The sequence below is a fragment of the Streptomyces sp. NPDC046215 genome (assembly GCF_040646215.1).
Lineage (GTDB): Bacteria > Actinomycetota > Actinomycetes > Streptomycetales > Streptomycetaceae > Streptomyces > Streptomyces stramineus.
On sequence record NZ_JBEYZW010000064.1, the window covers coordinates 1 to 41003 of the forward strand.

Consider the following 41003-nt stretch of genomic DNA (forward strand, 5'->3'; position numbering starts at 1 on the left):
ATGGCTTTCTTGGCTTTTGAGATCACGAGTTCCCCTTGATTCGAATGTCGAATGGGATTTCCACTGCGCGGCCGCCGTGGGCCGCGGAGTGCTCGGCAAGCACCTCGATGGACCTGTGGAGTGGCCATCGTGTTGTCTCGTCCCGTGCTTGCATAACGACGATCCAGCGAGACTGCTGTACATGGCAATCTTCTTTGGGATCTCCGACTTGAACACGACCTTGGATGTCTAAAACGGCCCCATACCGGAGGAGTCGGCAGTTTCCCGGTACGCCGGGAGCGCTACCAGGTAAGACAATAACTGACACAAAAAGGGGAATGGAGCTCGTGGCCGTGCAGGGGCGCCGGTCGAGGGCGGGGTGCTCACCTTCCCGGCGCCGCCTGGAGCCGTCAGTGGAACCCGAGCGGCCCGGGCTCGTCGATGCCGACGGTGACGGGGATGATCCGGCCTTGGGACTGGCGGGCTCGCATGTTGAAATGTCGCGTATTCCTCGTTGAGGTCGGTTCTGGCCGCGATCACCTCTTCGCCGGGGTCCTTGCGTGCGCCCCCCTGCCTACGAGCGCGGCCAGGCGGCCGGAGTGCTCCCAGGCCCTCGACGGCTACGGGCTGAGCCTGCGGGCGGCCGCGGCCGGCTCCGGAGTCAACCGCCAGGCCATTACCGACCTGCTGGCCGGTCGGTCCTGGCCCGACGTGGCCACCGTCGCCCGCCTGGCCCGCTTCACCAGCACCCCACTGTGGCCGGACAGCCCCAATATCGAACGAAAGAGAATGCATTGAGCCTCGATTTGAGCGTGACCGCGTAAGCCAGGTCGGCTTCGCGCAGTGCGAGGTACCAGTCGTCGCTGACGGAGCAGGCGCAGTCGGCGACCACCGCCCGGCAGCCGAAGCCCGCCCCCTTCCCGCGGGCCGCGAGGGCGGCGGACAGCTGCGGTTTCGTGCGGAAGGCCGGGTCGGTCCGGCCGCGGGCGTAGGCGGAGTCGGCCCAGATCTGCGTGATCTGGGGGTGGGTGATCCGCAGCCGCCAGAACAGGTCCCTGGGCCATGATTTCGTCGCGGACGTCGCCGGGGGTGCCGTTGATCAGGACAGGCAGGCCGAGCGTGTCGACTATGAGAGTTGCTGGCCAGCGCGGGCACAATGACCAGGTGACTTCCTCGCGGGCGGCCTGCTGGCTTCCAGAAGGCTCAGGAGGCCACGGAAAAACTGCGGAAGCTCGCCGAGAACACCGCACGCGCAGCCGAGGCCCGCACCAAGCTGATCACCGCTCTCGGGGAGGCGGTCAAGGCGCTCAAAAACGCCTGTCACACGGGGCTAACGAGCTTGTGCACCGCTTACGGTGCACAAGCTCGTTAGGGGACGACGGACTGCGGGGCATACCGCAGGGCTCGAATACGTACCGTTACCAGCTTGGGATGAGGTAGAGGCGGGCAAGAGTAGGGCACCTCACACACTAATGATCCATAGCGAACCGCAAACCATGGTCGTCATGTTGGCCAACCGCGTGGTTCTTCCACGACGTGGTTGCCGACGTCATTAAGCCGAAGTTCACCCCGAGCTATGACATTCTTCCAGCGCACGCCCGGCGCACGCGAACGTGTCGGCGACGAGGACCCGTCGGCCGCCGAAGAAGACCTCCTTCAAGGGTTCAACGGACACGTGGCGGGGATCAAGTGGCCCTGTACGCCAAGTCCGACAGACAGGTCATAGACAGGGCCCACACCTCTAACTGGGCACTCCTCGACTGCGGCGGCTCGGCGACGACGTCCCCCCGTCAACCTTTTCAGCGAGACGCAGGATTCCTTTCTCGCGGTCTCCTGCAGTGGCTACTCATCGGTGGGGTAGAACTGACGTGCCCAGTGGCGCAGTTGACCGATCGCCTCTTCGCCGACGGCCAGTTTTGGATGCGTTAGGTAGCGCTGATGGTTCCAGATCCCGATGTCCTGTCGCGCGAAGGCGGTGCTCGTCAGTAGGAAGGCCCGTGCCCACGCCCGCTCGGCCGCAGAGTGCGCGAGTGACCGCACCGTGGTCGGTGGTGCGCTATGACGGGTCAGTTTGGCCGCAACGGCCAAACGCAGAATGAGTCGGTTGGGGGCGATGGGGGTAGGCAACGTCCAAAGGAGTAGGGAAACTCCCATACGCGGCACGTCGACTTCGGTGGTATGCAGACCTAGCCCGGTCAAGGTGAGGTTTTGGTCCGTCATCGCGTTAGCGAAACGGCGTAGCAACGGGTACTGCGGAGCGTGGATGCGTAGGCGCGTGGTGATCGTGGGTCCATCTACTACGGAGGGCCGTGGCCTTTGCACCGGCAGGCGATGAAGCTGGGGCAGATGCAGGTAATCAAAAGTATTTTCAATCACGACCTGGGCGTGGGTCAGTGTCTTGCGGCACCACCATGCCGTCGGGGCGTGCCAGTGGGCCAGCACGGGTGGTTCGAACCACGGGGGTGCGCCAGCGGGGCCGTGCCATGCCAGGAGCAGTCCGTTGACTTCCCGCAGAGGGAGTCGCTCAAGGCGAGCGCGGGGCGGTACCACTCCCGAGGGGGCGACGGTGCAGGTGCCATCCGGGCCGAACCCGAGCCGGTGGAAGGGGCAGAGAAGGGTCTCGCCTTCTACCTTGCCGCCGTAGCCCAGGTGAGCGCCCAGGTGCGGACAATGGGCATGAGCGGCGTGTGCGACACCATCCTGGGTGCGGTACACGACACAGTCCTGGTCCATGAGACGACGCGGCAGCACCCCGCCGACAGGCAGTTGGCGCGACAGGCCCAGACAGAACCAGCCCATGGGGTAGCCAAGTCCGGGGTCCTTACCCGCCGAGGTATGAGCGCTATGAGCGCTGTCTTCTGGACAGGTGTGAGACGAGGTCATCATGTCATCGTGGCAGGACAACACCGGGTGTGATGTGCACCGGGCACCGCTTACTCCCTTCGCGGCGGCTTGCCCGGGTGAAGTTGACAAGCTAGTGGCTCGTCACGCGACCTTGGTCGGGTAATCGAGCCGTGGTCGGGGAGAGGTTTTGCCGAACGGTCGACCAACGATCGTCCCTGCTCACATAGCTTTCTGGCATCCGTTGAATGTGATGGGCGGGCTGCTTACGCCATGGTGGAAGCAGCCCGCTGGGAGGCATGTGATGAGTTCGATCAACGTCGTGGAGACAGCCGACGCGCTGCCGACTGCCTGGAACTCCTACTCCTTGGGAGAGGTAGGAGCGGCCTGTGTGAAAGTCCTGCGTATGGACAGCAGCCCGGTCCAGGAAGAGGTTCACGGGGCTGATGAAGTACTGCTGGTGCTCAACGGGCGGCTGGAACTGCTGGTGGAGGGCACCGAGGTCATCGTGGAGACAGGCGAGATGTACCGGGTGCCGGCAGGCACTCCGCACGCTGTCGGCCCTGGCAGCCACGGCACGTTGGTGATCGTGGAGGAATCCGGGGCGTGAAGGCGCTCAGGCGGCCCGGGCCGGGTATGCGGTCCAGGTGCGGATCGGTGAGTCGGGGGCGAAGTTCGTCTTCGGTTCCGCGCGGGTGTTGCGCCAGCGGACGTAGGCTCCGATGGCGGCGTTCTGCTCGTCGTGGCTGCGGTGGTCGGTGCCGTTGAGGGCGAAGTAGCGCAGGGCCGCGAACTCGGCCTCGATCCAGTTCAGCCAGGAGCCGTAGGTGGGCAGGAAGACCAGTTCGACGTCGTTGTCGCCCGCCCAGGTGCGGACCTTGGCGTGCTTGTGCGGGGAGAAGTTGTCCAGCACCACATACAGCTTCTCCCGGGGCCAGCGGGCGCGCAGGGCCTTGAGGAGGTCGAGGAACTCGCGCCACCGCTTGCGCGGGCGGATGCGGTAGTACAGCTTGCCGGTGGCCAGATCGAGGGCAGCGAGCATCTGCCTCACCCCGCCTGTGCGGTTGTAGGTGGCCCGCAGCCGGCGGGGACGTCTCACCGGCCCCCACGCCTTGCCCTTGCGGGGCATCAGGTTCAGCGGCCCGAACTCATCGACGCATATCACTCGCCCGTCGGCGGGCGGAGTGTCGTGCAGCGCCAGGACGCGGTGCATCTTGGCGATGAACTCCGGGTCGGTGGACGCCTTCCACGTGGTCGTGGTCTTCCAGGAGACCTTGGCCTCGTGCAGGATTTGGCGCAGGGTCTCCCTGCTGATGGCCGCGGTCACCTTCTGCTTGACCAGGTGCTTGGCGAGCTTGCTCAGGCTCCAGGTGGAGAACGCGGTGATCTTCCAGTCGGCGGGGGACGTCCGGGCGATCAGGCAGATGTGCTCGCGCACCTCGTTACTGATCGTCTTGGGGCGTCCCCCGCTCCATTTTGGGTCCAGCGCGTCGAACCCCCGCTCGTTGAAAGCGTGGATGACATCGCGGACGTAGTCCTCACCGACCTGCATCAATGTGGTGATGTCCTTGACCGCTTGGCCCTGGGCGGACATCAGCACCACGATCGCCCGGCGGAGTTTCACCGGGTCTTTCGCAGTCCGGCTGATCCGCTGCAGCTTCCGGCCCTCGTCCATCGTGACCGGCCGGACGAACACACTCGGTCGACGTCCCACGACCACCTCCACGATCAGTTCTTGGAGACAGTCTGCTGGGAGACGAGCAGCAGGTCGATTACCCGTCCGACGATGCGTGACGAGCCACTAGCTCGGGATTTCGCCGCCGCCGCTCACCAGTCGTCAGGTGAGCTGCCTACCCACGCGATCGGCTGGCTCTCGCTGTTGTGGCCCCAGTGCGGCTCCTCCATCCAGGATTCGTGCCCGTCGGGCAGGACGCAGATCCGCCCTCAGCGGCCGTGCTTGCCCGCACAGACCTCCGTGAGCCGGGTCGCGTCGCCCCCTCCGCCACGGCCTGGTCGTAGCGGTCCTGGAACGGCTGGAGGCGGGCGCGCAGCTCCATGCCGAGCCCCGCCTCCGCCTCCACCCGTTCCCGCGCCTCCTGCACCGCCGGGTCGGACAGCACAGTCGAGATGATGTCCTCCGCCTCCGCGAAGGTCCTGGTGCGGGCTTGCCGCCGCACAGCATCCTGCACGCGCCGCTCTTCCTCAGCTGGTCATTTATCCAGTTCGACGCGGTTTCGTGCCGGTTTTGTGGTGACCGGGTCGGCCTCCTTCGGGGCGAAGCCTCTGTCCGATACGGCTGGCGCGGACTCAATGCCTGAGCAGCCACAACACCCGATCCCACGACAGAAAGTGGTACACGACCAGCACCCCGGCGAGCGTCACAGCCAGGATGCGGGAACCCGCCGCGTACAACGCCGCCGCACTACCGAAGAAGACGGCCAGCTCCAGCAGGAGCCGCAGCAGACCAGGTGTCGCGATCACTGTCCCTCCGGACCGGGAGGCATCACCTGGGGTGGCGAATACTCCCCACAGCACTGCCACGACCAGGGGAACGGCAACTATGAAGACGTACCGTAGAGAAGCAGGCGCCGTACCCGATGCCCAGAGCCCGAAGCACACCAGAGCCGCCAGCTCCAACATGAACCTCACGCCGAGAGTCAACGGGTGAAAGCCATACCTGGACATACACGCAACTTCCTTCCTTCCGTCGCAGCCCCTCCATGATCACAGGCCCCGCCAAGGCGGGGTCGTTCAGGTGTGGCTGGGCTACTCGCCCAGCCGGGCTGGGCGACCGGACTCCTCCACTGGCGTGAAAGCCGGGGGCGAAGCCAGTCCGGGGCGAGCGAGAGGTCAGCACCGAGCGGGCGATCTCCCACACACCCCGACGTCCGGCGTCGTCTGGTCCGAACCGCGCCAGCCGGGAAGCTCTTCGATCGATTCACCGGCGTAACCAACTGGGCAGCCTCCGGGCAGTCCCGTAACGGCGGCGTGCTGTCAGGGGCACAAGCCGTCGAGCAGCCTGGCCATGGCTACCGCGAGCTTGTAGGTGGCACGCTGGATGGTTTGCTGCTGGACGTGACCGGCTGGACGGATGAGCAGCTCCTCCAGGGCGTGGCCCTGATCACGGAGATAGGCCGGTACGGGCCCGGCGGCCGGGCACTGTACGAACCGCGCCCCGGCGACCGCGACCATTGCGACTGGTCCGGAGACTGCCCCTGACCACTGCTGCGCCTGCCGTGCCCGGGGTACGGCCAGCCTGCCGCCGTCGGGCCTATGCCACCCCGCTCCCTGACGGATACGCAGTCGGGACCGGGCGCCGCACGCTCGCTTTCAACGAGCTCAAAACCCGCTCGCGGTGGCGCGGCAAGGGCCTCGGCCGTCGCCTCCACGACGAGCTGCTGTCCGGCCGCAGTGAGGAGCGTGTGACGCTGCTGGTGAACCCGCAGCGACCGCGGGTCGTGACGCTCTACCAGGCATGGGGTTACCAGGAAGTCGGCCGCCAGCAGCCCTTCCCGGACTCACTGGTCTTTGCGTGCATGACCCGCCCCATGCGCCTGCCCGAGCAGTAGCCGAGCACCGAACGCCCGCCGCCGGATGTGGCTCAGAAGTCGTAGGGCTTGGAGGTGTTCCAGTTGAGGACTTCCGCCTCGGACCAGGTGAACTTCGACGGCGTGCCGTCGCCGCCGAAGGAGGTCTGCTCGGTGGCCGGACCGGTGTCGCCCGTCCGGTCGCGCATGGCTATGGAGAAGTCCTCCGAGGTGTGGGTGTTCACGCCGTCGGAGAAGAGGGCCACGGCCGAGTAGACCTTGCCGCCGGGCTTGACCATGATGCGGGCGTCGCCGACCGGGGCGTCCTTGCCCGAGTGGGGCAGGACGTTCACGCTGTCGCCGAGCATGACGGACGGGTACGACGTGAACCAGCACGGCTTGGCGTCGGTGTTCTTCGCGGTGATGAGCAGGTGCTCGCCCCGCTCCCCCGGGAAGCGGTGCAGCACGGAGTAGGACATCTCCGTGCCGTCGCACTGGCGGACCTCGGCGGCCGGCTTGGCGGCAGCGGCCTTGACGGCGACGGACTTCTTGAGGCGGATGGGGGCACTGGGGTCGGGGTCCGGGTCAGGAGCCACGGTGTAGGGCTCGCTGGGGTTCACCTTGGGCCGCTTGGTATAGGGCGCGCTGGGGTTCACCTTGGCGACGGTCCGGAAGGTGGCCGTCGAGCGGGGCGCCGACCCGTCCGCGCCGCCGTCGCCGGTGGCCGCCAGGGCACCGCCGACCACGGTCACGGTCAGGGCCAGTGCGACGGTGGCGGCCGCGGCAACCGCTGCCGTGGTGGGAATACGGGACGTGCGCATGAGGGGGCTCCCCGGGTGAAGACGTGGATCTCGCGGTACGTTCCCGCGATTCGCTCATCCTTGCCCGGCCCGCTGATGTGCCACTCATGTGCGGCTGATGTCCCGCTCACGTCCGACGGCACTCCGCTTCCGGGGCCGCCGGCCGCGCCGACGCCGCGCCGCGCCCGGGAGCTCCGGAGGCGGTGTTACGCGCGTCCCTCCGCGCCACCCGTCCCGGCGGCACGGTGCTCCAGCGCGACGGCGGGCGGCAGGCCCGTGATCTCGCAGACCTTGGGCGCGCCGACCTCGTGGATCAGCCGGCGCACGTAGGGCGCCACGGACTCGAAGTACCGGCGCTGCGCCTCGGCCACCGTGCCATGCCCGGGAAACCCGGACCGGGGTTCCGTTGCCACGCCTCCCCCTCCCCCCCGCCGACGTACAGTCGCGGAAGGGCCGTGAGCCGGACCGACACCGCGCCGCCACACCCCGGAGCCCCGGACCGGCCTCCCGTTCCCGCCCCCCCCCGCCGACGCACCGTCACGGACGTACCGTCAGCCGCCACAGCGCCGCTTCGTACCGTGCCGGAACCCCTCGTCCGCCGACACCCGCAGCAACGCGCCCAGCGCCCGTACCTCGCCGTCCTCGTAGCTGGCCGATGCCGCCTCCCGGGCCGCCAGATCGAGCTGCCGGATGCCCTCGGCCTCCTCCCCGAGCCCCAGCAGCGCCTCTCCCCTCACGATGAGCAGCAGTATCAGGCAATCTGTCGGGGCTTTCTCACACGTCGGGGCGGAAGGCGCGGCACGCTGGTGAGGAGAGGGAGACGATCGTGACTGTCGAACCCATCGCGGACCTGCGGGCCGCACTCAAACTGGCCGTAGCCGAGCTGTCGTTCGAGGCGGGCCGACAGGCGGCCACCGACCCGGAGCGGGCGGAGCACCTGATGGCTGCCGCCTCCACGATGGAGGAGACCTTGCAGCGACCGCCGCCGCCCGGCCCTAGCAGGTGAGTTGTGGGCCAAGTTGGTCGCGACCATTTGAGATCGATCAATCTCAGTGCCGCCCGGTGAGCTCCCGGTGGCACTGACGACGTCAGCGCCCCCCGTCGCAGAAACTTCCGTTCGGGCAACGGTCACCGTGACCGTTGCCCGAACGCTTTCCCGAAGTTCCTATTTCGGACTGACGGGCCTTGACCTGCTGATACGGGGTCCAGAAACGGGCACTATGCTTGAGTTTTATCCAGTTCGCCGGGGTTTGGTGCCGACTTTGTGGTGGGTGGGCCGCTGGTAGGGCTGGCCGGTGGCGAGGACTCGGCCCCCGTCATGGCGGGTGGCGGGATGCCTGTTCTTCGAGCCGGGTGGCCGTCCGGGGCCGGGCCAGCCGAGTTTCGGTGCACTGGCTGGTGAACCAGTTGCTGGACGGGGTTTCCTGAACCCCCGTCGCACGCGGGCCGGGGTGAGCCGTTCGGGCGGGGCCGGCTTCTCCCCGGGGTGCCGCAAGTCCTGCGCGAGCGGACGGGCGAGCCTTAGCTGGGCGTGGGCGGCGACCACGAGCCGCGTTCAGCGGTCCGCGGCCTCGGGGATGCGGATCTTGGGGCGGGTCCAGCCCAGGGTCTGTTTCCAGGAGCGGAAGGTGTGTTCCCCATCGAATCTTCTCAGGAAGGTCTGCCGGCAGCGGTCGACATCAGCCGCGGTGGCGCCGGTCTTGGACCACCACAGCCAGACCGGCTTCGGGTCACCGCCCGAGGGCAGGTGCTCGACCTGAAGGCGGACGGCTGTGCCCTCGATGACGGGCAGTTCCGTCGTGTGGTCGAGCCAGGCCGCCCGTCGGGTCAGCCTCGGGTGGAGCCGGTCCCAGACCCGCGCGGTCGCCTTCCCGTAGCGGCGGGTGTCGGTGACCGTGGCCGCGTGATCGTCGCCCCAGGTGCCGGGCTTGCCGAAGACGAACTCGCCTCCGTGCTTGGGCGGACGTCCGCCATCGGGGTGCTCCCGATGGAACTCCTCGCGGGAGGGCGCCGGCCGGCGCATCACCCGGTCTGAGCGGGTCCGGCCCAGGATCTCGATGGGCAAGTCCGCCAGCAGGTGGGCCAGGCGCGGGGCGTCATAGCCCGCGTCGACCACGATCATGATGTCCGGATCACCTGCGTGCCACTGCCCTGCCGCGACAAGGCGGTCGACAACCTCCCGGATCTGTGTGGTGGTAATCGCGGCGACGTCGGCGCCGGGTTCCAGCCGGATCGCATCCAGCACCGCGGTCCACGACGTCCGGCCGGTCTCCAGGGCGGCCACGATCGAATAGGGCCGGCCCGGGATCATCAGGTGCTTGTTGTCGCCGTACCCGTAGGTGTGGCAAAAGCACCGGTCAGGCGCGGTGTCCGCATCCGGCCGCAACCACGGGGAGACGTCCACCGCGAGGACCAGGCGGTCGTCGGCCGCCTTCGGCAGCGGGACGGAGACCAGGGACCGCCGCAGCCGGCTCACGTCGAGCCGCCCGTGGTTGAGGCCGGCGTATAAAGCGCCGTGCCCACGACGGTGTTCCGGGGCAAGCGCCAGCCCGACCAGGGTCTTCACCGGCCCGTCTGCACACAGCATGGCGTCCGTGAGCTCGAACAGCGCATCCGCGCGCGCGGTCAGTGACGCGTACAACTCCGTCAGGAAGCGTGACAGCAGCGCGAACGGCTCCCGCTGGACATGCTGATGCAACAGGCTCACCCCACGGCCTTCGTTGATCCCGTGCCTCTGTGACCGAGCAAAGGATCACGCGAAGGCCGCCCTCGCGTCCGGCGGTTACCTCCGCGAGCGATCAAGTTCGGGGGCTATTCGATCAACCAGGTCTGTCCGGACAGGGTCATCGGGCAACCGTCCCGGGTGAGCGATGTACTTCGTGAAGGCTTCCCGGCAATCGGGAACGAACGGCCACTGCTGCAGAACCTCCCCGAGGACGGCCTCGGGAAGCCAGTCGTGCCAGGCGATCTCCGACCGGTCAGGCGCCACACCCTCCGCGATGACAGCCTCGTGCACGCCCAGCCAGTACGGGCTGATCACCCCGCTGCAGAGAAACTTGAAGACAGGCCGGACCGGTGCACGGACACCGAGTTCCTCCGCCAGCTCCCGGGCAGCGGCATCCTCATAAGTCTCACCCGCGGTTACAGCGCCACCGAGCAGCCAGTTGTACTGGCCCGAGAACCGCGAAACGTGCCCCGGTCGCCGGTGCACGAGGACTCGGCCCTCTGCGTCATGGCAGACGACGGTCGCCACCCGGTGCAGCCACTTCCTGCGGATGGCCTCACCCCGGTCGACAACCCCCACCACCCGGTCCTGCTCGTCCACACGCTCCACCAGCTCACTCATAACGCCCACGATCTCAAGGCATCCGTGGTGGTGTCACTGGCAATGAGGAACCCTGGCAGCAGAAGTTAAATGCCAAGCTATGGGGCGGTCGCCAGTCGCTGGTTGAACGTGTAGATACGCCGCGCGGATGAGGCTGAAGGGGACCGCAGGTTGATGTGTGACACCGCCCCATGGATCAGTCTGGAACGCATGCCGAGAGTTAATGCCTTACCTGATGTGCCGCGCTGGGCCCGGATCGCCGCGGTAGGCGCGGCACTGACCAACGTGCCCTCCGCGCTGTGGCGGCTCTCCATCGCCGTGGGCATCCCCGTCGGGCTGGCGCAATCCGAATACGATGCGATGGACGCCCCTGGCCGGGGGTCGCTCGCCCTGGTAACCCTCAGTGTGATCTCCGAGTTCTTCGCGTTCCTCGCCCTTGGGCTCGTGCAGAGCTGGGGTGAGACATGGCCGCGCTGGGTCCCGTACCTACGCGGGCGCCGAGTCCCGGTCATGCTGGGCACCGGAGTGGCGGGGCTGGGCGCGCTGGCCACGACGGTCTTCGGCGCCCTGTTCGTCTACACGTCACTCAACGCGGACATGCAGGGCACCACCTGGGGCATCTGGCTGCTCAACATCGCCTACTCACCGCTGCTCCTCTGGGGTCCGCTGTTGGGTGTGGTTACGGTGCACTACTACCGGCGCCGGATGGCTGCCTCCCCGATGCCGGCGTGAATGCGCGACCGCCGCTGAGCGCTTTATGTGGCGATCCCCCGCCAGGTGAAGCGCTCAGTCACACCGTGACCCGTCCGGCTCAGTGCGCGCGGTGTCTCAGCCCGCCCGGCGGTTCTTCGTAGGGGGCGGTGCTGTTTCGGTTCACGAGCCAGCGTGGGTCCGGGCGCGGACGAGCGGGGCTTCACTCAGGGGTGCTCTGGCGTCAGTGCCAGGCACTGAGGGGCCGTCACCGTTGGTAGGCGGCTTTGAGTTCGAAGGTCGCGAGCGGGGCGGTATGAAGGTCAGCTGGGGCGAGAGCCCGTATTCACTCATATGAGGGTTTGCTTGTGTACTTGGTGTACCAAGGCTCGTTCTGGAGGGTTCGATGTCCGTATGGCGACGGACGCTGATGCGGTGCGACACCTCAGTGAGCAGGCGGTCGACGGCAGGGACCGCAGCTGCCTTACCCCAGTGGCTGGTTCTGCCTGGCGATGTCTCGGGAGCTGGCCCCGGGAAGTGTGATGACCCGAAGGTTCGTGGGTGAGGATGTGGTCCTCTACCGCACCGACGACGGCGAACTGCACGCCGTTCATCCCTACTGTCCGCACCTCGGGGCCCACTTGGGAGGCGGTAGGGTGGAGGGGCAGAACCTGGTGTGTCCGTTTCACCGCTTTGCCTTCGCCCCCGACGGCCGATGTGCCCACGCCCCTGGCGGCCCGGCCCCCCGCGCCCGGTTGAGCCACCACACCGTAAGTGAACGCAACGGCTTCATCTTCATCTGGCATGAGCACCGCGGTGCTTCACCCAGCTGGCATCTGCCCCAGGAGTTCAGTACGGAGGTCCCCCCCACGGCCGTGTGGACGGGAGAGGCTCTCACGCACGTCCAGGAGGTCACTGAGAACGCAGTGGACTATCGGCACCTGCCAGTGATGCACGGCGTCACTGTCCAAGAGCGGATCCCGCCAACGACCGAAGGGCCCTTCCTCCGCCTGAGCCTGCGCCTCACGCCACAGCGGTTCCCCGCGATCGGGAAGGTCGTCGGCGACTACGCGTTCCAGATGGCTGGGCTGGGCTGTTTCCGTACCGAAACCAACCTGCCCCCTCTGGGACTCGTGGTCTACACCTGGGCCATGTTCACACCGACCGAGCCCCGGCGTACGCGTCTGCTGCTGGCAACGGCCTGTACCCCCGCAGATCGGCCACACCACTCGGTGGCGTGGATCACGCGGCACTCACTGCATCGCTGCCTCGCCCGAGCCGTTCTGTGGGCTGGGGCCAGAGCCCTCAGACAAGACATGCCGGTCTTCAACACCAAACGCTATGAGCCCCGCCCCCGGCTCGCCGCGGGCGACGAGGCGATCGGCCTCTACCGGCACTGGGCCCGTCAGTTCTACCCGGACATCCACGGAGGCTGCTCGGGTGCGCCCACGGCGCCTGACGGCGCGACGCCGCAAAAGACTCACCGTTACACAACGTAATGAACGACACCCCAAGTCACACAACTGCGAACCCCTTTGCCGTCGTGGGTACTGGGCTCAGTCGACAGGCGGCAGCCGCGATGCTGCGCCGCGCGGCCCTCAGCGGCGCCCTTCGCCAGTCGGGTCTTGACTCAGGCGCCATCTGCAGTGACCGCAAGGCGCCTGCCGCAAAGCTTCCGCTCCCCAGGACAGAGAGAAGCGGCCAGAGGACATGACGACACCGGCAAGCACAAGCAACAGCCGTCCACCCAGCAGCCGCGTAGCGGTGGTGACAGGCGCCGGGCGCGGCATCGGACGTGCCATCGCCCAGGAACTGGCTTCCGCAGGCCACCACCTCGTACTCTGCGACAAGGACGGCGCACCTCTTATCGAAGTGGCCGACACGCTGGGCCCCGGCCACCGCTATGTGACCGCGGACGTCACGGACCCCGAAACCTCCCAGCGCCTTGCCGCTGACGCCCTGCGCCACTACGGACGTCTCGACGTGTGGATCAACAACGCCGGGATTCTTCCCACAGGCCCGCTGCGTCAGCACCCGCGCCACCTGGTGGACCACACCATCGCCGTCAACCTCACCGCCGTCTGCGACGGCAGCCAGGCAGCACTTTCCATCATGCTCGAACAAGGCAGCGGGCACCTGATCAACATCGCGAGCGCCAGCGCGCTCAAACCCGTGGCCGGCATGGCGACCTACAGCGCCACCAAAGCCGGCGTCCTGGCCCTCTCCGAAGCCCTCCGCCGCGAAGCCCGCCCCTACGGCGTCCACGTCAGCACCGTCCTGCCGTGCCTCATCGCCACACGGCTCGCTTCCGGCCTCCAACTGCCCTTCAACCGCACCCCCCTGCCGCCCTCCGCCGTCGCCGACACAGTCCTGCAACTGCTCAACCACCCAGCCCCACACCGCTACGTCCCCCGCTGGCTCGGATGGGTAATGAGCGGGACCGCCCTCGTCCCCACCCGGCTGCGCGACCATGCCGACGACCTCTTGCACACCGACGACATCGGCCTTAACCCCGCTCCCGACCGCGCCATCTACCAGGCGACCCTGCTCCGCGACAGTGAACCGGACGCCGACATGGCAAAGGCGCCTCCCTCAGACACGTAAGTGGGACCTACTGAAGGCCCGTTTCGGCGCACCGGAGGGCACGGGCGAGCAAGGGGGGAGCCAGCGCGAAGGGATCCGTTCTCAACGCCCGGGCTCCAGCAAGAGGCCATGGTTCCAGGAGGCACTGGAAACACAAGTAGCGACCCTAGGCCACGACCAGCGTGTGCACATGCCGCACCAACCGGCGCGGGGCCAGAGGCCATCGCCGCACTGAGTGCGCACTGAGTAGGTGCGCTGCACCGGCCGACTCGCAACTGCGCACCCACCACCAGCATCGTGATGCGAACCGGTGATGCGCCGCACCCTCCGCTGCTGCCCGGTGTGCACCGGGCGCGCCGCATCGGGTGCGCCGCATCGCCCGATCTGCACGGCGTGCGGGCACGGAGAGTGAGGTGGTGTGGATGCGCCGGGCGGCGGCTGACCCCTTGACCATCCTCTGGTCCTCACTGAGTCGCTCCCCTTGACCACGTTCTGCGGAGCGGGTGTTTCTCCTGGACATCGCCCGCTAGAGTCCATGTTTGCCCGGTATGTGTCCGTGATGCGGGCCGCGGTGCGATGTCCGATGGGGTCCGGTGGGCGATGTGGCGCACCGTCACGATGGGTGATCTGGTGCGGCCGGAGATGCGTCGCATCGTGTGCACCGCCGGCCGTGATGCGCACCGGATGCACGCCCGCCGCACCGCACCGCCGTGGATGACGATGCGGCGCACCGAGTGCGCAACCGGGCGGTGCGGTGTGGTGCGGGGCCTGCCGGAGGCGTCGGTGTTCAGCCGGGTGCGGGACGTCTGCGGCCTTCGGTGAGCGTCTGCTGATAGCGGCCGGGGAGAAGGCGCGGGTCACCTGTGGGGACAGTGGAAGCCCTGGGGGCCTGCTCCTCCCGGCTCGGCGGTGCGGGTCTGCGGTGGGTTGTGTTGCTGGTCACGGACAAACCGGCAGCGTCAAGGGGTGAACCGGAACATATCGAACGGCTGCGGGATAGGGTTAGCGAGGTTGAACAGACGTTGGTCAGGGGGTGCCTCGTCACGGTGGCCACCGGTCCGTACGCCGCGGCGCCCGGGCCGGTCCAGCCCACCGATCCGGCCACCGGCCGGAGGAATTCGAGGATCCGATGACCGCCACCACCCCGCCCGAGCAGCCCCGCCCGGCCTCCGCGGACAACCACGTCGAGCCGCCCGCCACTGCTGCTCCCACCTCCTCCACAGACCCCTCCACCGCCCCCTCCGCGCCCCATTCCCCGGGACTGGGCGTTTCCGCAGGTCAGGCCCGACGGTCAGGGGGGGGCGCAGGTCCGACAACCCTCATGCCCAAAGGTGTCCTCAGCACAGGAGGACTTCAACCGAGCCTCGACGCAAGGAGATCCTGCAAGCACTGGGGATCTTTCAACGGGCGACGCCAGATCAGCTGTGGAAGCTCACCCGCCCGGGCAACAAGCACGACAAGCTCACGCGGGACAACCTCCTGGATCTGGAGGACCACCACCTGGTGCGGATCGAATCGGTCCAGGAAGACCAGCGACAGGTATGGGTACTCACCGCCCGAGGACACCGCGAAGCGAAGAAACTGCTGGAGCCGAAGGGCATACGGATCTCCGAGCTGCGCAAGGAGGAGTACGACCCAGTCACCGGGGAACTGCTCGGCACCGGCTACGACGACCACGCCGCGGAGCGGGAAGCGCGGCGGCCGGTGTGCTCGCGGTGCGGGGCGAAGTTCAGAAGCCGTTGTGTATCTCCACCGTGAGTTATCCGTGCTGGTGGTTGCCGTGGAGGAGGCGGAGGCCAGGCGAGGAGACAGGCGGGTCCGATTGACCTGGTTCATCGGCGAACATCCACCCCAAATCGTCAGCGAAATCCGGTAGATCTGCGTGGGGTGCAGTGTTCCGCCCCGGATGAGGCACGGCTCGACCGCCACGGTGTACGCGGCCGGAGGTCGGGACCGCTGGCGGCAGTCACCGCCTCCGACCAGCCCTCACCGCAGACGCCGCGGCGGTGGGCCGGCTCCTGGCAGCCGCGTGCGTTGCTACTGAGGTTGGTCAAGCACGGCTTGACCGGGGGGCTCGTCCTGGTGAGGGCGGGGTGGATGACCGAAGAGGGGTGCCTCGTTCAGGTGGCGCCCTTGGGTGTCATTGCGTTGGTATCCGTCATGTGAGTGACGTTCAGCGGGTTTAAGTGCCCCCGTGCTGCCATGAACCTCCTCGAATCCTGACCCGTAGTCGCATATGCATTCGGCATACCGTTCGGGCGTTCCGCACTGCGCGGCCGACTTCCGGCCGATGTTTTGACTTACGGGTGATCACATCAGTACTCCTGGTAATGCCGGAGCAGCCGTCGTCACGGGTTGAGGCCCGTCGCCCAGCCAGCCGTTCGTCAAGGGCGTGGAACCGGCGCTTGGCACACATCCCTGCCGCGACCGCCCTCTATTGGGCGTGCGCGGCAGCACCCCCATCTGAGCAAGGAGTTTGTGATGTCCTCGATGCGTAGCCGCCTGGCGGCTCTTGTGCTGGCTGTGGTGGCCGGTGGTTCGGTGCTCGGCCAGGCGTCGGCGGCGGTGGCGGACGACCACCACGGCCACGGCCATGGTCTGGGTCCGCTGCCGGTCGCGATCGTCTCCCCGGCTCCGGGCAAGATCACCAAGGAGCACAAGGTCACCGACACCTATCAGTACGACGCCAAGGGCTCCGGCTCGTCCTCCGAGGAGTCCTCCGGCTCCTCCGCGCCGGCGCCGTCGCAGCCCGAGCCGGGGCCGGTGACGAACCTGAAGGACACCGCCAACTCCGCCGCGCAGTCGGTGACGTCCGGTGCGGGTTCGACCGTCGACTCGGCCCTGAAGTAACCACCGTCCGTCCGTCACGCGGGGGGCGGCCCCGGCCGCCCCCCGCCCCGTTGAGAGAGGTGAGCGCGTGATCGTGAGCGGTGAGAGCAGGACTGGGCCGGGTGGCCGGAAGCGGATGCTCTGGGTGGCCTTGACGGTGGTGTCGGCGGTTCCGCTGTTGACCGTGCCATCAGAGGCGCCCGCGCAGGCTGCCGCCCCCAACAGCTACGAGGTGGTCGCGGAGACCACGAACTGGACTCCGCCGGAGGGCGTGACCACGGCCAAGGTCTACCTCTGGGGTGCCGGCGGTGTCGGCGGCGGAGGAGGAGGCGGCGGCGGGGGTGGCGGAGGAGAGGCCTACGGCTTCGCCGCCAGGGGTGAAAAAGACTCGATGGGTGACACCGGTGGGGGCGGTGGTGCCGGCGGTGGTGGGGGCGGTGGTAGTGGTGGCTCTTACCTCGTTTGTGAGCTCAAGGTCGACCACGCCCATACCTACCGGGCCATCATCGGCTCCGGCGGTACCGGCGGGAAGGGCGGACCGGGCGGCAAGGGTGGTGCCCACGGCACCGGTAACTTGGGCAAGGACGGCAAGAGCGGCGAATCCGGAAAACATGGTGCCGTCAACAGGGACCAGCGTGAAACCCAGTTCTGGAAGAGCACCCGGACGCTGATGGCAGAGGTCTCCAGCAGCCACGTCGGCAGCGCCGGACTCGAAGGTACGGCGGGCGAAGGCGGCGGCATCAGCGGCAGCCACGGGAATGGCGGCCCTTCAGGCAGCGGCGGCAAGGGCGGCAACGAACCCTTCCCCGGCCGGTGCACGGACGGCAAGAAGATCGACAGCGTCCGGGGCACGGCCGGCCAGCCCGGGCAGACAGGCCGGGACGGCGTACGCGGCAAATCTGCCTCGGAGGACAGCGCAGGCGGCGACCTCGCCTTCGGTGGCGCGGGCGGTGCGCCGGTCAAGAAGGAGGGACCGTACGGCCTGAAGCTGCCCGAAGGCCGGTCCGTGGGCGGGCAAGGCGGTCGAGGCGGCAACGGAGGCGCAGGAGGTCACGGCGCGATGACCAGCAGTACACACGCCCGCAGCGGCGCAAAGGGAAACAACGGCGACTACGGCCAGCGCGCCGGCAAGGGATACATCATCATCACCTGGTAGCCGGCCACCACCAGCAACACCGCAGTCAGCCGCGACGGTCACAGGGGGGGGGAGGGAACGAGGCGGACGGTCCAGGGTGGAGCCGGATACGGAGGGGCGGTTCGGTCGGGGGGGCGGGGGTTTGAGCACCCGCCACTCGGCCACCGGTTTCGTCAGTAGGCGCGTTGCGGAGCTGGCCCACTTCCGACGCAAACGGCGGTGATCTTGCGCGGGTGTCACCCTGTGGGTGAGTCCGGGGTCGTAGAGCTGCGCGGGGTGATGCCCCGAGAGGACGATCGGCGACCGTGGCCCGTACCAGACCCTGCAGTTCGTGCTTCATCTCGTCGTCACCGCGTACCCGGGGACGGGAGGCCGGTGACGCGGACACCGAGCGGGTGCTGGCGTCGGACTGGCAGATCCGGTTGCAGGCGTTGCTGCGCGCCCATCCGGAGGTCATCGACGAGCTGCGGCGGGTGCTGCATACACGGCTCACGCCGTCGCTGGACCCCGAGGAACAGGCCCGCGTAGGGGCGATCGTGATGAGGGCGGAGGCCTCCGGCGGCGGGCGGATGTACCAGGCCGGACGCGACCAGCACATCACGGAGAAATGAACCCGCCGGAACAGCGCGGTCCCGACGCTGAGGAGTCACGGCTGGAGGCCCGCGCGGCCGACCAGGCCCGGATCTACCAGGCCGGACGCGACCAGTACGTCACCGAGCGGGACCTGCACCTGCACTACGAGGACGGCGTACGGCGGGCCCGCCGGGCCGAGCCTGCCGGGGCTGCGGACGACGAGTGCCCGTGCCCGGGCCTGGCCGCGTTCGGTCAGGACCAGGCCCGCTGGTTCTTCGGCCGGGCACGGTGACCGCGGATCTGCTGGTCCGCCTCGACGACCGGATGCGAGGCGGCGGCCCGCTCATGGTGGTGGCTCCTTCGGAAGCGGGCAAGTCCTCGCTGCTCAGGGCCGGGCTGTTGCCCGCACTCGCCCGCGGCGCCCTGCCCGCCGCCGGGTCGGCGGACTGGCCGCGCCTGCTGCTCACCCCCACCGCACACCCCTTGGCGTCCCTCGCCGCCCGGCTGGCCGACGTCACCGGCGCCGATCCACCCGGTGCCGGATCCGCGGACGCACAGACCTGCGGGGCGCTGCTGAACGCGGCGGGCTCGGAGCAGTCCGGCAGCGACCGCCGGGCGCGCAGCCGTCCGATCGTGGTCGTCGACCAGCTGGAGGAACTGTTCACCCTGTGCACGTCCGAGCGGGAGCGGCGCGACTTCCTGGACGTGCTCGAACGCTTCACGAGGGCGGACGACGAAGCCGCGGACCCGGCCGGCCTGGTCGTACTCGGGCTGCGCTCGGACTTCTACACGCCGTGCACCCGTCACCCGTGGCTTCGGGCCGCGCTGGCACGGCCCGCTTCTCCTCGGACCCATGGCCGACAGCGAGCTGCGGGAAGCCATCGTATTCCCGGCCCGGGCGGCGGGGCTGGAGTGGGAGCCGGGCCTGGTCGAACTGCTGCTGCGCGAGATCGGCACGCGCTCCTCGGGCGGTCAGGCGAGCGGCCCGCCGGGCTCCGACCCGGCCGGTCATGAGGCCGGGCGCCTACCGTTGCTGGTCCACGCTCTGCGCGCCACCTGGCAGCAACGCCACGGCCGTACGCTCACCGTGGAGGGCTATCGGGCCACCGGCGGCATCGACCGCGCGGTCGCCACCACGGCGGAGAACCTCTTCACCGGCCTGGACAGTACGCAGCGGCGGAGCGCTCGCCAGCTGTTCCTGCGCCTGGTGAGGATCGATGCCGACGCCGAGGACACCCGCCGCCGGCTGTACCACCCGCATCCGCAGGACACCGGGGGAGACTCCGCCGCCACGACGGCGATAGGAGCGGGCGCGAGAGCGGGACGCGGGCCTCTCGCGCCAGGTCGCGGAGCGGGCCGACGAGCTGAGGGCGAGCGATCCGGCCCTCTCGATGCAGCTGGCCCTCGCCGCCTACCGCTTCTCCGACACCGAGGCGGCACGCAACAGCCTCCTCAGCTCGTTCACCGGGCCCTACCCGGAGCGATTCGTCGCAGAGCGCGAGATCGCGGGCCTCGCGGTCAGCCCGGACGCCCGGCAGGTCGCCACGGCAGCCCCCGACGGAACGGTGGAACTGTGGGACACCGACGGGTCGGCCGATCAGCAACCCGTACGGATCACGGGTCCCAGCGACTTCGGGGCCCCGGGGCCGCCGATGGTGTTCCACGCCCAGGGCCGTCTGCCGCCTTCAGCCCTGACAACCGCCTCGTCGCCGTGGGAACCAGTGCCGGGACCCTGCACATCTGGAACGTGGCCCCCGACACGGTGGCACGAAGGATCTGCCAGGCGGCCGGCACGTCCATCACCCGAGAGGAATGGACACGCTACTTCCCGAGCATCCCGTACCGGCCCCCTTGCCCTTAGCCCCCTCACCGACCAGCGCTGGGAGGAGACCACCGCGCGGGGCGGCGCGTGGAAGGCCGGCGACTTGTCCGTGTGCGGGAGCTGCCACGCCGACGACGTCGCCCGCGAGAAAGGCGCCGCCGAAGCGCTCTGGGAGCCGACCCCACCCCGGAGCCGGAGCCGGAGCCGGACGGCCGCGACCAGGTGCCGGGCAAGCCGCGCCGCGGCCTGTTCCGCCGACGGGACTGACCAGGGCAAGCCGAAGATGCCCCTGGGCAAGTTCTCCATCGTGGCGGCTTGCCCAGGCGGCCGGCCCCGACTACACCAGGGCGGCGGCCACGGTCTCGAGGACGGCGAGCTGTTGCGGGCCGATGGGTACGTCGGCCTGGTGCAAGGAGCGCAGCGTGGTGCCTTCGGCGCACAGCCTGCACAGCCCGACTACCGGTACCGCACCGGCGCCGAGGAGGGTGTGCGAGGTGGTGCTGTCGTAGACGGGCCGGTAGCAGCCGGGGCAAAGCCGGCAGTCCTCGGGCTTGTCCGCCGGCGGCGCGTCCGGGCCGAGGAGCGGGACGATCCGGCAGACGTTCTCCCCGGCTTCGGCCCACAGCTGCATCGGAAGCTCCGCGCGACGCTCGAAGACGACGTCGGCGTCCGGGCCTTCGGTGGTGCGGACCCGGGCGAGCGTCCCGACGCCCTCTTCGGGGTAGCGGGGGATGAACACCAGGGCGGTCTCGAAGGCCGGCCCCTTCTCCACGGAGATGCCGTGCGGCCGGCCCGTCGCGAGAGCCGTGCCGAGCTCGTCCAGGCCCTGCCCGTTGTCGTCGTTGCGCAGCCGCAGTGGCCGGACAGCCGGGAGGCCGTCGACCTCGGCGGGCGAGGACGTGATCAGGATGCCGTTGCCGGACCGGCGCACGTCCAGGTGGTACATGCCCTCGGTGGAGTGGAACGCGGTGCCGAACCACTCCGTGGCCGACGGGTCGTTCCCGCCGCGCGAACGGCGCGGTTTCTGCCGCTTGTGACGTCCCATGGTGCCTCGCAACGTGGCCCTTGCACGGGCCGAACGGTCCGCCGAACCCCTCAACCGGTAGCCCTGCCGCCCAGGCACGCCCCACGTCTGGAGATCACCTGTCCGGCCTCGCCCGCGATGCACCCCGGCCCGGCGGAGTGCTGCACCGGGAGGAAGGGCCACGGGAAGCTGGAGGGTTGCCCCCAGCGGGGGCTGAGGGTGTGACTGAAACCGGGATCCACCCATCGCGCTTATCAGATCTATCACCTGTCAGGAAGTTGCGTCCGCGGCGAAGAACAGTGGGAGCGGGACGCCGTGGAGCACACCTGATTTCCAGCCTTCCGCACACGCAGTGAGGTTCGACTGCGACAGCCCATCAGTGTGCTGCACGGGCTCAGGGCCTGACGCCCTGGCCCGGACCGACCGCTGGCATGGTCGGCGGGCCGGCACATGACGGCCCCTTTCCGTCACCGGTTGCCTCGCTGTGACGTCCTCGACTCAGGAGGACGTCACAGCGAGGCCCCGAGGATGACTCCGGCCCGGGCGACGAACCCATTCGAGCAGACCGGACCGGCACCGCATTTGTTTCAGGCGCGTGCGGGCCAGAGCAATCTGCCCCGGATCCCCGGACTGCGGTTTCTCGCACTCACGATCCAGGCGCGGGTGCCAGGGCCTGTCCGGCTGATCACGTGACCTCTCATGGTCGGCCTGACCAGCGTCGATGTCAGTGGTGCACAGTACGCTCCGGGGATGCGAGCTTCAGGAACATTCACAGTTGTCGACTTCACGCCCGCCCCGGTACCCAGCCCGGCGATCGAGACCGCGGTGCCCGTTGGCATCGCCACGATGGACAAGCAGTTCGAAGGCGAGGTCGCCGGGCGGTCGGCCACGCTGTTCACCTCCGCATTTGACCAGTCCACAAACACAGGCACCTACATCGCCATGGAGTCCTTCGAGGGGGCGTTGCACAGCCGGGCGGGCACCTTCAACTTCGCGCACTCCGCAACGATGTCGGGCGGAAGCAGGCAAGGCGAGTTCTTCGCCGTCATCGTCCCGGGCAGCGGAACGGGCGAGCTGGCCGGGATCACCGGTACCGGAGGCATCGCGATCGACCCTGACGGCACGCACCGGATCTGGTTCGATGTGGACCTCGATCAGTAGCTCAGCAGGTCACGGGCGGAGCCACAACCGGATCGGGGCCACAGTGACGGTGCCGTGGTAGACGTAGGCGCGCTTGTCGAACCTCATCGCCACAGCCCGGAGTTCTTCAGAGCGTTGATCGTCCGCTCCACTTCGTTCCTGCGCTTGTAGATCGCCTTGTCGAAGCCGGCGGGTCGGCCACCCCTGCTGCCGCGGGCTTGCCGGTTGGCCCGCTGGTTCTTCGGTTCGGGGATGGAGTGCTTGATCTGACGACTTCGCAGGTAACGGCGGTTTCTTCGGGACGAGTACGCCTTATCGCCACCGAGATGGTCGGGCCGGGCGCGCGGGTGTCCGCCGCCCGCACGGCCGACGCGGATGCGCTCCATGACCGGGATGAGCTGCGGGGCATCGCCCCACTGGCCAGGTGTGATCAGCAGAGCGAGGGGACGGCGGCCACCTTCCCCGGCGAGGTGGACCTTGCAGGTGAGGCCGCCCCGGGAGCGTCCGAGCCCCTCGTCGGGGCGGTGCTGGTGTGACGGGCTGCGGCGCGCTGACGGTCTGCCGCGCGGCGCTCCGCGGGTGTCAGAGGGGGTGGGCTTACAGGGGCACCGGCTTGCTCGGTGTCCTTGTCCCAGGTCCAGTAGGCCAGGTGCCAGTGCTCGCTGATCCACAGCTGGACTCCATCGACGTTGCGCTTCTGTGGGGCGAAGACCTTCCAACGTGCTCCCACGGCCAGTACCTGCATGCCCACCTGCACGCCCTCCGGCAGGGAGGGGAACGCGTTGAGCAGGAGCACCTCGATCTTCCGGCCGCCTGTCACCGGCGGAACCTGGACAGCCAGCACGGCGTAGGCCTTGCCTCCGGCCTCGCCGGTGCGCGTGACCGTGCCGTGCACGGCCACCGGGTGCTCCAGCCTGCCGCCGTCGGCAATTCGCTGGTGCAGCCGGGCGAGTTCCGGCTGACTGGCGCCCCGAAGACGTCCGTGATGCGAGCCCCGGCCCGCCTTGCGAGCGCGAGACCGGCCGAGATGAGCGTCGATCGAAGCCGTTCCGTCCGCCGGCCGAACCGGCGAGTGAGCCCCGGTGCCTGCTCGGCGAAGGTCTTGCGCGGACAGGAACGCTCCGAGCAGACGAACCGGCGCACCTTCAACGCCACCACGACAGACTTGCCCGCCGTCGGCAGATCATGAGGAAATCGCAGATAGGAGCCATGTATGCGCTCCGGCAGGTGCCCACAGCCCGGACATGTTGCCTGCCGGGCAGTACTCAGGGCCTCCACCCGGACGACCATGCCGGTCGACTCGACCGACTCCACCAACACGTTCTTCAGCGAGGGGAACAGCAACTCTTCGAGCTGCGGCTGTACTTCGTTCACGGCGCAGCACTGTCGACCACACGGCACACCGGCCGGGCGATTTCCGGGCTATTGCAGCCAGCCTCACGAGGAGATCGACAGTCACGCTGCGTACGCGACCACACGAAGTGGCGCGGTGGCCCGCTGCCGCCACGCGTCGAAACGCCATGGGTGACTGTGCTCCTGCAGCAGCCGGATGCCGATCGTGAGCTCTAGCAGCGGGCGCCCCTCCGATGCCACGTGTGTGCAGGCGAGGTCTTCAGCGGTGAAGTGGAGTCGCAAGGTCCACGCGTGAGTGTTGCCGTCGACGTTCGTTTCGGATGAGCCCGAGACAAGTCGATCCCCCAGGCGCTCTGGCCGAAACTGGTGAGGCGCCACCACCGGAATTCACTCACCATTGAGTGGGAAACGATGCGCATACGCAACAGAGAGGACCTGCTCGATTCCGTGCCATAAGAGGTCCGGGGCGATATCCGGTACGTGTGCGATGGCTGCGCGCTGGTACAGGACCACGCACAGCATCATCCTCAAGAGGTTGCAAGAAACCCAGCAGCCGAAGGATGCAACACCAATAACTCTGATCTCTAAGGAGACGACATGCGGCGCAACATCAAGCGAGTAGCCACGGTGGTCGGTGCGGCGACGGCTGCCGTCGCCATGCTGGGACAGGGCGTTGCGCAGGCCGCCCCCATCAGCCGCACGACCTCCTGCGCCAAGTTCTCCGGTGACTACACCTACTGGAAGAATAGCGATGGCTGGTACGGCTTCAGCCTGAGTGGCAGCATCACGCGCACCTGCGCGGGCAGCGCGGTCCACGGGATCCAGGTGAAGGGGGATGAGAAAGGCGGCGATGGCTTCTACTACGACTACGAGGGTCACAGCCTCAGCCAGGGCCAGTCGATAAAACTCGCCGGGTTCTACGCGTCCGGCGGCGTCAAGAACATCCGCATCGCGCTCGATTGACGCCCTTCCCACCGGGCCCGCCAGCCTGCGGGCCCGGGCCAGTGGCCGGCCGTCTCGCTGAACCTGCCCGCGCACGTCACCGCCGTCGCATTCCACGCGGAGACGGGGCAGCTGGACCTGCGCCGGATTCGGCCGCGTTCGCCACTCAGCTCCGGCTGACCAGCTCCCGCGGATCGTCACCGCGGCGAACAATGCGGTCGGCACCCAGGTAGTTCATGCCGTCCGAGTCCTGGCCCCGGCGCGTAGGACCTCTGTCTTCGACACCGTCGAGTCGATGAGTTCGGGTTCTGGTCCACTCGTGTGGACTCAGCCGAAACTGCGGCGCCCATGCGACAGCTGACCCAGTGCTCCGCAGGTGAGGCACCTACGTCTGAGGTACATGTCAGCGGGCGCGGACGGCACCACACGAAGTGGACCAGAACCCGTTCTTGTGTACAAAGCCACCCCGCCGAACGGATTCATAGAGTCACTGTGGCCGACCCGTCGGACGGTCGCGGCCCTTTTGGTGTTGTTGCTCCAGACCTGCGCGGGCACCCGCAGGACCGGCATGTGGACCGGCATCCTCTTCTGCGGCCTGCCACTGGCACCAGCCCGCAGCCTCCAAACGCCGGGAGAGCGCCTGCTCACGTTCATGCCGTGACCCGCAGGGCCTGGAGCGCGTGCCGGAGTGACAGAGGCAGTGGTCTGGGTGCTGTCCGGCGTAGGTAGGGTCGTGATCAGCCGTTGCGGTGTTATGGGGACACCGCAACGGCTGGCTGCGCCCCCTGGCAGCAAGCGCCGGCCGTGACACAGCCAGCTGTGGTGCCGTTGCCCGGTGCGGGGGGCACGCCTCTTGCCGTCGCCCCAGGGGGGCGGTCTCCTGCCTCGGCTCAGCCGGTCCGTCGTTTCTTCGCAGCCGGCGCCGTCTTCTTCCCGCCGGGCTTGGTGACGCCTGCAGTGGTCTTCTTAGCGGCGGTCTTCTTCGCGGTGGCCTTCGTGGTCTTCTTGGTCGGGGCCGTCTTCCTGGGCTGGGCGGGCGCCGCCTCGCCGGTGTCTGTGTCGGCGCGGTCGATGGAGGCCTGGAGCGCGGCCATCAGGTCGACGACATTCGAGGTTGCCGGCGTGGTCGCCTCCTCTTCCATCCCGGTGGGTGCCGGCTGGTTTTCGGCCTTCGACATCACCAGCTCCCGCAGAGCGGTCTGGTAGGCGTCCTCGAGGGTGTCGAAGTCGAAGCCTTAGGAGATGCGTTCCATCAGGCTCGCGGCCATGGAGATTTCCTGCGGCCTCACCGTCACCGAGCCGGGGGGTGCCAGGCCGGCGGGGTCGCGGACTTCGTCGGGCCACGGCATGGTGTGCACGGCGAGCAGGTCCCCATGGACGCGCAGCAGGGCCAGCGGCTCCCGGCTCCGGATAGTGATTTTCGCGATGGCGACGCGCTCGGTCTGTTTCAGAGTCTCGCGCAGCAGCACATACGCCTTGTTGGACGCGGCGCTTGAGGGGGCCAGGAGATAGGGCTTGTCGAGCTGGATCACATCGATGTCACCGGCGTCGACGAAGGCGAGCACGTCGATCAGCTTCTGACTCGGCAAAGGCAACTGCGCCTCCTCACGTTTCTGCGCGGGCGTTGCCGATCGGATGATCAGCTCGTTAGGGCGCAGGGGGGCTGTCTCCCTGCGCACGGTCCGGTGGCTCTCCCGGGCTTTTGGAGGCGTGTGCTTCGTTCATGACATGACGACTGGAGTGTGCGCGTGCGGCGATCGTCCAACAACAGTAGGCGCCTGAAGGTAGCTGGAATCTCGGTCTCTGTCGTTGCGGTGATGACGGTGGCGCCGGCGCCGGGTCATGCGGCCGCGAGCCACGGCTACGAGGTCTTCACCGAGGCGAGAAGTGTTTGGTCCCCGCCTGACGGGGTGGAGAGCGTCACCGTCTATCTGTGGACCGCGGGCGGGGGCGGAGGCGGGGGCGGGGGCGCCGGGGGCGGTGGTGGCGGAGAGGGCTCGAGCGCGAGCCCGACAGGCAACAATCGTGGTGGAGGCAAGGGGGCCAGAGGTGCGAGCGGCTCGGGCGGTGCGGGCGGCGGTGCCGGTTCCCTCTTCTCGTGCCCCATCCGATTGGATCCCTCCCGTTCTCCGTTGCTGGAGGTTTCCAACGGACCGGGCGGCGACGGTGGTCTTCAGGGCAGGGGCGGCAAAGGCGGGAAGGCCGGTGTCGACTTTTTCGCCGGCGACGGCTCCGCGGGAACACGCGGTACCCCGGCCCCTTCCCTCGCCTCCAGCACAACCAGCGGCCTCACCGAGATCAAGGTGGTCACTCCCGAGGCCCTGGGGGCCCGGGGAATTTCGAGGTGGTCCGATGGAGGGACAGGTGGGGGTGGGGGCCTGGCCGGTGACGGGGGAAGAGGCGGTGACGAGACTGTTCGCGACCCCGCGGATACACCTTCCAAGGGCGCGCAGTGGTTGGTCGGGCAGCCCGGGCGCCACAGCTTCGACTGCAGGCTCCTGAAGGCCGGTACGGCCGGACACCCCGGTATGGCCGGGACCTTTTACGGCGGCCAGGGTGGTGAGGGAGGAACCCTGACCGGTGCCGCGATCACCCTGCCCGGTGGTGCCCGGTATGCGCCCCCCGCCGGGACCGGCTACGGTGGCCACGGCGGACAAGGAGGCTTTCCGGGGCACGGAGGCTCAGGAGGTGTCCCCGGCAACGGCAGCCACCCCGGCGGAAACGGACAAGACGGCGTCCCCGGCTCGCCTGGTCGACCCGGCATGGCCGTTGTCACCTGGTAGCCCACACCGCCCCGGGCGGACGGGCGGACGCCAGTATGTCCTCCGCACCGGCGTGCGGTGAGTTCCTCGATGCGGGAGCGGGGTTCTCCGGTCTGTTCGCCGACGTCACGTTCGCGGGCATCGACGTACTCCAGGAAGGCCTTGCTCTGCGGGTTATCTGCAATGGGATGATCACCGGGAACCCGGATGGTCCTACGTGCCCCCACAGCACCCTCTACATCCCCCAACCCGCCAAGCCGGCGACTGGGCCGAGGTTCTGAGGGCGCGATGGGGCGGCTGGGCCGCTGCTCTCTGATCTTGCCGTTGCTTCGCCACCCCGGTCTCCTCCGCTCCCGCCCGCCAGGCGGCAGGATGGGCGGATGGCGATGAGCGAGACGGAACTGCTGGCCCTCCTGCGTGAACTTGACGACCCCGAACGGCTGGAACGGCCGCTGCACTACGACCGCGCCGCGACCGGCGTCTCGTTCGGCGGTCTGGTGCGCCGGCTCGAAGCGGACTTCGGGGTCCCGTGCGAGTCGGAGCGGGACAGCCAGGACTCCAGCGAGTACGGGCGCGTCCGCGTGCCCGCGGACGCGACGGTCTGCGGGACGCGGATCGTGGTCTGTGTGAGCAAATTCGGCTCCCTCGCCGAGGTCTGCGCCGATAATCCGGGGGCCTTCCTCGGCACGGTCGAGGCCCGCGAGGAGGGGGCGCTGGACCCCGGAGACCTCGCTACCGTGGAGCGGGCGCTGGCCGAACTCGGCTACGTGAACGTCCCTGAGGAACTGCTGGAGAGCGACTACGAGGGCCCCAGCGCGTTGGAGCGCTTCGCAGCGCGACCCACCTGGTGGACACGGTTCTTCGGCACGGTCTGGTGATCCACCCGCCCGGCGGGCACGCTCAACCCACTGCTGCGCCCGCCGCCGGGCACACCGGTGTAGACCGTGGCCTGGCCGCCTCCGCCTGCCAGTGGCCAGTTGTGATTCCCTGCTCGTGGCCTTTTAGCGGGAAGTTAACTGGCCACGACTTTCACTAAGGGTGACGAGATTACCTGGCGCGGTGAAGCCGGGCTGTGCGGTGGAGTCGCGCTTTGCATGACACGGACCGTTCCGCGGTCGACGCCGAACGACCTGCTCCACCCCTATCTTGATCACTATGAGCGTTGACATCACTCCGTTTCGTATCCAGATCCCGCAGGCCGATCTGGATGATCTACATGACCGTCTGGCCCGCACGCGATCGCCGTATCCGGTGCCCGGTACCGGCTCGGACTGGGACCGGGGCATCCCACCGGCCCACCTTCATGAGCTGGCCGCCTACTGGTCGGACGGGTTCGACTGGCGGGCCCACGAAGCCAGGCTGAACACCTTCCCGCAGTTCTTGACCGAGATCGACGGGCAGACCATCCACTTCCTGCACCTGCGTTCGCCGGAACCGGACGCCATCCCGCTCCTGCTCAACCACAGTTACCCGACCTCCTTCGTGGAGTTCTTGCAGACGAGCGGCCCGCTGACCGATCCACGCGCCCACGGCGGAGACCCAGCCGACGCGTTTCACATCGTCATCCCCTCACTGCCCGGCTTCGTCTTCTCCAGCCCCCTGTCAGCACGCGGCTGGAACCTCGAACGAACCGCGACGGCCTTCGGCGAGCTGATGACCCGCCTGGGTTATGAACGCTTCGGCGTGGAAGGAGGCGACCTGGGCGCCGGCGTGACCGGCCGGATGGCGATGCTCTTCCCCGACCGGGTCATCGGCGCACACACCCACGGAGACCGGCTCCAACTCGGCATGGCCGGAGAAGACCTCCCCGTGCCCGACGGCCTCAACGCCGAGGAACGCGCCGAGCTCGAAACTGCGCAACGCAGCTGGTCGCAGATGAAGGGCTACCGGGTCCTGCACTCCACCGAGCCCAACGCCCTGTCTGCCGGCCTGGCCGACTCCCCGATCCTGCAGCTGGCCTGGATCGCCGAAAAACTCGCCGAATGGGCCAACCCCGCTACACCGCTCAGTCGCGAGGACGTCCTGATCACCGCCAGCCTCTACTGGTTCACCCGCACTGGACCCGCAGCAGCCGACTTCTACTGGGAACTGGCCCACGCCCCCAACAAAGGCTGGGGCGAACCGTCGGACGTTCCCAAATGGGCGCCTCGCTGTTCTACAGCAACCCGCTCGTCCGCAAGGTCCTCCACCCCGGCGGCGGGCCGTCCTTCCTCCGCGAGCACGCTGAAGGCGGACACTTCCCCGCCTTCGAAGTTCCCGACCTGTTCATCGACGACATCCGCGCCTTCTTCCGCCAGCTCCGCCGCTGATACCAGCACGGCGAAGGCCGCGCTCAAGTGAGGAGCCTGCACCTGCGACCTGCCGCACCGATTCAGACTTCACCACCAACCCGAAACACACCCACGTACGGCCACTTAGCGTCACGGCGCTAAGTGGCCGTACGTGTGACGAACCTGCTGGTGATCGCTAGGGGGGTGATGCGTTGACCTGCGGATCTAGTGATCGTCATAGGGATTTTGCTGTGGCGTGACGCGGTTCTGGGTCAGCGTTGGTGGGGGAGTGGGGGCCGCTGCGCGTCTTTGTCTGCGGAACGGTCGAATGCTCCGGGCTGGGCGAGGTCCTCGAGGAGTTCGTCGATCAGTTCCCGGGTGACGTGTGGCATGACGTAGACGTGGCTGTAGTCATGGCGGATTCCGCCGCGGTTGAGTGGTACGCAGGCCAGTGAGTACTTCTGTGTGATCTCAGCCCGCGGCTGCTGGAACCAGACGCTGAGTGCGTGGTCGCCGTGACCGACCTCGATTCCGTCCTCGGCCCAGGGCTCACCGCGTTCCCGCAGCTGTTCGCTCAGCCGGCGCAGGCGTTCGGCTGTGTACTCGGCGATCCGCAGGACCTCGGCGGCCTGCCGTACCTGCTGCTCCTCGCTGAACTGGGCGAGGTGGTTCCACATGGCCAGGGAGGCGAAGCCGCTGCGGGAGCCGGCGAAGGTGCTGTCGGGAGAGGAGACGACCGCCGGGTCGGACGGCGGGCGCAGCTTGGATCCCGCGCGGGACATGTAGATCCCGGTGGGGACGGGCGCGCCGGGGTACTTGTGCCCGCTGGTGACGATCGAGGACACCTCGGGGATCCGGAAGTCGAAGGCCGGGGGTGCAGTTTCGATGAGTCCGCTGTCGCGGGCTTTCTCCAGGTAGGGGGCGTAGGCGCCGCCGAGCGCCCCGTCGACGTGGATCCAGTACCCGTTGCGGATGCTGACCCGGGTGGGGTCATCGGGGTCGAAACGCACGGCGCGGTCGACGAGGCCGTGCCGTGCGAAGACGGGTCGCAGGCGCTCGCAGGCGCCCTGGACGTCGTCGTAGGCGCCCTTGAAGACGCTGCCGATGTTGAAGTTGACCAGGACGGGGTGGCCCTTGGCGGCGAAGAAGTCCACGAGGGCTACCAGGGCGTCGACATCGACCGTGCCCGGCCCTTCGTCGCCGCCGGTGGTCGGGACTCCGCCGAGCGGCCACCCGTTGTACGTCTGCATGCCGGTGCCGGCCACGTCGATGGGGCACTCGCCCGGGTAGAGGCTGCCGCCCAGGTCGTAGAAGGTCGGGATGTCCAGCACCCGCATCGCCTTGATGTGCGAGTAGTGGGTCTCCTGCGAGAAGAACGCTACCGGCATGTAGGCGTTGGGGTTGTCGTCGCTGTGTTGGGCCCGCAGGTAGGTGGTGCGGCAGCTGGCATCGCCGGAGACCTCGTCACGCACCAGGGCGTTGCCGTCCAGGTAGTCACGGGCGTTCCACATGGCGTACAGGTTGCCCTCGGTGCTGCCCATGGACAGCACGTATCCCCACCCGTCCGTATCCCCTGGACTGGCCGGGTCTGCGGGCAGCGGGGCGTGCCACAGGCGGGCGTAGTGCTCCAGGACCGCCCGTTCCAGCCACCGCGAGTGCAGGCTGTAGTTGCTGTCGACGAACGGGTCACCGATGTTGTTGATGTGGTATCCGAGGAAGCGCCCCAGCGCGGCGTGGCCGTCGAGCGACAGGTTCACCTGGTAGCCCAGAAGACGCTCCCGCTGCCCGCCCAGGTACCGCTCCAACTTGGCAAGGACCGCGGTCCGCTGCTCATCGGTGTAGGCCTCGCTCCCCAGCCGGTAGTCGTCGTCGGCCGGCCGTGCCGTGAGATGCCTGTCGGAGTGTTCGGTAATCATTCGATGTCCGATTCTGAGCGGCATCGCGAAACCTCTGGAAGCGGGGATCGCCGCCAGGCGCCAAGGGTCTCGGGAATCGCTCGGATCCAAGGGGGCAGATGGGTGCGCGGGCCAGCCGCCTATACGGCAGTCAACGGGCGGTTGCCAGTACTGAACTGGTCGGTCGCCTGTCGTTGAACTGCCGAAGCGGCGGCTGCCGCAAAGCGCGGGTGTCCTGTCCAGGAACTCGCGGTGCACAGGATATGCGTGACGCGCTGCCCCGATTGCTCATCCTTCTGTATGTATCTCCATCTGGTTATTTCAAGTGAAAAGCGTTTGACATCAGTTATCCAGGAGTGCCTTCGGGAGTGACGTTTCGGCAACTCCTCAGAAAGGCGGCTTTCTGTCGCAGGAGTGTGCTGTAGCCGCGTTCTTTTCCGTCCGGGACCAGTCCCGGGCGGCGTCGGCTGCGGCCTGCAACCCGGTCCGCGCCCCTGCCGTCCTCGCCCGGGCCGGCCCGGACACGCTCGCTGAACGCGACGGCGAGCAGATCGCCCTCCACGCCCAAGGGCAGCGGCCCTGGGCGCTCGCCGGCGTCGTCCGGCGCGAGGCAGAAGACCGGCTGTCCGCACCGCTCGAAGGCACCAGGAGCGGTGTCCGCCACCGCGCCTGTCCGAGGGTGCAACACCGCAACGTGTTGCACACCTGACCTGTCATTTTGTGCCGGATCTCTGGCTGCGGCGCAGTGCTGCGCCTCCGCGTCGCAGCCACTGGTACGAGACCTGGGCCAGCGCGGCTCCGGGGTCTCGTGCGGTCCAGCTCAGCCGTCTACGCCGGTGATGTCAGGCTTCGTCGTTCTCGTGGCTGTAGTGAACGGTGCTCTCTTCATCGAGGGAGGGGTGGAGTTGCGAGAGGGGGTGACTGTTGGTGTCGGACGGGCGCGGATTTCCCGGCCCGTCGGGGCCCCGGCGGAGCAGCCGGCGGGCGCGGCAGTTCTGGTGGACGGTGCCCCCGGCCTTGAGCTGGTTCGCGCGTTCGGTCGGCAACCGGTCGGCAGCCGGAGCATGCCCGGCCAGCTCTCCGGCCGCGGGAGCGGTTCCTTCCGCGGCCGCCGTGCGGGCGTCGGCCGTTCTGTCGTCGGCGTCCCAGGGAATCAGGCTTCGCTGGCGGGGTTCGGATCAGGTCAGGGCGAAGTCCAGCGGCTTGCGGGCGTTGTGGGCACCGGCGTGCGCACCGCTGCCGGCCTTCCACCCCGGCCTGTCCTTTCCACACCCCTGAACACCGGAAGGCAGCAGCATCAAGGTCGAGCTGGGGCGTAAGCGCCTTTGGGGAGTCCCGGCGCACGTCCTCGGGGGAACGGGCCTTGGCGTAGCCCAGATCGCGCAGCGCCGGCGTTTTTGCGGCCTGGACGGGCTGACCGGCGCTTCGGGGTCCCGGGTCAGACCGTCATCGATCCGCGCGTCCCCGGGCCCCGCGGTCCCCGTGGGGGACGGAGGGCCCGGGGCCGGTCGGCCGGGCTGCTCGATGCCTCCCGCCCCAGCCCGGCGTACTCCTCAGCACGCACCACCCGATAGCGGTTCCGAGCACGGTGAGCTCATCAACGCGCTCGCTCTCCAGCCGGGCTACCGCCGCCAGCCGGGCTACCGCCGCCAGCAGGGCACGTCGCTCCGCCGTGCTCTGCGCCTCGTCCTTGGCACGGAACCACAACAGCGTGTTGAGGCTGTCCCGTGCCTGCCGCGGACAGCGGGCCCTGCGTCGCGACCGCCACGTGCCACCGGGGTGCTTCGCAGGCGATCTGTGCGGCCACCCCGGTCAGCGGCTCCCGCACCAGCGCCCTGTTCACGTTCAGCGGGGCGTCGAGTGCGTCGGCCTCCGCGGCCGACTCCGGATCCTCCGGATACCCGGCCTGAGATCCGCCGCATCCAGTCCGGACTCATTTCTCCCTGACCCGTACGCTCATCCTGCCGACCGCAGGCTGTGCTCACGGGGGTTTCCTGATCCCTGGACGAGTCATGTGCGAATGATCAGTGGCGGTGGTCACCGGGAAGCGGCCGGGACGTTGACATGGGCTGTCGGCTCGTTCGTGGCCTTCGCCGCCGGGTGTGCCGTGGTGAAGGTGCAAACGCCGTCCGCACACTGGCGCTCCAGACGACCGAGGGAGATGGTCTGCGCCAGGCCGGCCATCCAGCAGGTAGGGCAGCCGCGGAAGGCGATCAGTGCCAACGGGGCCGCCAGCAGAGTGGCCGGGCCGGCGACGGGCACCAGGGCGATCGAGCCGATGATCAGGCCGAAGCCGATGGCGCCGCGTGCCAGATGGCGCGGGACGGACTTACTGGCGAAGTCCGTCCCGGGCGCGGCGGACTGTGCGGCGGCCCAGGCCTTCGCGCCCTGCACGGGCTGCACGGGCTGTATGGGGTTCACGGACGTGAGGCTCCTGCGAATGGTCGGCCGATGGTTTGATCGAGTGGTTGGCCTGTCACTGCCAGGGAGTGACGCAGTGCTGCGCGTGCTCTGTGCAGCCGCGACTTCATCGCGGCGCTGCTCAGGCCGAGCGAATCGGCGACGGTTCTGCCGGGCAGGCCCTGTACGTCCCGCATGATCAGGACCTGCCGCTGGTCACGGGGGAGGGCGCTGACCGCAGCCGCGATGCGCTCCGCCTCCAGCCTGCGCAACACCGCGTCCTCGGCGGACGGTTCCGCAGCCGCCTCCGGCTCGGCAGTCGCCTCGTCGCTCCGCGAGACAAGCAGCCGTACCTGCCGGAGGCATTCGTTACGCACGATCCGGAACATCCATGAGGCAAGCGCGCCCGTGGCCCGCAAAGTGCCGATCTTCCGATAGAGGATGATCAGCGCCTCCTGCGCCGCGTCCTCCGCGTCCTGCGGTGAGGAACACAGCGACAGGGCGAACCTGCGCACATGAGGCTGCGATTCCATGACAACGGTGGTGAGCGAAGCGACGTCGCCGTCCTGAGCGGCCTTGACCAGCCGCTCGTCCGGCCAAGTGAAGCGTTGGTTCATCTGAGACTCCTACCCGGAAGCGCTCTACAGGCAGGATGCCGGTCAGCTTCGGCCCTTGTAGCGCCGCATCAGATGCCAGCTGCACGCGCCCACGAGCAGGGCTCCGATCACTACGAGGCTGGTGACCATCATTGGTGGTTCCTCCCGGTTCTGCCGGCCCGTTCGGCCGGCACACAGACAAGAGGCAGGGAGATCCCCAAAGGATTCACCTCCAGCCGAAGTCTCTTTTGAACCCCCACTCCCACAGCCACGGCACACGGGGCGCAAAGGCCGGGAAACGACGGCGAGCACCGCGCCACGTCGTCGAACCGGCCGCGGCCAGGGGGAGGACCGGCGGGCGGTGTTCACGGCCCGCCCGGGACGCCGAGCGGCGCGGTGAACCGCGACTGCCAGCCCTTCTTCGTCAGCACCACCAGCTGGACCGCCGCCGCACAGGCGCGCAGCGGCAGCAGGCTGCCGATCGCAGCGCGGACATGGGCGGCAGCCGTCGGGTCGTCTGTACCCATAGCGACCGTGACATGGGCGGCGGGCCGCGCCCCGAAGCGGCCCCCGTACGGGCGCAACCCGGGCCACTGGGCACGGAACGCATCGACGACCGGCTGGAGTCCCGGAACGGTGACGGCGACGAAGCCGGACGCCGTCACGACCTCCTCCAAGAGCAGATCAGCTGCCGGAAAACTCGCCGCCAGGGAACGCACGCCCTCCTCGTCCTGACCCGTCAGCGCCGATTCCGGCACGAACGGGTAGAGGAGCGAGACGTGCGCCGGCACCCCACGACGCACCAGAGCAGGGTCGATACGCCACGCCGCATCGAGAAGCGGGGCGGCATCGGGCAGGACAATGACGACGGCAGTGGTCCCCGGCTCTGGCACGCCCTCATCATCGCAGGCCAGCCCGCTACTGCGCCCATTGCACTCCAAGAGCAGCGAGCTGTTGCAGCCTGTCGGTGGTGAGCTGCTCGCGCCTGCTCTTGCTATTACTGAGGAACACCCCGAGTCAGATCTCCGCGCCGTCCTCCAACTGCTCTACGTGGGCCCTGGGAACTGTCAGGGAACCGGTGCAGGCTTGTACTGCGCCAGGCCGCCACGCCCCGCTCAGGGCCGTCGTGGCCGGCTGGCGGCTGTTTCCGGCCCCGGGGCCGGGGCGAGTGGGATGACACTGATGACCTCCAGGCATTCGCGCTGCCCGCCCGTCAGGGCTGCCCAGACCTCCGGTGTCCGCTGTCGGGCGAGCCACTTCCCGATGTCCATCCCGTGCACGGTGACGCCCGGTTCGACGTAGGCGAGGATGCTTTCCTCGGCGAGGATCTCCCGCACCACGGCGTAGTGCCGCTGCCACTCCGGCGACCACGACGGGTTCCAGTCGTCATCGACCTCGCGCAGTGCTGTCTCCCACTCGGAGTGGCCCTCCAGCGCACCCGGGCGGCGCAGGTTGGACAGCCACTGCCCCACCGGCCGGCCCAGCATCGTCGCCGACCGGGGCGCGCACAGCGTCCAGCGCTGCTCGTAGTACGCCTTCGCGGCCTCCAGGTTCTCCTGGAACCGCTCATCCGCCGGGCTCCAGACCATGCTTTCTCCAGCCGCCGAGCGCGCAGGCCGCTCATCTGCCCCGCCCCGTAGGCCCGTCGCTGCTCCGCGACCCACTGCCCGAGGGGGTACGTGGGCCGGGGTCGGCGACTGCTTCCAGTAGTTCAGGTGTTGCCTTTGAGTTGAAGGAAGTTCTGCGGTCTGGCGTCTGGGAAACAGAGGGGAAACCGGCATCGGGTCTTTGTTTCTTGTTTCGCTGCTGGTGTCCAGGCTGTCTTGGGGGAACTGTTGGAAGCGGCACTTGCGTGAAGTCGGCTGCCCTGTGGACCCCGGCCTTCCCGCACGTGGGCCTGTCTCTGCCGGAGGCTCCCGCCCCAGGCACTGGTGGTCCGGCGCATGCCGAGTGTGTCCAGGTCTGTCCGGCGCTCTGCACTCAACTTGTCGGGACGTTTGTGAAGGTTGTCGAGGACCGTGCCGAGCTGCATCTCCAGGGGTTTTTCCGTGCCGCCCTGATGGCCTGACGATGCGTTTCCTGGTTCCAGGTGTTCGGTGTGTTTGCGGGGTACGTTGAGGTGGCCTTCCCGGAGCCTGGTGTGGGCGTCGTCTGAAAAAAGTGGCTCTGTCTCACATTCCCGCCACCGGGTGCTTCGGCTCACGGCAGCAGCCCACTTCGATCAGCAGGCACCGGGTGAAAGGCAGCGTAATTCCCCGTGGGCCGGTCTTCCAGTCGAGCAAGCTATTGTGGTGGGTCGGGTTCTCATCAGGTCCGCATGCGCTTATACGCAGAACAGGTGCTGCTCTGGATGTTCTTGAAACGCCAGCTGCCTGCGCACACCTGGAAGTCGATATTGCGCCCCTCGGGGAAGTTCTTGTTCTTGTACCGCCACTGGCCCCCGTTCTTGGATCCAGCGGTGTTCCAGACGGCGCCCTCGCGCACTGTGTGCTGACTAGGGCCCTCGACTATCCGCCAGACGACGACGGCGGAAAGCCCGTCTTTCTTGGTATCCAGGAGGTAGATCCAGTCGCCACCGGGCATGAAGCACCCCTGGCCGCGATCGTTCGATATGCACCGCACATAGCCGCCCGAGGGCTGCGACTTCGTACCACGATCATGCTCAAAGGTCACTGCGGAGGCGGTGCTGACCGTCAGCAGCGTGGAGGCGGCCACACCCCCGAGAACGATGGCGAAGCGGGACTTACGCGTAGTCAAAAGGACCCCCGAAGAAGTACCGGAGCACCTGCGGCAACAGACGCACGATGATCGTATTCGTTCGAACGGTTTCGCCGGGCCGTTCTGGCCCCGGCTGATCGCCTGCATGGCCACACCAACTGGTTGACCGGAGCCTACAGAGGCGGGGCGAGACTGTCACCCGTCTGCGTCTGCGCCTGCCGGGGCAAACGGACGGCCCCGGGGTGGGTGCTCGGTGATGAGTTGTCGCCGCGGCGCCCCTCGTGCTGATGGGCCTGGGAGGTCGAGCAGCAACTGTCCGCTGGCGACGATCGATCCCCAGCGACATGGCTGCTTAGCTCGGGCCGCGGAGGGCGTCCCACACCAGCTCGCCGCGTGCCACAGCCTGCCGGACAAGGGAGGAGCGCTGGTGTCACGTGAGCTGCCGAAGCTATGAGACTCACAGGCCGTTTCCACAGGTAGACGTGGAGATCTGTGAGGCTGTGAGCCTGTGAGGTAGAGCTCGCCCCCGTGCTTCCGTACGCCCAGGCCCCGCCCGTCCGGTGGATGATGGGGGCATAGGCGAGCACAACTAAGACCAGGACGGCGTCGCCGGACTGCCACGGCCGCCGGTGACGACCGCGCAGACCCGGGAGATGACGGTCGGGCCTGCGCGAGGCGATGGACGACGACGTCCGGCGCTCCGTGGCGGTGCTCGCCGCCCGGCCCGCGACGCACACGCCGCCCGCGTGGGGTGCCGCTCTGCTACAGCTGACCGGGCGCCTTTCTGCAACGCGGAGTTCGGCATCAGCCGCTCCCAGGCGTACCGGCTGCTCGACGTCGCCCGCGCCCTGCCCACGATCCACGGCGCCATCGCGGCCGGCACCGATCCGTCCCGCACCGACCCGGCCGGCGCACTCGACTACGGCCTGTCCCAGCGCGGGCCCTGATCGCCGTCTCCGGCCGCAGCGACGGCCATGGTCCGCGCCAAACAGCGCCTCCGAGATCACGCTGGACGCGACCTTCAAGTTCGCGCCGTTCTCCGCCCGCCGGGTGATCATCAACTGGGCCGCGAGTGCGAACGTGGTGGTGTCAGCGGGGTGGGCGGCAGCCGTTGAATTTCCGTGGTGAGGGTTCTGAGCTGCCTTTTTCCCGTCTGTCTCAGAACAGCTGCATCAGCCTCCACAGCAGGTCGCGGCTCTCATCTGAGTTGAGGCTGTACTGCTGCAGCGTCTTCAGTGCCGTCTCGTACTGGTCGATGTCCCACGGCTTCTCCAGGTAGAAGGCGCTGGCGAGGGGTTCCACGTACACCACGTCCGGCAGGTGCGGGACTCCTGTCGGCGCTGAATGGCATGATTTGCAGCTGCACGTTCTCACGCTCAGACACGTCGGTCAGATGCTGGATCTGGCCGCGCATCACCTCAGGGTCGCCGTAGGGGCGATGCAGCACGGACTCGTCCAGGACGATATGGACCTGCGGGGCGTTCTCGGAGACGAGGAGCTTCTGCCGCTCAAGACGTACGGCCACGGCCCTTTCGATGTCGACCTCGCTTGCGATGCTCATGCCGTTCCGCATCACGGCGCGGGCATATGCCTCTGTTTGCAGCAGGTCGTGCACGAAATACACCTCGTATGAGCGGGTCCGTGAGGCCGCGTGCTTCAGGCCGACGTATGTCGGATACCAGCTGGGCAGTACGTCCGAGTAGCGGTGCCACCAGCCGGAGTCGGCGATCGAGCGTACGGTGAGGGCCCGGAAAGCCGGCGTGCGGGCGCGGAGATTGCGGGCCCCGCGGCTCCCCAGGTTGTTCCCTCCAGCAGGGCGTCGAAGTCATCGTTTTGCTCAGCCATACGAGCCTTCTTCTTCGCGCTGCTTCGCCTTCGTCCGCCACCGGTACAACAGCCCTTCGATCGCGCGGGTCGACTTGGCGTCCACGATCTGCTGAATCTCCTCCTGGGTGTAGCCGTCGACCGTCAAAACGATGGCGCCCGGGTCCGCGGGTCGTCGATGCCCCGGAGATCCTGGAGCACCCGCAGGTTGCCCAGCACTTCTTCGGCGACGCCCCGCACCATGAATCTGTCCTCGGTGGTGATCTCCTCGGTGGCCTGGCCTCTGCGCCACGCTTCTGCTGTATGCGGTGGCGCCGGTACTCGTAGGGGAATTCGTAGGCGGATGCCCCCATGAAGTACGTGGCGATGCTGGCACCGCCGTCGGCCCGCCATCCGGACTCGACCAGGGCCCGCTGCCGGAAAACCGGAAGGGCCCTGACCACCGTCATCATCGCGAGCTCCTCCCGAAGGTCGCCCTTGGCTTTACAGGACCCAGAGCAAGCGGAACGCCAGCCAGCTCACCCAAGATCAAGATCAGCTGCTGTCCGAGATCCTCCCAGCAGGGAGTATTGAGGAGCCTTGATGATGGAGAAGGGCGCGGAAGCAGTGCGGTGACGCTTGCTGGGGGCCTGCAATCGGACGACCAAAATGTACCACTAGATTAATCTAGTGGTACGATGTGGGTATGACGGAGATTGCTATCAGCGCCGCTCGTTCCCAGCTCGGTGATCTTGTACGGCGTGCCGCGCACGGCCGGGAGCGCATCGCCCTGACTGATCACGGGCATGTCGCCGCAGTGGTCGTCTCGCCTCAGGTCCTGGAGGACTACGAGGATTCCCTGGCCATCCTCCAGTACGAGCTGCGCGAGGCACGAGGCGACGCCAGCGGCCGCAAGACGATGGCCCAGGCGCGTGCCGAGCTGCTCGGTGAGGGAACGGCCGCGTGAGTTACAGCGTCGAACTGGAGCCGGCCGCACTGAACGCTGCTGCTCGTTTCCTGAAAGACGACCCGGTGGGTCTGAAGAACGTCCTGGACGCTCTCGACGCTCTTGCCGGCAACCCTCGTCCCGTGGACAGTTCCACGCTCGGCGCTTACCGCCGCTTGCGCATCGGCCCCTACCGTGCCCTGTACGCGGTCGAGGATGAGACCGTACGCGTGATCGTCCTTCATCTGGGACGCATCACACCTTGAGCTGCGGATTCGGCTCCAGGCCGTGGGGGTGCCCTTCGCAAGATGGGCCCCACAAGCGCGGGGCCCATCTTGCGACCAACTGCGGCGTTGCATCACCGGCTGTCCTCGGTCGCTTCCCCAGACCGGGAAACGCCGTTCTTTCAAACAGATGGTCCTGCTGCTGTGCGTCTTCGTGGAGCGGGTACGGCCGTTCTCCTGGGGTCTGGGAGGGGGTCGGGGCCGACGGGGAACGTGTCATGTTCGGACTCTGGCTCTGCAAGATCTGCACCGGCCTGAGGAGCGGTCAACTTGCCGAGGGCGGAAGCTGGTTGATCCCGGGTATCCTCCGGGAGGTCGGCGTCGTTTCCCGGGAGAGGAGCGCTCCGGATTCTCAGAGATTCCGTAACTTTTCTGCCAGCGTTTCCGCTAAGGAAGCACCCCCGGATTACTACCGTGAGAGCTCGCAGGGGGGAAGCTGTCTGGGTCCGCAGGGCCTCATACCTTCCGAACGAGAGCGGCTCGTGGCACCTCTGGTGAACCCAGCAGGCCCAACCTCGCGGAGCCGACCCACAGCCTGCTACTCCGTCATCTCTGCTGCTGGCCTGAGGAGTTCGCGGAGCGAGCTCCGTTTGGCGAGAGACCGCGGAGCGGTATCTCGCAAGCTCGGATCGCGGAGCGAACCGAGCCCCGGCCGCGGAGCGGCCGGCCTGCGTCACGGAGTGACGCAGCGTCAGCGATGCGGAGCATCGTGATGTATCCGTCGCGTAGCGACGGCGCGTCGTGTTCGCGGAGCGAACCGCGCGTC

General features: G+C 68.1%; 41 protein-coding genes and 5 pseudogenes. 22 read left to right on the forward strand and 24 right to left on the reverse strand.

Translation table 11 applies throughout. From position 1 onward, the window contains the following. Window positions 1-468 precede the first annotated feature (468 nt). Window positions 469-777, forward strand: a complete 309-nt coding sequence (locus tag ABZ951_RS24210) for a helix-turn-helix transcriptional regulator (protein ID WP_361280665.1) — start codon at window positions 469-471, stop codon at window positions 775-777. 1044 nt (window positions 778-1821) lie between these two features. Here the strand turns inward: ABZ951_RS24210 and ABZ951_RS24215 are convergent. After that, window positions 1822-2865, reverse strand: a complete 1044-nt coding sequence (locus tag ABZ951_RS24215; protein ID WP_344084155.1) for a Rieske 2Fe-2S domain-containing protein — start codon at window positions 2863-2865, stop codon at window positions 1822-1824. 259 nt (window positions 2866-3124) lie between these two features. On the opposite strand from ABZ951_RS24215, the gene ABZ951_RS24220 reads away from it, so the two are divergent. After that, entirely contained in the window at window positions 3125-3430 is a 306-nt protein-coding gene (locus ABZ951_RS24220) for a cupin domain-containing protein (protein WP_344084158.1), read from the forward strand. Window positions 3431-3436: 6 nt separating this feature from the next. On the opposite strand, the gene ABZ951_RS24225 is transcribed toward ABZ951_RS24220, so the two are convergent. Next, window positions 3437-4534 carry an IS630 family transposase gene (locus tag ABZ951_RS24225; RefSeq protein ID WP_344084161.1) on the reverse strand — a complete coding sequence of 366 codons (1098 nt, stop codon included), beginning with the start codon at window positions 4532-4534 and terminating at the stop codon, window positions 3437-3439. Between the two features lie 593 nt (window positions 4535-5127). Continuing rightward, window positions 5128-5505: a DUF2568 domain-containing protein gene (locus ABZ951_RS24230; RefSeq protein WP_344084164.1), complete on the reverse strand. Its 378-nt coding sequence runs from the start codon at window positions 5503-5505 to the stop codon at window positions 5128-5130. Window positions 5506-5808: 303 nt separating this feature from the next. Here ABZ951_RS24230 and ABZ951_RS24235 point away from each other — a divergent pair, with 303 nt between their 5' ends. Continuing rightward, window positions 5809-6039, forward strand: a complete 231-nt coding sequence (locus tag ABZ951_RS24235; protein WP_344084167.1) for a hypothetical protein — start codon at window positions 5809-5811, stop codon at window positions 6037-6039. A 203-nt stretch (window positions 6040-6242) separates the two neighbouring features. Continuing rightward, window positions 6243-6389: a hypothetical protein gene (locus ABZ951_RS24240; RefSeq protein ID WP_344084169.1), complete on the forward strand. Its 147-nt coding sequence runs from the start codon at window positions 6243-6245 to the stop codon at window positions 6387-6389. A 32-nt stretch (window positions 6390-6421) separates the two neighbouring features. On the opposite strand, the gene ABZ951_RS24245 is transcribed toward ABZ951_RS24240, so the two are convergent. The 3 genes from ABZ951_RS24245 to ABZ951_RS24255 form a co-directional block, all read right to left on the reverse strand. Then, complete coding sequence (locus tag ABZ951_RS24245; protein WP_344084172.1) at window positions 6422-7168, reverse strand: hypothetical protein; 747 nt, start codon at window positions 7166-7168, stop codon at window positions 6422-6424. A 185-nt stretch (window positions 7169-7353) separates the two neighbouring features. Beyond that, window positions 7354-7560, reverse strand: a complete 207-nt coding sequence (locus tag ABZ951_RS24250; protein ID WP_344084315.1) for a hypothetical protein — start codon at window positions 7558-7560, stop codon at window positions 7354-7356. A gap of 138 nt (window positions 7561-7698) precedes the next feature. Beyond that, a complete protein-coding gene (locus tag ABZ951_RS24255) occupies window positions 7699-7884 on the reverse strand; it encodes a hypothetical protein (protein WP_344084175.1) in 186 nt (61 codons plus the stop codon). Window positions 7885-7973: 89 nt separating this feature from the next. Here ABZ951_RS24255 and ABZ951_RS24260 point away from each other — a divergent pair, with 89 nt between their 5' ends. Beyond that, a complete protein-coding gene (locus tag ABZ951_RS24260) occupies window positions 7974-8153 on the forward strand; it encodes a hypothetical protein (protein WP_344084178.1) in 180 nt (59 codons plus the stop codon). 225 nt (window positions 8154-8378) lie between these two features. Here the strand turns inward: ABZ951_RS24260 and ABZ951_RS24265 are convergent. Both ABZ951_RS24265 and ABZ951_RS24270 read right to left on the reverse strand, forming a co-directional pair. Next, window positions 8379-9854 (reverse strand): annotated as a pseudogene (locus ABZ951_RS24265) (NF041680 family putative transposase). Window positions 9855-9929: 75 nt separating this feature from the next. Further along, complete coding sequence (locus ABZ951_RS24270; protein WP_344084181.1) at window positions 9930-10493, reverse strand: NUDIX domain-containing protein; 564 nt, start codon at window positions 10491-10493, stop codon at window positions 9930-9932. Between the two features lie 189 nt (window positions 10494-10682). Between ABZ951_RS24270 and ABZ951_RS24275 the strand changes: the two genes are divergently transcribed. The 10 genes and pseudogenes from ABZ951_RS24275 to ABZ951_RS24320 all read left to right on the forward strand — a co-directional run bounded on the left by ABZ951_RS24275 (window position 10683) and on the right by ABZ951_RS24320 (window position 20143). After that, window positions 10683-11204, forward strand: coding sequence for a hypothetical protein (locus tag ABZ951_RS24275; RefSeq protein WP_344084184.1), 522 nt, complete (start codon window positions 10683-10685; stop codon window positions 11202-11204). 464 nt (window positions 11205-11668) lie between these two features. After that, the gene (locus ABZ951_RS24280) at window positions 11669-12661 is read left to right on the forward strand and encodes a Rieske 2Fe-2S domain-containing protein (protein ID WP_361280679.1); all 993 of its coding nucleotides are present in this window, start codon (window positions 11669-11671) and stop codon (window positions 12659-12661) included. Between the two features lie 265 nt (window positions 12662-12926). Beyond that, on the forward strand, window positions 12927-13766 hold the full coding sequence (locus ABZ951_RS24285) for an SDR family NAD(P)-dependent oxidoreductase (RefSeq protein ID WP_344084187.1): 840 nt from the start codon (window positions 12927-12929) through the stop codon (window positions 13764-13766). A 555-nt stretch (window positions 13767-14321) separates the two neighbouring features. Next, complete coding sequence (locus ABZ951_RS24290) at window positions 14322-14567, forward strand: hypothetical protein (protein ID WP_344084190.1); 246 nt, start codon at window positions 14322-14324, stop codon at window positions 14565-14567. 681 nt (window positions 14568-15248) lie between these two features. Continuing rightward, window positions 15249-15503, forward strand: a complete 255-nt coding sequence (locus ABZ951_RS24295) for a hypothetical protein (RefSeq protein ID WP_344084193.1) — start codon at window positions 15249-15251, stop codon at window positions 15501-15503. A gap of 723 nt (window positions 15504-16226) precedes the next feature. Beyond that, window positions 16227-16595, forward strand: coding sequence for a hypothetical protein (locus tag ABZ951_RS24300; protein ID WP_344084196.1), 369 nt, complete (start codon window positions 16227-16229; stop codon window positions 16593-16595). A 67-nt stretch (window positions 16596-16662) separates the two neighbouring features. Then, window positions 16663-17730 (forward strand): hypothetical protein, encoded by a 1068-nt coding sequence (locus tag ABZ951_RS24305; RefSeq protein WP_361280672.1) that lies wholly within the window; start codon window positions 16663-16665, stop codon window positions 17728-17730. 374 nt (window positions 17731-18104) lie between these two features. After that, the gene (locus ABZ951_RS24310) at window positions 18105-18320 is read left to right on the forward strand and encodes a hypothetical protein (protein WP_344084202.1); all 216 of its coding nucleotides are present in this window, start codon (window positions 18105-18107) and stop codon (window positions 18318-18320) included. Beyond that, a complete protein-coding gene (locus tag ABZ951_RS24315) occupies window positions 18317-18574 on the forward strand; it encodes a hypothetical protein (RefSeq protein WP_344084206.1) in 258 nt (85 codons plus the stop codon). The genes ABZ951_RS24310 and ABZ951_RS24315 overlap by 4 nt, the downstream gene beginning before the upstream one ends. Before the next feature lie 53 nt (window positions 18575-18627). Then, window positions 18628-20143: pseudogene (locus ABZ951_RS24320) on the forward strand (hypothetical protein). Between the two features lie 298 nt (window positions 20144-20441). Here ABZ951_RS24320 and ABZ951_RS24325 read toward each other — a convergent pair. Further along, window positions 20442-21149 (reverse strand): hypothetical protein, encoded by a 708-nt coding sequence (locus ABZ951_RS24325; protein WP_344084209.1) that lies wholly within the window; start codon window positions 21147-21149, stop codon window positions 20442-20444. 678 nt (window positions 21150-21827) lie between these two features. Here ABZ951_RS24325 and ABZ951_RS24330 point away from each other — a divergent pair. Beyond that, window positions 21828-22289, forward strand: a complete 462-nt coding sequence (locus ABZ951_RS24330; RefSeq protein WP_344084212.1) for a DUF3224 domain-containing protein — start codon at window positions 21828-21830, stop codon at window positions 22287-22289. A 9-nt stretch (window positions 22290-22298) separates the two neighbouring features. Here the strand turns inward: ABZ951_RS24330 and ABZ951_RS24335 are convergent. The 3 genes and pseudogenes from ABZ951_RS24335 to ABZ951_RS24345 form a co-directional block, all read right to left on the reverse strand. Further along, a pseudogene (locus ABZ951_RS24335) lies at window positions 22299-22816 on the reverse strand (IS5 family transposase); the annotation flags it as partial. Continuing rightward, entirely contained in the window at window positions 22699-23088 is a 390-nt protein-coding gene (locus ABZ951_RS24340; protein WP_344084319.1) for a hypothetical protein, read from the reverse strand. The gene ABZ951_RS24340 and the pseudogene ABZ951_RS24335, both read right to left, overlap by 118 nt. Next, on the reverse strand, window positions 23085-23642 hold the full coding sequence (locus tag ABZ951_RS24345) for a transposase family protein (protein WP_344084217.1): 558 nt from the start codon (window positions 23640-23642) through the stop codon (window positions 23085-23087). The genes ABZ951_RS24340 and ABZ951_RS24345 overlap by 4 nt, the downstream gene beginning before the upstream one ends. Window positions 23643-24218: 576 nt before the next feature. Between ABZ951_RS24345 and ABZ951_RS24350 the strand changes: the two genes are divergently transcribed. After that, window positions 24219-24584, forward strand: a complete 366-nt coding sequence (locus tag ABZ951_RS24350; protein ID WP_344084220.1) for a hypothetical protein — start codon at window positions 24219-24221, stop codon at window positions 24582-24584. Window positions 24585-25453: 869 nt separating this feature from the next. Here the strand turns inward: ABZ951_RS24350 and ABZ951_RS24355 are convergent. Both ABZ951_RS24355 and ABZ951_RS24360 read right to left on the reverse strand, forming a co-directional pair. Next, window positions 25454-25741, reverse strand: a complete 288-nt coding sequence (locus ABZ951_RS24355; RefSeq protein WP_344084223.1) for a hypothetical protein — start codon at window positions 25739-25741, stop codon at window positions 25454-25456. Window positions 25742-25798: 57 nt separating this feature from the next. Continuing rightward, window positions 25799-26242 carry a Ku protein gene (locus ABZ951_RS24360; RefSeq protein ID WP_344084226.1) on the reverse strand — a complete coding sequence of 148 codons (444 nt, stop codon included), beginning with the start codon at window positions 26240-26242 and terminating at the stop codon, window positions 25799-25801. A 1469-nt stretch (window positions 26243-27711) separates the two neighbouring features. Between ABZ951_RS24360 and ABZ951_RS24365 the strand changes: the two genes are divergently transcribed. Together ABZ951_RS24365 and ABZ951_RS24370 are read left to right on the forward strand one after the other, a co-directional pair. After that, on the forward strand, window positions 27712-28203 hold the full coding sequence (locus ABZ951_RS24365; protein ID WP_344084229.1) for a hypothetical protein: 492 nt from the start codon (window positions 27712-27714) through the stop codon (window positions 28201-28203). A gap of 277 nt (window positions 28204-28480) precedes the next feature. After that, window positions 28481-29665 carry an epoxide hydrolase gene (locus ABZ951_RS24370; RefSeq protein WP_344084232.1) on the forward strand — a complete coding sequence of 395 codons (1185 nt, stop codon included), beginning with the start codon at window positions 28481-28483 and terminating at the stop codon, window positions 29663-29665. Between the two features lie 202 nt (window positions 29666-29867). Here the strand turns inward: ABZ951_RS24370 and ABZ951_RS24375 are convergent, their stop codons facing one another. From ABZ951_RS24375 to ABZ951_RS24410, 8 genes and pseudogenes are all read right to left on the reverse strand, one after another. Beyond that, window positions 29868-31511 (reverse strand): histidine decarboxylase, encoded by a 1644-nt coding sequence (locus tag ABZ951_RS24375; protein WP_344084235.1) that lies wholly within the window; start codon window positions 31509-31511, stop codon window positions 29868-29870. Between the two features lie 821 nt (window positions 31512-32332). Beyond that, entirely contained in the window at window positions 32333-32647 is a 315-nt protein-coding gene (locus tag ABZ951_RS24380) for a DUF5954 family protein (protein WP_344084302.1), read from the reverse strand. 289 nt (window positions 32648-32936) lie between these two features. After that, a pseudogene (locus ABZ951_RS24385) lies at window positions 32937-33212 on the reverse strand (DUF5954 family protein); the annotation flags it as partial. 315 nt (window positions 33213-33527) lie between these two features. Further along, the gene (locus ABZ951_RS24390) at window positions 33528-33911 is read right to left on the reverse strand and encodes a hypothetical protein (protein WP_344084238.1); all 384 of its coding nucleotides are present in this window, start codon (window positions 33909-33911) and stop codon (window positions 33528-33530) included. Then, complete coding sequence (locus ABZ951_RS24395) at window positions 33908-34507, reverse strand: RNA polymerase sigma factor (RefSeq protein ID WP_344084241.1); 600 nt, start codon at window positions 34505-34507, stop codon at window positions 33908-33910. Before ABZ951_RS24395 ends, ABZ951_RS24390 begins: the two co-directional genes overlap by 4 nt. 344 nt (window positions 34508-34851) lie before the next feature. Next, a complete protein-coding gene (locus tag ABZ951_RS24400) occupies window positions 34852-35379 on the reverse strand; it encodes a 2'-5' RNA ligase family protein (RefSeq protein ID WP_344084244.1) in 528 nt (175 codons plus the stop codon). Between the two features lie 222 nt (window positions 35380-35601). Beyond that, a complete protein-coding gene (locus tag ABZ951_RS24405) occupies window positions 35602-36075 on the reverse strand; it encodes a helicase associated domain-containing protein (protein WP_344084247.1) in 474 nt (157 codons plus the stop codon). Window positions 36076-36793: 718 nt separating this feature from the next. Continuing rightward, window positions 36794-37201 carry a hypothetical protein gene (locus ABZ951_RS24410; RefSeq protein WP_344084250.1) on the reverse strand — a complete coding sequence of 136 codons (408 nt, stop codon included), beginning with the start codon at window positions 37199-37201 and terminating at the stop codon, window positions 36794-36796. A 749-nt stretch (window positions 37202-37950) separates the two neighbouring features. On the opposite strand from ABZ951_RS24410, the gene ABZ951_RS24415 reads away from it, so the two are divergent. After that, window positions 37951-38151, forward strand: coding sequence for a hypothetical protein (locus tag ABZ951_RS24415; RefSeq protein ID WP_344084253.1), 201 nt, complete (start codon window positions 37951-37953; stop codon window positions 38149-38151). A gap of 211 nt (window positions 38152-38362) precedes the next feature. On the opposite strand, the pseudogene ABZ951_RS24420 reads toward ABZ951_RS24415, so the two are convergent. Beyond that, window positions 38363-38924, reverse strand: a pseudogene (locus ABZ951_RS24420) (DUF5753 domain-containing protein); the annotation flags it as partial. 117 nt (window positions 38925-39041) lie between these two features. Continuing rightward, window positions 39042-39176, reverse strand: a complete 135-nt coding sequence (locus ABZ951_RS24425) for a hypothetical protein (RefSeq protein WP_344084256.1) — start codon at window positions 39174-39176, stop codon at window positions 39042-39044. A 537-nt stretch (window positions 39177-39713) separates the two neighbouring features. Between ABZ951_RS24425 and ABZ951_RS24430 the strand changes: the two genes are divergently transcribed. After that, window positions 39714-39974 carry a type II toxin-antitoxin system Phd/YefM family antitoxin gene (locus tag ABZ951_RS24430; RefSeq protein WP_344084259.1) on the forward strand — a complete coding sequence of 87 codons (261 nt, stop codon included), beginning with the start codon at window positions 39714-39716 and terminating at the stop codon, window positions 39972-39974. Beyond that, window positions 39971-40219, forward strand: a complete 249-nt coding sequence (locus ABZ951_RS24435) for a type II toxin-antitoxin system RelE/ParE family toxin (RefSeq protein ID WP_344084262.1) — start codon at window positions 39971-39973, stop codon at window positions 40217-40219. The genes ABZ951_RS24430 and ABZ951_RS24435 overlap by 4 nt, the downstream gene beginning before the upstream one ends. Window positions 40220-41003 lie beyond the last annotated feature (784 nt).

What these genes read in the sequence shown, in the direction of transcription:
- ABZ951_RS24210 (WP_361280665.1), top strand. Translation starts at nt 469, where the DNA reads ATGTTGAAATGTCGCGTATTCCTCGTTGAGGTCGGTTCTGGCCGCGAT.
- ABZ951_RS24215 (WP_344084155.1), bottom strand. Translation starts at nt 2,865, where the DNA reads ATGATGACCTCGTCTCACACCTGTCCAGAAGACAGCGCTCATAGCGCT.
- ABZ951_RS24220 (WP_344084158.1), top strand. Translation starts at nt 3,125, where the DNA reads ATGAGTTCGATCAACGTCGTGGAGACAGCCGACGCGCTGCCGACTGCC.
- ABZ951_RS24230 (WP_344084164.1), bottom strand. Translation starts at nt 5,505, where the DNA reads ATGTCCAGGTATGGCTTTCACCCGTTGACTCTCGGCGTGAGGTTCATG.
- ABZ951_RS24245 (WP_344084172.1), bottom strand. Translation starts at nt 7,168, where the DNA reads ATGCGCACGTCCCGTATTCCCACCACGGCAGCGGTTGCCGCGGCCGCC.
- ABZ951_RS24270 (WP_344084181.1), bottom strand. Translation starts at nt 10,493, where the DNA reads ATGAGTGAGCTGGTGGAGCGTGTGGACGAGCAGGACCGGGTGGTGGGG.
- ABZ951_RS24275 (WP_344084184.1), top strand. Translation starts at nt 10,683, where the DNA reads ATGCCGAGAGTTAATGCCTTACCTGATGTGCCGCGCTGGGCCCGGATC.
- ABZ951_RS24290 (WP_344084190.1), top strand. Translation starts at nt 14,322, where the DNA reads ATGTCCGATGGGGTCCGGTGGGCGATGTGGCGCACCGTCACGATGGGT.
- ABZ951_RS24300 (WP_344084196.1), top strand. Translation starts at nt 16,227, where the DNA reads ATGTCCTCGATGCGTAGCCGCCTGGCGGCTCTTGTGCTGGCTGTGGTG.
- ABZ951_RS24315 (WP_344084206.1), top strand. Translation starts at nt 18,317, where the DNA reads ATGAACCCGCCGGAACAGCGCGGTCCCGACGCTGAGGAGTCACGGCTG.
- ABZ951_RS24325 (WP_344084209.1), bottom strand. Translation starts at nt 21,149, where the DNA reads ATGGGACGTCACAAGCGGCAGAAACCGCGCCGTTCGCGCGGCGGGAAC.
- ABZ951_RS24330 (WP_344084212.1), top strand. Translation starts at nt 21,828, where the DNA reads ATGGTCGGCCTGACCAGCGTCGATGTCAGTGGTGCACAGTACGCTCCG.
- ABZ951_RS24350 (WP_344084220.1), top strand. Translation starts at nt 24,219, where the DNA reads ATGCGGCGCAACATCAAGCGAGTAGCCACGGTGGTCGGTGCGGCGACG.
- ABZ951_RS24355 (WP_344084223.1), bottom strand. Translation starts at nt 25,741, where the DNA reads ATGTCGAAGGCCGAAAACCAGCCGGCACCCACCGGGATGGAAGAGGAG.
- ABZ951_RS24365 (WP_344084229.1), top strand. Translation starts at nt 27,712, where the DNA reads ATGAGCGAGACGGAACTGCTGGCCCTCCTGCGTGAACTTGACGACCCC.
- ABZ951_RS24370 (WP_344084232.1), top strand. Translation starts at nt 28,481, where the DNA reads ATGAGCGTTGACATCACTCCGTTTCGTATCCAGATCCCGCAGGCCGAT.
- ABZ951_RS24375 (WP_344084235.1), bottom strand. Translation starts at nt 31,511, where the DNA reads ATGATTACCGAACACTCCGACAGGCATCTCACGGCACGGCCGGCCGAC.
- ABZ951_RS24395 (WP_344084241.1), bottom strand. Translation starts at nt 34,507, where the DNA reads ATGAACCAACGCTTCACTTGGCCGGACGAGCGGCTGGTCAAGGCCGCT.
- ABZ951_RS24405 (WP_344084247.1), bottom strand. Translation starts at nt 36,075, where the DNA reads ATGGTCTGGAGCCCGGCGGATGAGCGGTTCCAGGAGAACCTGGAGGCC.
- ABZ951_RS24430 (WP_344084259.1), top strand. Translation starts at nt 39,714, where the DNA reads ATGACGGAGATTGCTATCAGCGCCGCTCGTTCCCAGCTCGGTGATCTT.